The organism is Chitinophaga sp., from assembly GCF_017745275.1.
In the GTDB taxonomy this organism is placed as follows: Bacteria; Bacteroidota; Bacteroidia; order Chitinophagales; family Chitinophagaceae; genus Chitinophaga.
The window spans coordinates 57,672-115,342 of record NZ_JAGHZS010000008.1 but is presented as its reverse complement, the minus strand read 5'-3'; the positions used below and the strand labels follow the sequence as shown (position 1 = coordinate 115,342).

Here is a 57,671-nt window from a genome sequence, read left to right as displayed (position 1 = left end):
CAATTCTTACCATTTTCTGAGGAATCCGAACGCTCGTTGCTGGAGCGTTTCAGGTGGGTAACTGGCGTAGCGGCTATCGTATTAATGGCGGTCATCCGGTTTGTAGAAAATAAAATAGCAGTAGTAGCAAGTGGTGTATTGTTAATCAGCCTGCTGGTTTGGGGTGTATTAAAAACCTACCGGAATAAGAATCTGCCGGAACAGTATAAACGGACCATATGGATCATGCCGTTACTGATAGCGGCCGTGATAGTAGCTATCCTCGCAAAGTTGGGCGTGTTCAATTTTAGATGGAGCAGGGAAATTGACTTTTAGTAGGGTGTTTGTGAAATAATCAATAGTTTTTAGCATTTATAGCATGGAAATAACATTGACCATCATTAACAGTAAAGGAATTGCAACAATAGCATCAGATCAGATTGTAGTGAACCATCCAGATGACGCCCTGGATATATTAGGCAATTGTGGTTATCAGGGCGCCGTGGGTATCATTTTACAGGAACAGCAAATTACACCTGAATTCTTTGATTTAAGAACAGGTATTGCCGGAGAAATTTTGCAGAAGTTTTCTACTTATCAAATGAAGCTAGCGATAGTAGGCAACTTTGAGAAGTACAGCAGCAAGGCTTTGAAAGACTTTATATATGAGAGCAATAAAGCAGGCCGGATTAATTTTGTAGCAGATGTAGAAGAAGCAAAAGCCAGATTATGCAAATAAGTGCGCCTGCAAAAAGCGCAAAGAAAAAGATCAAAGTGTTAACCACTTTGATCTTTTTTTTACAAGTTCTTCATGATCACTTTCAGGATCATATCCTGGTCTTCTTTTCGCAGGTTATGATACAGGGGTAAGCACAATACCCGCTGGGCAATTGATTCGGAATGAGGGCTGCTACGATTATCCACGTAGTTGACGGTATTCAGCGAAGGGAAGAAATATCGTCTTGGCTGTACATACTGCAGATTCAGTGCTGCAAGTACCTTTTGTAACACCGCTTCACTTTCAAAAACAACAGGGAAGTAAGCGCAGTTGAAGTCGCAGCCCTTGGTAACAGTGAGTAGCTGCACTTTGTTAGATTCCCGTAAGGCCGCCTGGTAATGTTGCCATTGTGTTTTACGGTTTTTGAATATCTCATCCATGTGATTCATGCAGCATAAGCCCATGGCAGCATGGAATTCGGAGTTCTTGGCATTAATACCGATGCCATCAAATGTAACAGGGGAGGTATGCCCGAAATTACGGAGCAGGAGCATCTTTTCCAGTAGTTGGGGCTGTGTGGTAAATACTGCGCCACCTTCTACCGTATGAAAAATTTTAGTAGCGTGAAAACTACAGGTACTGATATCTCCATATTCAAAAACAGACTTGCCGTTATACAGCGTACCGAAGCCATGTGCTGCGTCATAAATCACTTTTAGCCCATGTTTTTTGGCGATGGCTGCAATGGCGTCTATATCACATGCATTACCAAAAACATGAGTCGCCATGATAGCGGTTGTTTTTTCAGTAATAGCGGCTTCTATTTTAGCAGGATCAATATTAAAGGTGAGCGGATCTATGTCCACAAAAACAGGCTTACAGTTTTCCCATACGATGGTGCTGGTAGTAGCTACATAAGAGAAGGGCGTAGTAATTATTTCGCCGGTCAATTCAAGCGCTTTGATGGCAATCTGTATAGCGATGGTGCCATTGGAAAGAAATAATGCACTGGATACATTCAGGTGTTCTTTCAATTTGCTTTCCAGCTCATTCACTAGCGGACCATGGTTGGTGAGCCATTGGCGCTCCCATATGTCGTTCAGATATTTGTTATATTCTTCCCGCGGCGGAAGAAAGGGCTTGGTTACTGGTATCATCTGATTTATATTATAAATCCCTGCAATCTGTAATCGTAAGGATTTAATGAAGGTACAAAGATTGGCTATAAAATAAAGGAGTTCATATATGTTTATATTTTTTATTGTGTATTTAGCTGAATTCCTGCTTTTGAACCTTTATTTATTTTCATACTTTTGAGAAGCTTACCAGTATGAATACCCAAATTAACGAGACATATGACAGCAGGTAAAAAGAAAATATGCATCATAGGAGCAGGAGGGCATGGACGGGAAACCTTATGTGCAGTAATAGACGGAATGGATAGCGCACAAGATATACGTGATATTGCCTGTTTTATGGTAGACGATGAATACTATGATGAAACAACTATCATGGGAATAGAGGTGATCCCTTCTTCAAAATTTGATGCTGCGTTATATGATGTGGTAGTAGCTATCGGAGACCCGGCAACCAGGAAGAAGATAGTAGAAAGACTGCCTGCTGATACTACTTATGCTACCATTATTCATCCTTCTGCCATTATCTCTGAATGGGTGGAAATAGGGGAAGGGAGTATTATTTCCGCGGGCGTAATTATTACGTGTAACATAAAAATTGGTAAGCATGTTCATTTAAATACACGTACTACAGTTTCACACGACTGTATACTCGGTGATTTCTTTACCGCCGCACTGGGTGTGAGCATCAGTGGTAATTGCCAATTAGGTTCAGGAGTGTACCTGGGAACACATGCTGCTATTAAACAAAAAATTACGGTAACAGATAATGTAACGATCGGCATGGGCGGGGTAGTAGTTAAAGATATTCAGGAAGCAGGGGTATATGTTGGAGTACCCGTACAGAAACTTGTGAAATAATATTCACCGTTCTTACCTGTTTACATATAAAGCATCCGTTCCATCCAGTAAAGGTCCAACCCCGGACCCCAATAATCCTTCTCTGTTTTTATCAACTGGTAGCCAAATTTTTCAAAAAAGAGATACGCCTTTTGAGAGGTAGTCACTACCAGTTTTTCAATAGACTGGTATGATTTAAAGATAGTTAAACAGTGCTCGACTGCCATTCGGCCCAGCCCCAGGCCTGTGTAGTGGGGATGAAATAATATCCACGTAATCTGTCCGGTTTTTGTTGCTTCATTAACATGATATCCTACGCCACCGGCTATACGTTTTTCGTGTTCAATGGTAAAATATGAATTACCGTTTTTGTCTAAATAGTCGCTGTAATCAGCAAGTTCGTTGTGGTCGAAATACTCCGGGATATTGAGTTGGAAGATACGGAGTAGTTCGATTTTATCGGTGGTAATATATGGGCGTATCATATGATGTTTTTTCTTGCGTCGGAAATGAGAGAAGGATAGCTGTAATTTCTCATTTTATTAATTATTTATCATGATTTATTTTTATGAAAATTGTAGATTTATTTTTGGATTTTATAAAAATGGAAACCGATCTTTAGTAAGAGAATTTGTTATCCCATTTTAGAATATACTTAACTACCTATTGTCCGTGTTTAGTAAAAGATTTAGTATTATAGCCGCTTCTGCCATTATTTCTGTAATAAATACACGATGTGCAAGCCAGAGAAAATCCGACCCGATAAATTTCGGCCAGGGCCGGATACAGTTAGATATGTATATTGTTCCCGATAATAGTTTGTCAGATTTTAAAGTAAAAGGGAAACTGTACGAGCAATTCACCTATCATATCAAAGGCCCCAGGATTTTACAGTTGGCGAGAAATGTTGCTCCATCAGATACTATGCTTAATGGCCAGCGGCTAACGATCGATAGGTCTACTCCTAACTACCTGATTGATGGCGCCTCCAAACTTGCATACAGTTGGGGAGGTAAGAACAACAAAGATGAAGTTCGTTTCGATTCTATACAAAACATGAGTCCTGATTGGCTTTATACTACCATATTAACTCAACCAGGTCAACGTGTAGTGAAAATATTATCAGCAGAGAAGCCGAAGCAGGAAGCACAGGAATATTACTTTGGGATTGCCATATATGAAACTGATACCATCAATTTTAAGTATGCCGGAAAGCGTTTGCCAGTGCCTTCTCCATTGAATTTTTTTATCCCGGGACTTGGGTATGATATAGTAACTATCAGTTTCCCTTTAAATGGTAAATCAGGAGAAAAATTATCTCAGAGAATGCTGTTCAATATCCCGATAGATGAAGACAGTGATTTTCCGGATACCCATTTTAAGATTCCATCAAATATACCATTGATCAAAGCAGGCATCAATTAGTAATCCTAAAAAATCTAACGATGCATAAAAAAAACATTTTTATGTATCGTTATGCTTGCTTCCCTCGCTGTTGCATGTAAAAAATCAAGTAACGAAAACGTTTCCCCGAATATGAGCGTAGAAAAAGTATCAAAAAATAAGATACAGTCTTCTGACTCTATGCATAACAAGGGTGGCGTCCGGCTCGCCTATGGTAGTGATTTTGATTATCATGATGACGACGCTTACCATTCACAGTCAACTGACGTTGTAAATGCTGACATCACACAACTAGGAACAAAAACCAGAGTACAAGGATACCTGCCGGGCTTGAGAGCTAAATTGTTCCCTAGCTTTTACACCATAGAATTTGCCTACGGGACAAATGGGACAAGTTTTCTGTACTATACACTGAATACTAACTTTGAGTACTCTGGGTGGAATGCATATACAACATGGACATATCGTCATCAGCAAGTCTCTGCTACTGTGGGTAAAGCTGTAGGAAAAGATGTTGCAACTGAGTCCGTCGGCTCTGCTGGAATATACAAAACTCAACGCTGGTTTATAGATGGGGCCTATGTTATGCCTACCCATATGCTGACAGTGATACTGACTTTTATTGGTTAAGGAAGACTAAAGCTATCATTTAGATAGCCAAATACATAGTTGAGATTAAATCAGACAAAGCATTATTTGTCAGATTTAATCTCAACTGTTTTATAGTTTCATTGTCGACAGTTGGTGGGGTAGAGTTACCATGTTATATCAGCTAATTAATTTTTAAGTTAGATACATAGATCCTTAAAATTGCTTAAAATCTATTCAATTATTTAATTGAATAGATTTTCTTATCTTTGCCTGATAAGCAACAGTCATTATATATGAAAATGAATAAGCGGGAGTTTAAGGATAAGGTATATATTGAATTGTCAACAGTAGCCAAAGCCATGGCTAACCCCGTGCGTTTGGAAATTATAGACCTGTTAGCGCAGGGACCATTTTCTGTAGAACAAATTGCTAATTATACCGAACAATCTATTGCCAACGCATCGCAGCATTTACAGCATCTTAAAAAGGCAAAGCTGGTTCAGATAAGCCGCAACGGTAATTTCATCTATTACTCTCTTGCCAGTGAAAGTGTATATAACACCTGGGTATCTCTGCGTGAATTAGGAAAAGTATTCAATACCGAAATAGCAAAAGTAGTGCACGACTTCCGTAAGGGGCAAAGCAAGGGAATGCAGGCCATTGATGCTGCAACATTAGCCACCATGCTGGAAAAAGATGAAGTAGTATTACTGGATGTAAGACCGGAAGAAGAATATAACCGCGGACATATCCATCGTGCATTGTCTATACCGGTTGATCATTTAGGCCAGTCGTTGAAGAAAATTCCCCACAAGAAAATGCTGGTAGCTTATTGCAGGGGGCCGTTTTGCGTATACGCAGACGAAGCCGTAGCGATGCTTACCCGCAAGGGCTATCATGCAGTGCGACTCGAAGAAGGCTTCCCGGAATGGGCCTTGAAGGGTTATCCTGTAGACTATACAACATCTAAATAATGGGCAAACAAGTGGAGAATATAAGCCTGGGATTAAAAGAAAACTGGCAGCAGTTTACACTTTTAATTCTCGTGAATATGATGGTGGGCGGGATGGTTGGCCTGGAGCGAACCGTAGTCCCATTGGTTGGTACAACGGAATTCAAGATACAATCAGATGTAGTTGTCTTTTCTTTCATTATCGCCTTTGGTGTTGTAAAGGCTTTTACCAACCTTATTTCGGGCGTACTGGCAGATAAATACACCCGTAAGAAAGTCCTGATAAGCGGCTGGCTGGTAGGGCTTCCAGTACCGTTTCTATTGGCTTATGGCCCATCGTGGAACTGGATTTTATTTGCCAATGTTTTATTGGGTATCAGTCAGGGCCTGGCCTGGTCAATGACCGTTAACATGAAAATTGACCTGGTGGGACGTAAAAACCGCGGGCTTGCCATGGGATTAAACGAAGCTGCCGGATATGGAGCAGTGGGCCTCACTGCTTTACTGACAGGTTATTTAGCTGCACATTACGGACTACGTCCACAACCTTTTTATATTGGTATTGCTTACACTACGATCGGGCTGTTGTTGTCTCTTTTTGTAATCAGAGATACACGGAAATATGCGGCGCTGGAAGCAAAACAAATACAAATCACTACATCCGGCGAACAAACACATCCACCCAATTTGTGGTGGGTATTCAAAGAAACTTCCATCAAAAACAGGAACCTGTTTTCCGTTTCCCAGGCAGGATTGATTAACAACCTGAATGATGGTATGTCATGGGGCGTATTCCCGTTGCTCTTTATGTCCATGGGTGTTGGTTTGGAAGGCATAGGATGGATCAAAGCCATCTATCCGGTAGTATGGGGTGCCGGACAAATTATTACAGGCCCACTAGCAGATAAATGGGGAAGAAAACCCCTGATCGTTTGGGGAATGTTTGTGCAGGTATTGGGGCATATCGTCATCGGTGTGGAGATATTTGCGCCATTAACATCGGGCTTAGTGGGCTCTGTGTTATTAGGATTAGGCACCGCTATGGTATATCCTGCGCTATTAGCTGCAGTGAGTGATGCCGCGCATCCGGCGTGGCGGGCTTCTTCTTTGGGTGTTTACCGCTTCTGGCGGGATATGGGATATGCGATAGGTGCATTAATGGCAGGTGTTGTGGGGAATTACTTCGGATTGATTTGGGCAGTTCATATTGCAGGGATGGTAACGCTGTTATCGGGGATAGTGGTTTGGGTGAATATGAAGGAAACGAAATCTAATTAGCACATATAAAAATGACTAAAAAGGGAAAAGTCTTTTACCGCGACAAGCTAGCAGGAATTATATCTGAAACGAATGATGGATATATTTTTCGTTATGATGAAGCATACCTGGGGGACAATAATGCCAGGCCAGTTAGTCTTACATTGCCTTTGAACAAAGGGGCCTATTTCAGCAGGGTCTTATTCCCCTTTTTTGATGGATTAATACCAGAAGGTTGGCTGCTGGATATCGCTACGGCGCATTGGAAGATAAAATCTTATGACAGGTTTGAATTACTGTTGCGAACATGTGGAGATACCATAGGTGCAGTATATATAGTTCCTGACGATAATAATTAAGAAGATGGCAAATTGTTGGTTTTGTTATAAAGAGGCGCCGGGAAAACAATATCATAGCGAATGTTGTGAAGCTTTTTTTAGTAAGAAGAAGACGCCTGAATTACTATTGGATAAACAATTGTTGAAAGCGTTAGCAGAAAAAAATATTCATCAAAAGATTGCTATTACAGGAGTACAGCCTAAGTTATCAGTTGCCCTGGATACTATGAATGACACTATGTTAGATACCAGGTTGGCTGTCATTGGGTTATCACATGAATATATTCTCAAACCGCAACATCCGTTTTACCACCTGGTACCAGAAAATGAAGATCTAACCATGCACCTCGCTGCACTTTTTGGAATACAGGTTTGTGAGCATACACTACTGCAAGCAACTGACAGGAGCCTCGTGTACGTTGCCAAAAGGCTTGACAGAAAAGGTGGGCAGAAAATTCATATGGAAGACTTTTGCCAGTTGTCATCATTGTTGACAGAGAATAAGTACAAAGGATCCTATGAGAGAATCGGTAAATTGATTGCTAAGTATTGTACTAACGAAGCGCTCGAATTGCTGAGTTATTTTGAAGTATTGCTGTTTTCATACCTTACAGGAAATAATGATATGCATTTAAAAAACTTCTCGGTATTGCACCTCCATACCGGGATAGTTTTATCCCCTGCTTATGATTTGCTAAATATAAATATGATCAATCCCGCAGATGAAGAAGAATTGGCCTTAACGTTAAATGCGAAAAAGAAAAGAATAAAATTAAAGGATTTTATAATGTTGGCAGATGGATTAAGTATTCCAGAGAATGTAAGGAACAATATTTTCAGCAAGTTTAGCTCAATGAATGATAAAGTGTACGAGTTGATTAATTCTTCCTTTCTGGATGAAGAAGGCAAAGAGAAGTATAAAAAAATCTGGCTTCGAAAACAGCAAATATTCAATTAGCAGGTAGCTGGAATAACAAAACGCCCAATTTCAGTAAAGCTGAAATTGGGCGAATTAAGTTTTTAGTAGCCTCAACAGGGATCGAACCTGTATCTAAAGTTTAGGAAACTTCTATTCTATCCATTGAACTATGAGGCCATATCCCAATTTTCCGGGATTGGGTGGCAAAAGTAAGGGTTTTAAATTAATATTTAAAGACTTTCTATATCCACTTTCCCGCCCGCCGGGGTGTAAATGCCTTCAATTTCCTTCTTGTATTTCTCCAGGATCACTTTCCGCTTTGCTTTCAGCGTAGGTGTTAATTCGCCGGCATCTACGGTCCATTCGTGGGGAAGGACCACGAATTTTTTCACTTGCTCAATATGACTGAAAAACTGATTGTACTTGTCTACCGCTTGTTTGAAGAGATCTATTACAGCAGGGTTTTTTACCAGTTCTTCGTTGGAAGTAGCGGAAATGTTGTTTTTGGCAGCCCAGCCACGAAGATTTCCAAAGGAGGGGACAATCAGTGCTGCTGTGAATTTGCGGTCTTCGCCCACCACCATGATTTGCTCGATATAGGGCGATTCTTTAAACTTATTTTCAATGGGCTGTGGCGCTACAAACTTACCGCCAGAGGTCTTGAAGAGTTCTTTTTTGCGATCCGTTATTTTCAGGAACTTGTTATCGATCAATACCCCGATGTCGCCGGTATGAAACCAGCCATCTTTTATGGCGTCAGCAGTGAGATCCGGGCGTTTATAGTAGCCAATAGTTACGCCTGGCCCTTTACAGAGGATTTCTCCGTCTTCCGCCAGCTTTACTTCCACACTACTGATGACAGGGCCTACAGTGCCAAACATCCGGTCTTCTTCTTCATAGCGGTTTACGCTGATTACAGGGGATGTTTCGGTAAGTCCGTAACCTTCCAGGATAGGAAGGCCGGCTGCGGTAAATATTTTGAGTAATCGCACCTGGCAGGCAGCTGCCCCATTAACGATACATTGTATTCTGCCGCCGAGGGCAGCGCGCCATTTACTGAAGACCAGTTTGTTGGCCAATTTGAGTTGTAGATTATACCAGGCGCCCTGGTCTTTGTTGATTTCGTAACGTTTACCGATATCTACAGCCCAAAAGAACAAGGCTCTTTTAATGCCTTTTAGTTCCAGGCCGGTGGTCATAATCCTTTCGTATACTTTCTCCAGGAGTCGGGGTACGGTGGTAAAAATGGTAGGTTTTACTTCTTTCAGGTTGTCGCCAATGGTATCCATCGTTTCCGCATAATAAACGGGAACGCCGGACAGGAGATACAGGTAAGTAACCATTCTCTCAAAAACATGGTTTAACGGAAGGAAGCTGAGCGCCCTGGCTTCGGTACTAACCGGTAAATAAGGCTGACAGGCCAGCACGTTGCTCATTATGTTATGATGACTGAGCATCACGCCTTTCGGTGTGCCGGTAGTGCCGGAAGTATAAATGATAGTGACCAGTTCTTCGGGAGATATATTTTTCCTGGCGGTATCTACTGCTTCAAAATCTGCCTCATCGCCCATTTCTATTACTTCTTTCCAATGTCTGGCGCCTTCTACTTTATTAAAAGTGAATATTTCCCTGATAGAGGGAAACTGATCGCGCATACCATTGATTTTGTTGAGCAGTTCTTTGTCGCTAACAAACAGAATACGGGCGGCAGCATCGTTTAATACAAACGCCAGTTCATGTTCGCTGATAGTAGGATAAATGGGCGTAAGTACCGCGCCCAGTTGCTGACAGGCCAGATCGGTGAGGATCCACTCTGGTCTGTTGGGGGAAATGATGGCTATTTTATCTTTTTCCTCGTTATTTTTAATGCCCGGCCGGATACCTAATTTGAGCAGGCCAGCGCTGAATTTGAGAGTAATGTCCGCTACTTCTTTTGTACTATACTTTTTCCACGATCCATTTTCTTTTCCGGCTAACATATCCGTTTTAGGATAGTTCGCTAACTGGTAAGAAATCACGTCAAATAGTCGCTGCGGTTGGTCCTTCATGCTGTTGTAATTTTGTTTTGGCTCAAATGTCAAATGCGCGTTTGCTGTTGTTCCTTTAACTTTTCATATTCCTTCAGCGCATCTCCGAATGGATCTTTGTGATAGGCGTTAAAATACTGGAAAGATAGCGCTATACCCCAGCCTAATGCCGGCCATACAGGCCATGGTGTACCGTTTGTTTTATCACTGTCGGTCAGAAACCAAACAGCCCACATTCCCATATTAATCACCAGGTATATGATAAGATGTGATTTAAATCCGGCTCTCGCTTTTGCTATGCGCCAAAGCCGGTCGTCTCTTTCTTGTGGAGTTTCCATTGAAGTCAGTTTTAGGTAATAGTGGCAATACTAAATTTAAAATATTTTATTGGCTTCACGGAGAAAAAAAGGAAAAGCGGACTTAACGGGTAGCCCGGATGTTAAAGCTGATATTCACCTGTGAATTGATCAGTTTATCCTGCAATGATTTATCAGCACGATAGGTGATACCCCATTCGGTACGGTCTATATTAAAGCTGGCAGTGGCATTAACGGTATTATGACTGAAAGTTATGCTGGCAGGAAACGATATATTTTTAGTAACAGATTTCAGTGTGAGATTCCCTTTAATAATGTGTGTGGCATTTTTTAACGTGAGCTCATCACCGGCTGCAGGTTGAAATGGTGCAACGTTCGTAATTTCAAAAATGGCAGTAGGATACTTGTTGACATCGAAAAACATTTCACCTTTCAACTCTATCTCCAGCTTATGTTTCATGGCGGTATCTCTCACAAGGTCTTTATCTTCCAGTGACTTCATATTAATAACAAGCTGGCCCCCGGTAACACTGCTGTCATTTACATACAAGGCGCCGCCTGCCACTTTCAGCGTGCCATGATGCTTACCGGTTGGTTTGGTTCCAATCCATTCTACTACGCTGCTGGCAGTATCCGGTAAATACGCGTGCCCGGTGCCTGCATGCACGGTTTGAGCATCCGTAATGGTGGCTTTATCGGCTTTGGGCGCCTGTTCGCATGCTACGATGCCGCAGGTAAAAAGAAAGATAATACATAGCAGTTTTTTCATAAATACTTATATGCTTTAAAAAACAAGCGCCCCTTTTTAACCGGGACGCTTGTTAATAGGTTTCGCTATTCAGCCAGCTCCCGGTTACCTACCCACACAAATCGCTTCACAATGAATTCCTGGTTGGTAAAGCTGGCGTTGCCTGCCGGATTACCCCCGGTAACATGGAAGTCAGAAAAGGCAGCATGTTGATTTACCCAAATAAAACCGGTAAGATTAAAGGATACCGGGGTAAATACGCTGTTCATTTCTGTGGTAATTTTTTCTTTGGTGTCACGGTCGGTGGTATAAGCACCACAGGTGATAGCACCATATTTTATCGCCATTTGCCTGGCCAGTTGAATACTATGATCGGTATCCCTGGTTTTAATGAGTAATACCACGGGACCGAAAAGTTCTTTTTCGTAGATAGCCGTATCAGCGCTGCTTACTTCCAATATCGCAGGAGCACATACGCGGGCGTTTGTGAACTCTTCATTTACCACCGGCGTGCCTTCCAGTATCACTTTGCCGCCAAGATGACGTACTTCTTTTGCACGGGCAAGGGTGCTGTCGTTTTGTATAGCGCCAAGGGTACCGGCACCCATTTTGGGATGGTTCGCCAGGCCCACTACGGCGTCTTTAAACCGCTGTACTACTTCGTTGAAGGGTACCAGTCCATTTTCAGTACGCACGCCATTTTCAGGTATAAAAAAGTTCTGTGGTGCGGTACACATCTGTCCGGAATACAGGCTAACAGAAAATGCCAGGTTCTGGATAACGGCCTCCAGGTCTTTTACGCTGTCGAGTATCACAGAGTTCACGCCTGCTTTTTCTGTAAATACTGTTTTGCCAGGCAATGATTCTATGTATTCACCGAAGCTGCTGCCACCGGTGTAATCTATCAGTTTCACTTCCGGATGTTCACACAATGTTTTGGTGATTAGTTGCTCAGAGCTGTCTGCCGCCAGCTGACAGAGGTTCGGATCATATCCGTTGTCTTTCAGTGATTGCTGAATAGCACTAACGGCGATGGCTATAGGAAGTATAGCTTTTGGATGTGGTTTTACAATAACAGCATTGCCGGTAATCAGGTCGGCATACACACCCGGAAGCGTATTCCATACCGGGAAGGTGGAGCAGCCAATCACTACACCGATGCCTTTAGGGATCGGTTTAAATGTTTTATATAGTTTGATACTGGTTTTGCCCATTGGCTTCTCCCAGGTAAGACTGGGAGGGTAGCGCTGCAGTTCATGATACCCGGTAGCTACGGCTTCCAGTGCGCGGTCATTGGCGTGTGGGCCGGATGCCTGGAAGCTCATCATAAAGCTCTGACCAGTAGTATGCATGGTGGCATTGGCAATATCGAAGAAATAGTCTTTAATGCGCTCCAGGGTTTCTGTGAGGATACCCGCTCTCTCTGCTACCGGTACCTGGCTCCAGCTTTTGCCAGCGATAGCTGCTTTTGCCAGCAGGTCATTTACTGCAAAAATAGGATAGGTAACCCCCAGCACTTCCCGGGTATAAGGCGATACTTCTTCGCCGGCCCATCCCGTTTCACCGGTTTGCAGCAATTGTTTGAAAGGTTTGCCCAGCAGTTGCTGATAGCTCTGAACGCCCTTTGCATGGGCTTCTTCACCGTAAGCCTTGGGATGCTCCGGGTATTGGGAATAGAAAGTTCTTTCGTGGTTCGCCTTTACGGCGTTGTCAATAATGTTTTGGTGTTTGTTAACGAGCATATTCAGAATTTGAGATTTACAATTTACGGATTTAGTCATTCAGTTGCTACAGCAACTAAATGACTAAATCCATAAATCAAAAAATATCTAAATACTAATATCCCGAATTGATCAGCGTAAACCTTCCATCGTTGTAGTATTCGTCAGGTCTTGGCTTTAAAGGATGGCTACGTTGGTATTTCAGGAAATCATCATAGTCCTGTTTATGTAATGCGATCCATGCTTTGTAACCGGCCTGGTTGGCGGCAGGGCCAAACAGCCATTGGTTATATGATTCAAACATACCTGCCCTTAGCAGGCTCTGTTGAAAATCGAAGAGGGCAAAAGGGTACTTTATGCCATAGAAGTTGTACCAGTCCAGCAGAAAGCGGGTACGTACCATTACCAGTACTTCCGGATCTATACCGCCGGTAACCACGTTGATTTGTTTGCCCATGCAGGTTTTATAAGCCTCTACAAAATCTGAGCTGCCCTTTTTGCCTTTTTTGTCATCAGGCAGCATGGCGTCAAAAAGCGACGGGTCATTGAATAACTTCTTATAAGATTCCAGTACAATATTCCTTATTTCAGCGGTGCGGGTGGTAAAACTTTCCATATTCATGAAGGTTTCCCCGTATAAGATGCACCACAGCGGGGCATTACTGAAATCGTATGTTTTAGCGGCATTATAATAGTTACCCGGGAATGTAGGATCCTGTTCTATGCCTTTGAGCCAGCTACGCAGGGCGCCATCATACATTTTAAAGTTCATCAGCAGGGTACCGTTGTCATTGTATAATTCGCCGCTGTTGGGGAACTTCTTCAATGCCCGCTCATACATGCGCTGGGCTGTTTTCCATTCTTCCCGGCCAATGTAAATATTCCCGGCAATCTGAAAAGCCTGTACATCAACTTCTTTATTGCTCAGCAAGGGCTCTATCACACTTTTGGCTTTTACCAGGTCCCCTTTCAGGTAGAAGGTGAACGCCAGTTGCTTTTTATACTCGTAATTATCCGGTTCCAATTGTAACGCCTGGTTCAGTACCAGTACCGCATTGGAATAATCTCCGGTGCGAATAAAGCCGGAAGCTGTATTGTACAACTCTTTGGCATCCTGGGCTACTACCGCCTGTGAAAATAAAACTCCCGCAACTATAAAAGCTCTCAATAAAGAAGACCGTTTGTTCATTCCTTGTCTGTTCGTTTGCTGTAAAAGTAAGGAAAATGGGGTAATGTGCCACGGATCAATCGATGAGCAGCCAATGTTGCGGGATGCTATTTGTATTAGTTTATTTTTTTATTTGAGTCGATAATGTCTCTATTGAAGAAAATAATCATGACGCCAAGCAAAATCACAGCTGTAGCCAGCACCGGGAGAACACCTGCCGATTGTGTGAGTTCCCCCAATATACTAACATTGTTTTTTTCGCTAATACTTAAACCTAATGTAATAACACTGAGCATCGCATTGGAGATAAAAGTAAAGATCAGGCTACGTGACCGGTAATAGAGCCAGGCCAGGAAAAAGGAAACAGGCAGGTAAATCAATATCGAGGTAGGATAAAGATGGGGGAGCGCTGCTATCAACGTTACCGCTCCTAATGCCTTGTGAACAGGATATCTTTTTAATAATGCTTCCAGCATGATGCCGCGGAAAACGAATTCCTGTAGCGCTGGAATCAGAAGCACAAATACAATACAATATATTAACGGCTGTTGCCGTGCATATTTATAACCCGTCCAGTCGAAACCACTGATATCATATAAGTAGAACAGAATTGATACAATCACATATAAAGCCGGCACTATCACCAGCAACATCCATAAATTATTTCCCTTGGGAATGCCCAATGGGAGCGGTGGTTCGTTTCGTTTCTGCCGCTGAAGATAAAAATATAAAGCTAGCAGGGAAACTGGTAGCATTATATCCAATAAAAACAAGCTACGAACGAGTGCAAATGAGAGGTAGTCGACACTCAAAAAAGCAAGTACATGAATGATCAGGCCGGTCAAAAAGAGGGCGCCGCCTAAAATAAATGCTTGCTTCATGGATGGATAAGGAGTTACTTTCAACTCAAAATCATCCTTTAAAAGATCAGATTGTTGTGCCACAGGCATAGGAATAAGGGTATGGGTATAGGTGGATAAAAAGCTTCCCCTGCGGAAGGGCAGGGGAAGCTGTAAATTTAAATGATATGTGTAATCAATCCATCTCTTAGCTTCGGTTCAAACCAGGTGCTCTTGGGTGGCATTACATTACCACTATCGGCAATATCAAACAACTGTTGAATGGTAACAGGGTACAAGGCAAAAGCTACTTTCATTTCGCCACTGTCAACCCGCTTTACCAGCTCGCCTAACCCGCGGATGCCGCCTACAAAGTCGATTCGTTTATCGGTACGCTGGTCTTTGATGCCCAGTAATTTATCCAATATATTATTTGAAAGAATGGTCACATCCAGGATGCCGATAGGATCAGTGGTATAGGTGCCGTCTTTGGCCACCAGCCGATACCATTTGCCTTCGAGATACATGCTGAATTCATGCAGCATAGACGGCTGCTGGGGAAGATGACCAATTTCTTCCACCGTGAAATCGTAGTCGAGCTGAGATAACAACGCCGCTGCACTCAGGCCGTTCAGGTCCTTCACAACACGGTTGTAATCCAGTATTGCCAGTTGGCTTGCGGGAAAGATGGTGGTCAGGAAATAGTTGACCGGATTTTCCACGGAGGTAACTTTGCCGGCCGCTTCCATTTCCTTTTGTACCAGGCTGGCGGAAGCAGCCCGGTGATGGCCATCCGCAATATAGGTACAGGGTACCTTTTCAGCAAAGAGTGAGGTGATATCTGCAATGGCTGCAGGTGCATTAATCACCCAAATACTGTGTTGTATGCCATCATCTGCGGTAAAGTCGTATACTGGCGGGTGGTGTTCCTGCCATTGATCTATCAGTGCATTAATTTCCGGTACGTCGTTATAGGCCAGGAAAACATTTCCGGTTTGTGCTTTCGTGGTTTTAATATGATTAATGCGGTCCAGTTCTTTATCCGGCCTTGTGAATTCATGTTTTTTAATAATGCCATTGTTGTAGTCGGCAATGGAAGAAACACATACCAGGCCTGTTTGGGCACGACCATTCATTACCAGTTTATAAATGTAATACGCTGGCTGGGCTTCGGAAAAAAGTGTTCCTTCTGCTATCAGGCGATGCAAATTTTCAGCCGCCTTGTCATATACCTGCTGGCTATGGGTATCTATTCCTTCCGGCAGATCGATTTCTGATTTTGAAACATGATAATAGGAGTACGGGTTACCGGAGGCAGCAACTTTTGCTTCTTCCGAACTAAGTACGTCATAGGGCCTTGCGGCTACTTTTGGGGCCAGTTCTTCTGTTGGCCTTACTCCGTTAAAAGGTCTGATAATAGCCATGATGAATGTATGAGTGAGGAATAAATATAACGATAAAAAAAACGAAATAACCAATAACGCACTACGGAGTTGCAGACAGATCGCATATGACCTGGCCACAACTCCGTAGCTATAAAGGAGAAAAAGTTTTATGCCTTTTTCAGAGAGAAATATTTCATGGCTTCTACCATTACTTCTACGCTCTCATAAGGCAGGGCGTTATACATAGATACCCGGAATCCGCCTGACAGCCGATGTCCTTTGATACCTACAATGTCTTCTTTTTTACAGAATTTCAGGAACTCTTCTTCCATTTCTGGTTTATCCATAATGAAGCAGGCATTCATTTTACTACGGTCTTCTTTTACCACAGTGCCGCGGAACAGCGGGTTATGGTCAATTTCATCGTAGAGTAATGCTGCTTTCTTATCATTTATTTTTTCAATAGCAGGGATACCGCCTTGTTCTTTCAGCCAACGCAGGGTCAACATGGAAATATACACCGCGAAAACGGGAGGGGTATTCAGCATAGAGCCATTTTCGATGTGGTTCCGGTAGTCAAGTATAGCAGGTATTTTGCGCGATACTTTGCCCAGCATACTTTTGCGTATAGCTACCATGGTAGCACCAGCAGCGCCCATGTTTTTCTGCACACCGGCATAAATCAGCGAGTACTTGTTGAAGTCCATACTACGACTCATAATATCACTGCTCATGTCTGCCACCAGGGGAACATCGGTAACAGGCGTCATTTGCCACTGCGTACCATAAATGGTATTGTTAGTGGTAATATGCAGATAACTGGCCTGTGGAGGGATGGTAAACTGCTTGGGGATATGATTGTAGTTGCTTTCTTTGGAGCTTGCCACTACATCGGCGAAGCCAAACAATTTTGCTTCTTTGATAGCCTTATTTGACCATACGCCGGTATCTACATAAGCGGCCGTTTCACTGCTTTCCAGCAGATTCATGGGCACCTGCATAAACTGCGTGGTGGCGCCGCCATGTAAAAAAAGCACTTCAAAGTCATCATCAAGCTGCATCAGTTCCCTCACCAGGTTGCGCGCCTCGTCCATCACCGCTATAAACGGTTGTGTTCTGTGTCCAATCTCCAGTATAGACATCCCCGACCCTTCAAAGTCGATCAGCGCTTTACTGGCCTTGTACAATACCTCGTTAGGTAATACAGAAGGACCTGCGTTAAAATTATGCACCTTCATGTTGCGATTCAGATTAAATTCATTTTTTGATCTTTCCACTTTGTTTTGGTTTTTCTAAGGAAACGGAAAAAAAACGGCACGGGTGTTTTAAAATAAATAAAACCTAAGGTGCGTGGTGTAGGATAGGCTAAAAGATGGTATGGGCAAAGATAAAATTTCTTTTCCAATTATTAAGTATTACCATAAATATTTTAGTCCTTTTACTCCTCCCTGACTGGCAATTGTCCCTGTAACCATTGCTGTTGCAGCTTTTGCACCTCCTGCAATTCTTCCGTGGTAAGGGTTGTATGCGTCAGCTCCCGCAAAGACGGCTGCCCTGCGTTCACCCAGGCCGTATACCAGGCAGCAGCTACCCCCGCTATGGCATTTTTCATGCGCCGGGCCACCATATCACCCATCGATAAATAATACGCTTTCGTATAGTCATCAGCGTAAGTACGTACTAATACCCCGTTCCGGTTTTCATACGCATACTTACGACCCGGCGGAAACTGCGCACTCAAACGCTTTTCGTACTTCAGTACTGTGTCTGCAGCCATGCCACTCACCCGGATAATGTCCCAGATAAACGTACGCGGCTCCCGGATATAAACGGCTTTCCCTGCCCAGTAGTCAAACTCCTGGTCAGCCAGCAACTCAGGAATACGCGACTCCCATAAGCCATGTATGCCCTGTTGCCCGGTAAACTGCCCGTTATGATTGGAGCAGGCATGAAGGGGAACATGTGCATCTGCTACGTAATGGCCCAATTCTGCCGATAACTGCAATATGCGTTGCTGGTCCCGGTCGCGGAATGCTTTGGTGAGCATCGCCATCATCTTTTCAAGATGCCACGGTAATATGCCATTACGATTCAACGAATCTGCCGTATATCGCGCTACAGCATCCGCCCAGTTGCGGGGAATGTGGTCGTACGGTGGGGTATCAAACAAATCAATGTCTATGAAATGCCTGGCGCCTTCCGCCGCTACAGCATAACGACGTTTATCCGGGTCCGTGGCGTGCACAGTAAGATATTCCAGTGCCGGCTTATACAAGATCATCATCTCCGGAGGCAGGCAAAATACGGCCAGCCGGTTAATCCGCTGATGCGCAAAAAATCCCCAGGCATGGGCATCTGCACATGATAACATCAATACAGTAAACATTACGGAAATCCGCAGGTAGGCGTGGGTTAACATATGGCTATATTTTTTGGGAAGACGAATATAACCATTTTTTTCCCGCAAAGACACAGAAAAACAAAGAAACAGGGGAAGGGTTTCTTCTTATTCTTTTGCTTCTTTGCTCCGCTGCGTCTTTGCAGGAAAAAATGAATTAAATATTGGTAACACCACCGCTCACAGCAAACTTCATCGCTTCTCCGGCAGATATATTGGTTAACTCTTTTACCCGGTCCTTGGGTACCATAAATACTTTACCGGTAATAGCATAAGCATGCGGTACATATACCGCCATGTAGCCCTCCAGCCCGAAGTTGCTGACATCCGTCTGCGTAATGAATCCCATCTCCCAAACGTCTACTCCGTAAATCTGCACCAGCACAGGATGATCAAATTTTTTCTTCTCACCCACAAATGCATCAAATACATCCTTAATGGAAGTATAGATGTACTTGATAAACGGAGTACGCTCCAACAGGTGGTCAAACAAGTCAAAAATCCTTCCTATAATAAAAGAGGAACTGAGATATCCTACCACAATGATCAACAGGAATACCAGCGCAAATCCTACCCCCTTGTATTTCAGAAAGCTGAAAGAGGCGCCTTCCGGAATGATCTCCTTAGGAATAATATTGTCGATAGTAACAAATGCCCAGTACAGGGTGAGCGCCGTAATCCCTATGGGAGCCAGAATAAGCAATCCCTGAAAGAAGTAACGCAACAACCTGGATGCAAATACTTTAAATCTAAGTTTTGGCGACATGGTTCGTGATTAGAAACGCAAAATTAGTCAATAAAGCGAAAGGCCGAAACCTTTCTGTTCATCAATCCATGTTGCCACATGTAAAAAATAAATACTGGAAACTTTGGAAGTTTGGAAAGTTTCCATAGTTTTGTTGTGCATAACAAGAGGGTTATTGCTGTAAAACTATGGAAGTACAGGAACGTATTATGGACACGGCTTTCAGCCTGTTTCGTCAATTTGGTACCCGCTCAATTACCATGGACGACATCGCTGTAAAAATGGGCATCTCCAAGAAAACTTTGTATGCTCACTTCACCGATAAGGACGATATGGTTACCCAAACCATCAGCCGGTTCATAGAAGTGGTAAATGAAGAATGCCTGGCTGACCGCAAAAAATCCAGGGATGCTATTGAAGAGCTTTTCCTGGTAATGGATATGATTGACCGCCGCCTCAGAAACATGAACCCGGTGATTATGCTGGATCTCAATAAGTTTCATGCAAAAGCCTACCAGGTTTTCGAAGAATATCAGAACAATACCCTCGCTACCATGATCCGTGAGAACATGGAAAGAGGCATCAGTGAAGGCGTATACCGGCCAGACATCGACATCCGGATATTAACTCAATACCGTATTCATTCCTGTATGCTTTGCTTCAAACCCGAAATATTTCCCGGCAGCTATGATATGAATAAAGTGCAGCGGGTATTGCTGGAGAATTTCTTATATGGAATGGCTTCTGTGAAAGGCTATCAACTTATTGAAGAATACAAACAACTATCAGCAAAATAAATAACACTATGCTATCAATCAAAAGGCTCACCAGCACGGCTTTTGTAGTATGGCTACTGTCAGTGGCCGGCAATGTCAGCGCCCAGCAGCAGCCGCTTCTCACGGAGCCCATCAGCCTGTCTGCTAAAGAAGCGGTAGACTATGCACTGGCTAATCAGAGCACCGTGAAAACTGCTAAACTGGACGAGCTGATACAACTGGCTAAAAATAAAGAAGTCAGTGGCATGGCCCTGCCTAACATCGCCGGCGCCGGCTCTTACCAGTACAATCCTATCACCCAGAAACAAATGTTTAATATGAGGAACTTTGGCTTACCCAAAGATTCCTTTACCGTGGTATCTTTCCAGTTACCACACAACTTGCTGGGAGAAGTAAAACTTACACAAACACTCTTCGATCCAAGTGTACTCGTTGCCTTACAGGCGCGTAAAACACTGGAAACATTGGTCGCACAAGGTGTTGCCAAAGCGCAGATTGATGTGAAATCAGATGTATATAAAGCGTACTATAATGTATTGTCTGCCAATAAAGCACTCGCAATTCTTTCAGAAAATCTGACTTCCCTGGAAAAAATTCTTGCAGAAACCAAAGAGATCTATAAGAACGGATTAGTAGAAAAACTGGATGTAGACCGCCTGGTAGTACAATATACCAACCTGCAAACAGAACAAACCAAACTCCGCAACCTGGTGGAATTAGGTACCGCTGCCCTGAAATATCAGATGGGCATGCCACTGAAACAAGCTATCACGTTAACGGATACACTGTCTACCGAAAAAATTGTAGCAGATGTACTCGACATGGATAAATTCGATTACTCCCAACGGATTGAATACCAGTTACTGCAAACGCAGAAGAAGGCCAATGAATATGATCTGAAAAGATACAAAATGAAAGGTCTGCCATCGCTACAGGTATTTGCTTCTACCGGTGCCATCCGCGGAAGTGATAAGTTCGATTACTTTCAGAGCCAGATGTGGTACGGCTACCTGAATACAGGACTCAACCTGTCAGTACCCATCTTCACCGGCCTGCAGCGTAAACGCCAGGTAGATCAGGCATGGCTCAATGTGAAGAAAAGTGAAGTGGCAATTGAAAATGCAAAGCTGGGCATCGATCTCGAAAGAGAGCAATCTGCCTCCACCTTCCGGAATAACGTACTTACCCTGGAAGCACAGGAAAAAAACATGGGACTTGCCCAGGATGTATACCACACTACCCAAATCAAATATAGAGAGGGCGTAGGTTCCAGCCTGGAAATGACTACTGCTGAAAATGATCTGCTCACCGCACAAAATAATTATTTCACTGCGTTGTTTAATGCGATCGTTGCTAAAGTAGATCTGCTGAAATCATATGGTAAACTATAAGCTTTAACTATTACAATCACCATTTCACTACTATATATATGACCAAAAGATATTCTTTCCTGATTCCCATTATAACACTTGTACTGGCTGCCTGCGGCGGTGGTGGAGGAAATAAAGCGGATCAGCTGCAGCAGTTGAAACAGCAAAAAGTAAAGTTCAATGAAGACATTGATAAAAAAATTGCTGCACTGGAAAAGGAAGTAGGTACAAAAGATACGGTACTGAAGATGAAAGATGTAGCCGTAACTCCGGTAACGGATACATTATTTGAACACTACATCGATGTGCAGGGTAGTGTAGACGCCCGCGAAAACGTAAACGTCTCCGCCCGCGTACCAGGTGTCATCACCGGCATCTTCGTAAGAGAAGGACAGGCCGTAAGCCAGGGACAAACACTGGCACAGGTGGATGACCAGGTGTTAAAGGCAAACATGGCAGAACTGCGTACACAAATGGATCTGGCCAATACCTTATATGAAAAACAAAAGAACCTGTGGTCACAGAAAATAGGTTCTGAAGTACAATATCTGAATGCTAAAAATCAAAAGGAAAGCCTTGAAAGGAAAATGGCTACCCTGCAGGATCAGCAGGCGCAAACACGCATCATTGCTCCTATCAGCGGTACTGTTGATGCAGTGATTGCCAAAGTGGGCGATAACGCGGCACCCGGCGCTCCTGCGTTTCGTGTTGTAAATGCCAACAACCTGAAAATAACGGCTAACGTGGCTGAAGCATATGCCGGGTTATTGAAAACAGGAGATCAGGTAGTGGTTGCATTCCCGGATATTAACCGCGAAATCCGCGGCAATATTGGTTTCGCATCTAAAACAATTGATCCGCTGAGTCGTACTATCAAAATTGAAGTACCACTGAAAGCCGATAACAGCCTGCGTCCTAACATGATTGCACATATCAGGATCGTGGATTATACCGCAAAAAATGCGATCGTAATTCCGGTAAGCGTGATCCAATATACCTCCGGTAAACCTTATGTGCTGGTAGCTCAAAATACCAATGGTAAAATGGTGGCACAACGTAAAACAATAGAACTGGGCCGCACTTACAACGATAAGGCGGAAATTAAAACGGGCCTGGATAAAGGTGATAAAATTATTACTACAGGGTTTCAGGGATTGAATGACAACGACCTGATTAAATTATAATAAAGGCGCTGCCATCAGCTAAAATCAAGTGTATGCAAGATAATCTCCATAAAGAATTTAAGCCTACCAGTTGGGCCATTGATAATAAGGTGAGCGTTTACGTAGCCACTATTATCATTGCGCTTGCCGGTATTCTTTCCTATAACTCGCTGCCGAAGGAACAGTTTCCGGAAGTAGTGTTCCCTCAGTTCTATATCAATACCATAAACGCAGGTACTTCCCCGGAAGATATGGAAACCACGATCACTAAACCGATCGAAAAGCAACTCAATGGTATTTCCGGGGTAAAAAAGATCAAGAGCACATCCATGCAGGATTTCTCTGCGATCACCATCGAATTCAATGCAAATGAAGATATTGAAGCCGCCCGCCAACGGGTACGTGAAAAAGTGGACGATGCCAAAAAAGACCTGCCGCAAAACCTAACCCAGGAGCCGCAGATCATAAAAATGGATGTGTCCCAGATTCCAATCATGAACGTAAACCTCTCCGGCGACTTCGATCTGCAAACCCTTAAAAAGTATGCAGATGACATGAAAGATCGCATTGAGGCACTGAATGAAATTACGCGTGTGGATCTGGTAGGTGAACTGGAACGTGAAATCCAGATCAATGTGGACAAATACAAAATGGACGCGGCTAAAATCAGCTTCGACGATATCATTCTTGCGATACAGGGAGAAAACATGACGATATCTGGTGGTTTGGTTGCCATGGATGGTCAGAAACGTACTCTCAGTGTAAAAGGAGAATATAAAGACCCGGCAAAGATTGGTAACATCATTGTTCGCGGACAATCAGGTGCAACCGTTTATCTCAGGGATATTGCCAACGTGGTAGATGGCTTCCTGGAACAGGAAAGCTTTGCCCGCCTGGAAGGAAAGAACGTAATCACGCTCAACGTAGTGAAGCAAAGTGGTAAAAACCTGATTGATGCATCCGACAAAATACAGGCGATTACAAAGGACATGAAGGAAAACTATTTTCCTAAAAATCTGAATGTAACCATTACCGCGGATCAGTCTAAATCTACCCGTGTAACACTGCACGACCTGATCAATACTATTATTATCGGCTTCCTGCTGGTAACCATTATCCTCATGTTTTTCATGGGAGCAGTGAATGCCATCTTTGTGGCGCTGTCTGTACCAATTTCCATGTTTATCGCCTTCCTGCTGATGCCGGTATATGGCTTCACGCTGAACATGATGGTGCTGTTCTCCTTCCTGCTGGCATTAGGTATCGTGGTGGATGATGCTATTGTGGTGATTGAAAACGTACACCGTATCTTTAACGAGCGAAAGGATCTGGGGATTGTGAAAGCCGCGAAGATCGCGGCCGGAGAAGTGTTTCTGCCGGTATTTTCCGGGACGCTCACCGTATTGGCACCTTTCTTCCCGTTACTGTTCTGGCCTGGTGTGATTGGTAAATTCATGTTCTATTTACCAGTAACCCTCATTACCACACTGGGAGCATCACTGGTGGTAGCGTATATTATCAACCCCGTTTTTGCGGTAGATTTCATGGATCGCCATGAAGGTGAAAATCACCCGAAACCAAGATTTGATAAGAAATTTACTATTCTCTCCGCCGTATTTGCCCTGGTTGCATTGATTGGATATGCCAATGGCAGCATGGGTGTGGGGAACTTTGTGATCTTCCTTTACCTGATGATTGTACTGGAACGTTTCTGGTTAGGTGGTGTTGCCCGTCACTTCCAGCACGTGTTCTGGCCCAAAGTACAGGAGCGTTATAAACGGATCCTGAAATGGTGCCTGATAGGTTGGCGTCCGGTGTGGATTGTAATAGCCACTTTTGGCCTGCTGATCTTCAGCATAGTGCTCACGGCTATACGAAATCCTAAAGTGGTGTTCTTCCCGCAGGCTGACCCTAACTTTATTTATACCTATATAGAATTACCTAACGGTACAGATCAGAGGTACACGGACTCTATTACCAAAATTGTAGAGAATCGTATTAACAAAGTACTGGGACCTCATAATCCAATTGTGGAATCAGTGATATCCAATGTGGCTAAAGGTGCCGGTGATCCATCCCAGATGGATATGAGCGTACAACCACAGAAAGGTAAGGTAACTGTTGCTTTTGTGGAGTTTGGTGCCAGAAATAACCAGTCAACCGTACAATACCTCGATAAAATCCGTGATGCGGTGAAAGGTATTCCAGGTACCAATATCACGGTAGAGCAGGAGCAGGGTGGTCCGCCAACGGGTAAACCGATTAATATTGAAATCAGTGGGGACAACTTTGATGAACTGACTGGTACTTCGTTCAGACTTAAACGTTATCTCGATTCTCTGCAGATTGGTGGCGTGGAAGAACTGAAAAGCGATTTCGAAGACAATAAGCCTGAAATTGTAGTGAATATTGACCGGGAAAGAGCGAATGCTGAAGGGATTTCTACCAGGCAGATCGGACTTACATTACGTAATGCCCTGTTTGGAGCCGAGGCTTCCAAGATCCGCGATGCCAAAGATGAGTACAAGATTATGGTGAGATTGAATGAGAATCAGCGGAATAATATCAACAACCTGATGAACCTGAACCTGGTATACCGGGATATGAATATGGGTGGTGCTATCCGCCAGGTACCATTGTCTGCTGTGGCAGATATTCACTACTCCAATACTTATGCAGGTATCAGACGTATAGATCAGAAACGCGTTATCACGCTGTACTCTAACATATTAACCGGCTTCAATGCCAATGAAGTAGTGCAGCACATTGAATCATCCCTGCATGATTTCACCCATCCGTCTTCTGTAGTCATTAAAATGACAGGAGAGCAGGAAGATCAGCAGGAAACTATGAATTTCCTGATGATGGCCATGTTGGGCGCCTTCGGCCTCATTTTGATGATCATGGTGACACAGTTTAACTCGATTGGTCGTCCGATGATCATTTTTATGGAAATTTTGTTCAGTATCATAGGGGTATTCCTGGGCTTCTCCATCTTTAAGATGAGTATTTCCATTGTAATGACCGGTGTAGGTATTATGGCGCTGGCAGGTATCGTGGTTAGAAATGGTATCGTACTGGTAGAGTTCACGGATTTACTGATCCAGCAGAAAACCCCGGTTTATGAGGCAGTAGTAGAAGCAGGTAAAACCCGTATGACGCCGGTAATCTTAACGGCTATTGCAGCTATATTAGGACTTATCCCGCTGGCGGTAGGCTTCAATATTGACTTTGCGTCGTTGTTCAGTGAGTTTAAGCCACATATTTTCTTTGGGGGTGATAACGTAGCGTTCTGGGGACCGTTGGCCTGGACAATGGTGTTTGGATTGGTGTTTGCCACCTTTCTGACCCTGATTATGGTGCCGGTAATGTATGCCATGAACAAGCGTTCCATCGATGTGCTGGATAGGTACAACCTGCCACGGTGGCTTAAATATGTTCCTTTTGTGGTATTAATTATAAAGATATTCATGAAACGGTCAGATGTGAGGATGTTACACGATCCTAAGTACATATCTGCCAAGCCATATAACTTCTTTCCGGAGCCGGAGGAACCAATAGAAGAGGAGCCGGTGGTAGGAAAGAAGGGGCACGGGATCTCCGTGAATTAAAGATTTTTCAATACAGTGTAACAGTTGTAGGTTAACAGTCTCCGTCCCGATTCTTCGGGACGGATTTTTTTTGTATATTACAGCCGAAATGGCTTTTTTGCTTTCATTAACAAATTTTAACATTTGGAATGAGTGGCATTTGAATAGCCTTTATTACTTTTGACCCTTAAGACAGCATTACACGTTACTAGCCATATACAGCCTTAGCCTTATATGCCATGATAAATAAGAAGTGAGATATTAAAAGACAGTCTGTTTTGAATCGTTAGGCCATTTAGCCTGTAATAGTATATATAATTAAGAAAGATAGAGATAGATAAAAAGTTCAGCTTTTCTTGACAACTAGCAAAATCGCCATTAAACATTGAAAGAATAGTACTAAGGCGCAACAAGATTGGAAGACCATGGAGTACGTAGCATCGTTAGCATATGCTAAAGAGAGGGACCGACAGGATCCATTACATAAATTCAGAGATCAGTTTTATTTTCCACAGAGAAACGGAAAGGATGCTATTTATTTATGTGGCAACTCACTCGGCTTACAATCAAAGAATGTAAAAACAGCTATAGAACAGGAAGTGGCGGATTGGCAACAATATGCAGTAGAAGGGTATTGGGCGGCTCAAAATCCATGGTTATATTATCAGCAATATTGTAGTAAGCCGTTGACGGCCATGATGGGCGCAAGCCAGCAGGAGTTGACGATTATGAATACGCTGACGGTAAACCTGCATTTGATGATGCTTAGTTTTTACCGGCCAAACAAACAACGGTTTAAAGTGTTAATGGAGGCGGGAGCTTTTCCGAGCGACCAATATGCAGTTGAAACGCAGGTTAAGTTTCATGGTTACGATCCTGAAAGTGCGATTATAGAAGTTTCTCCGCGACCCGGAGAACATTTGATAAGATTAGAAGATATTTTAGAGATTATTAACAGAGAAAGTGATAGCTTAGCACTGGTTTTATTTGGAGGTATAAATTACTATACCGGACAGTTTTTTGATATACCCGCTATAACAGCAACTGCTCACAAGGCAGGCGCTTACGCAGGTTTCGACCTGGCACATGTAGTTGGAAATATACCGGTAACATTGCACGATTGGGAAGTAGATTTTGCCGTTTGGTGCTCTTATAAGTACCTGAATGGCGGTCCCGGCGCAGTAGGAGGCGCTTTTGTGCATGAAAAACATGCCAGTAACCGCGATTTTCTTCGTTTAGGTGGCTGGTGGGGCAATGAAGAGAGTGCACGTTTTAAAATGGAAAAAGGGTTTGTGCCTAAAAAAGAAGCTGAAGGATGGCAACAAAGCACCGCTCAGGTGTTTAATACGGTTAGCCTGAAAGCCTCCCTGGAATTATTTGAAGCAGCCGGTATCGGCGCTTTACGTACCAAGAGTATAGAGATGACCAATTATCTTGAATTCCTGTTACAACAGTTAAAAGGCACAAATTTCCAGATTATAACACCGGAAAATTGTAATGAACGTGGCGCTCAGTTATCTTTGTTGTTCCAGGATAAAGGTAAAGAAATACATCAACGAATGACCGATGCCGGTATAATCGTTGACTGGAGAGAGCCCGGGGTTATCAGGGTATCACCGGCACCCTTGTATAACTCCTATCAGGACGTATTTCATTTTTATGAAATCATAGCTAATATTGCTTCAAACGCTTAATTAAGTAAGATGACTTTTGAGAGAAACGAACGCCCCCGCAGGCCTTATTCTTCTGATACCAACAAAGAGAATGATCCCAATAAGGAGAAAGGCGATGACAAACCCAATTTAAATAGCGAGCGGGAAGGCGGCAAGCCCGACTACAACAGTGGAAGCTCTGAGGGGCGCACTGGTTACAATCGAGAAGGCGGATATCGTCCGCGTACTGATTACAATCGTGATGGCGGCGGTGGCGGCTACAACCGTGAAGGCGGTGGTGGTTACGATCGTGGTGGCGGCGGCTACAACCGTGAAGGTGGTGGCGGTGGCTACAACCGTGAAGGTGGCGGCTATGGCGGCGGCGGTGGATATGACCGCGGCGGTGGCGGTGGTTACAATCGCGGTGGCGGTGGCTACGGCGGTGGTGGATACGATCGCGGCGGCGGTGGCGGCTACAACCGTGAAGGCGGTGGTGGTTACGATCGCGGTGGCGGCGGTGATTACAATCGCGGTGGCGGTGGATATGATCGCGGCGGCGGTGGTGGTTACGATCGCGGCGGTGGCGGCGGTGGTTACAATCGCGGCGGTGGCGGCGGTGGATACGATCGCGGCGGCGGCGGTGGTGGTTACAATCGCGGCGGTGGCGGCGGTGGTTACAATCGTGGCGGTGGCGGCGGTGGTTACAACCGTGGCGGCGGCGGCGGCGGTGGATACCGTGGTGGCGGAAACCCAAGACAGGGTGGAAGACCTCAACGCTTTGAGCCAAAACCTGATAATAAAATTTACTTTATCGCCCTCCTGCCAACTGCAGAAGTAGGTAAAGAAATCATAAAAATCAAACAGGAATTTGCAGAACAATATGGTCCTATGTACGCACTGAAAGTGTTGCCACATATCACCCTGCAGGTACCTTTCACGGCTGATCCGGCATTGGAAAAAGCTTTCTGTGATGAACTGACTGAGTTTGCGAAAACACAAGCTCCGTTCGAAGTATCCCTGAAAGGCTTCGGTACTTTCCCGAACAAACAAAACCGTGTACTCTTCATCAACGTGGAAAAGAGTGAAACCATGTCTGCTATGCACCGTCAGCTGATTAACTTCCTGCGTAAGGAATTTGGCTTCAGCACCATGCTGGCACGTACAGGATTTACACCTCACGTAACCGTGGCCTTTAAAGACCTGGAAGATGAACAGTTTAATAAAGCATGGCCTGAATATGAAAATAAGGAATACGAGGCTACCTTTAAGGTAAATAACCTCTACTTCCTCCGTCACAACGGTAAATCATGGGAAGTGCTGCAGAAATGCAAATTAGGTGGCGCCTGATAAAAGCCCCACCCATAAAATATGAAAAGGCCTCCGCAAATGCGGGGGCCTTTCTCGTTTTAAACACAGACAGTATAACGGTGTAGGTTATACGAATTTAATGACTTACAGTTTAATGATTTTACCGGATCCCATAATATTGCTGACAACGCTCGCAGCACCGGTATAACGAACATTCCCGCTGCCATAGATCTGTACGTCCAGCCGCTGCTGCACAAAAGCAGCATGGTCTCCGGAACCACTGATCGTAATATTGGCCTTCTGCACTTCCATCGCAGCACCGTCTACATTACCACTGCCATTAATTTCGCTGTTATGCGTATCGGCTTTGCCTTTTAATACCATATTGCCGGAACCATTGATAGTGGTGTTGAGAGCGCCAGTCGCTAGGGTGAGCCACCCGGCACCGCTCCCGTTCACCTCATATTTAAAAAGCGAGGTTCGTATGGTATCCTGATTATCTACGGTACCGGAGCCGTCAAATTGCAGTCGCTGAAAAATAGGACTCTCCACATAAATCTTTATCGGCAAATGACGGCGAAGGCGCTTACGGTCACGGATACGTATATATAAAGTATTACCGCGCACACCCGTCTCCACAATACCTATAATATTATCCTCCGCAGTGATGCCCAGGCTGGTGGCCACACCTTGTTTCAGATGTACTTCAAAATCTCCTGACACTTCCACATCCGTTAGTGGACTGATACTGCGGGTTTCAGATACCACATGGCCTGAACCATCAATATTATCTTTGGTACAACTGGAGAGTATAATACTGAAGATGGCTATCATTAATAGTAACCATCCAACGCTTAAACTGGTATATGTAATAATAAACTGCCTTTTCATATCATCATTTTTAAGGGGCTTTAAGAAAATGACGTCCGGCACAACATATACCCCTATGCGGTAAAGTAATTTCCGGGAAAGAAGCAGGGGAGATGGAGCTGTAAGGCCCACCAGGTAAAGGTAACCACAAAAAAATAAGCCGGCCGTACAGACGTACGGAACCGGCTTTTGATTAACCCCTATGAAAACAAACTATTGCTCTATGTAATTTTTTAATGTGCTAATTTAATTTCTCCCAAATCAGTGGACTTTCCTTCATCCACTCTAACATCTGTAACAGTTGCAGGTTTAAATGGCGCTTTCGCTCCTATAATAACGGTATATGCACCCGCTTTCGCATGTTCAAAACTAAAAGCTCCATCCGTAACAGCAGACGTTAAGGTATCTGTTCCCTGGATGGCCCAGGCTTCTGTGGCGCCTTCTGCCGGTGTTACTTTACCTGCTATGGTGCCACCATCAATACCCTTGAATGCAAATGCTCCAAACGCTACAGCTGCAAGTGCTAACATGCTTACTTTAATCTTCTTCATAGCTTACAAATTAAATGGTTCAACAATAAAGGTTATATGGCAAGTAGAAATGTTAGCATTGTTTTGTTAACTGTTTTAGAATGTGAAAGAACTTGTTGTTGAAAACCAATTTTGCAATTACGGTGCCATAATATTTTGATCACCTGTCATTTAACATATCTTTTGGAAGATGTTAACAAAAACGATGTGCTTATGGTACATACAAAAAAAGCCGCCACAGTTAATGTGGCGGCTTTCCTGCACAGTTGTAAACTGCTGAAATTATCTTCTGTTTAACTTGCTCAGGAGGCGGAGGATTTCCAGGTATAACCATACCAGGGTTACCATCAAACCAAAAGAAGCATACCACTCGAAATATTTCGGAGCACCTTGTGCCGCACCTTGCTCAATCATATCAAAATCGAGGATCAGGTTCAATGCTGCAATAGCTACTACTACCAGCGAAAATACAATACCAAAAGTACCACTGCTGTGAATCAGCGGCATCTCAATATTAAACATCCGTAATACCAGTGCAATCAGGTAAAAAATACCAATACCCAATGTAGCAGTGAATACAATTGATTTAAAACGCTCTGTAGCGCGGATAACCCCGGTGCGATATAACACCAGCATAGCAATGAAAGTACCGAAAGTTAATCCTACTGCCTGCAGTACAATACCTTGCCACTTTGCTTCAAACATTGCGGAAATAGCGCCGAGGAATAAGCCTTCTGCAATGGCGTAAGCAGGAGCCAGGTAGCCGGACCATTCTTTCTTAAAAATGATCACCATTGCTAATATAAAACCGCCAATAGCCCCACCGAATGCCATAGGCAATACGTTGCTGCTACCGCGTGAAAATTCACCCCAGGAGAAAATTGCTGCTGCCATTAACATCAGCAACATGAAAGACATTTTGTTTACGGTACCACGGATGGTCATAGCCTCACCCGCCATATGCGGTGCTTTGTCAAATACACTTTGCTTCAGTACAGGGTTGTTCGATTGAAATAGTGCCATAAAGTATAGTTTAAATTTATGGGTTAAAAATACGATTTGATTCGATACCGGGATATTAGAATCCGGTAAATGCCGCTAAAATTAGCATTTTTATAACCAATAACCGCTGGTTATCACTCATAACTAAAAGTAATGGGAATAGTTGATTTCTGCGGTAATAGTCTACTGAAGTTGTGTACTTTTGTGATCGGATCCGGAATAATATTGCCAGTTAGCGCGTTACTACCGCCCGATTACCTAAATTTACATCTTTAAAAAGAATACCTTAAAAGATAAATAGATGCCTAATACTTCGATTCAACAGCTGGAGGATGTAGTGATAAAATTTGCAGGCGACAGTGGAGACGGGATGCAGTTAACAGGTACCCAGTTCTCAAATAATACCGCTTTATTTGGTAATGACCTGAGCACATTCCCGGATTTTCCGGCTGAAATACGTGCCCCTATAGGTACTTTGCCCGGCGTGAGCGGATTCCAGCTACACTTCTCTTCTAACAGAATATTTACCCCCGGTGATGCCTGTGATGTATTGGTAGCTATGAACGCCGCTGCATTGAAAGCAAACCTGAAGGGACTCAAAAAAGGCGGGATCATCCTCGCCAATACCGATGGCTTCGACTCCAAGAACCTGCGCCTTGCCAATTACCCGGAAGGCGTTAATCCCCTGGAAGACGGATCCCTGGCTGCTTACCAGCTGCATACCATGGATGTCACCAAAATGACGCGGGAAGCCCTCAAAGACACTAGCCTGGGTATGAAAGAGAAAGACCGTGCAAAAAACATGTTTGTACTGGGCTTCCTCTACTGGTTATACGACCGTAATATGGAGAATACCGAAGTATTCCTCAAAGAGAAATTTGGTAAAAAACCGGAAATACTGGAAAGTAACCTGAAAGTATTACACGCCGGTTACAACTTCGCCGATACTGTAGAAGCCTTTACTACCCGCTACCGGGTAGAAAAAGCCCGCATGGAACCAGGTACCTACCGCAGTATTACTGGTAATACTGCCCTGTCATACGGCCTGGTAGCAGCTTCTCAGCAGGCTAACCTGCCGATATTCCTTGGTACTTACCCCATCACACCGGCTTCTGATATCCTCCATGAACTGAGCCGCTTCAAGAATTTTGGTATCCGTACCTTCCAGGCGGAAGATGAAATTGCAGGGATCACGGCTGCCATCGGCGCTTCCTACGGGGGACACATGGGTATTACCACTACTTCCGGCCCCGGTATGGCCCTAAAAGGTGAAGCCATGGGCCTGGCCGTAATGCTGGAAATTCCGCTGATCATCGTGGATATTCAACGCGGCGGACCTTCTACCGGCTTACCTACCAAAACAGAGCAATCTGACCTGTTACAGGCTTACTATGGCCGTAACGGTGAATGCCCGATGCCAATCATTTCTGCCTCCACACCGGCAGATTGCTTCGATGCTGTATTTGAAGCCTTCCGCATCGCCGCGCAACATATGACGCCAGTGATCTTCCTCAGCGATGGATATATTGCCAATGGTGCTGAACCATGGCGCTTCCCGAAAGCAGCCGACCTGCCCAAGATTGAAGTGAAATTCAAGAAAGGACTCGAGGAAGGAGAAGAACAGTTCCTTCCTTACCACCGTGATGAAAACCTGGTACGCCCCTGGGCAGTTCCCGGTACACCAGGACTGGAGCATCGCATTGGTGGCCTCGAAAAACAAAACATTACCGGTAATGTAAGCTACGATCCTGAAAACCACCAACTCATGGTGAAAATCCGCCAGGAGAAAGTAGACAAGATTGCAGATCATATTCCGTTACAGAAAATTGAACTGGGTCCGGAAAAAGGGAAAATACTGGTACTCGGCTGGGGATCTACCTATGGTGCGATTAAAAGCGCTGTGTTAGACCTGCTGGCAGAAGGACACCAGGTGGCGCACGCACACATCCGTCATATCCGCCCGTTCCCTAAAAACCTCGGTGAAATACTCCATAGCTACGATAAAGTATTGATTCCGGAAATTAACAATGGTCAGTTGATCAAAATTATTCGTGATCAATTCCTCATTGATGCACAAGGATATAATAAGATTATGGGTGTTCCTATTACAAAAGGTGAGCTGGTAACAAAGATCAAAGAAATGCTTGCATAGGTACTTACCACAACATATTGTTTTACTGCATAATAAAAAATCCTGTCCATCGTGACAGGATTTTTTGTATTTTCCTGTATCGGCAGACTATTCGCAGCTACATTTTTTGTTAGTTTAAGTTGATTATTATGTATAACATTTTTCGTGTATTGCTAACCGTTATTACTGTAGCTGTAGTGTATGTACAGGCAAATGCCCAAACAAATACTTTTGAAGTGAGAGTGGGGAACCATGCGGTAGGTACCATTGAAGCCAACCGTAAAACCAGTGGCGCTGCTAAAAGTATTATTATCAAAACACGCATACAGGTAATGTTGTCGAAAATCAATAGCGACATCGTTAACGAATACAGTAATAACGTACTCACCAACGCCAAATCTTCCCGCATCAAAAACGGAGATGATAAAAAGAGCACTATAACCATTCGTAACGGTAAAGAATATACGATTACTGTAGATGGAGAAAAGTCCGTACTGAACAACGCGGAAATTGAAGAATGCGTAGCAGATCTTTATTTTACGGAACCAAGGCAGCTCACCCGTGTATTTTCTGAAACATTGGGCCGCTTCCTGCCCTTAAAATCACTGGGAGGAGGGATGTATGAACTTTCTTTGCCGGAGGGGAAAAAGAACGTGTTTAAATACGAAAACGGTACACTGGTACTGGTAGAAGTGAACCACTCTTTTGGCAAAGCGATCTTTGTAAAAGTCAGCTAAATTTTTGTTGCTTAAAAAGTAACCGTGCGGATCTTTCTGCCGGGCATTACCGCAATCTCTGAGCCTGTTGCCAGCAGGGCGCTGCGAGGTGGCTGCTGCAGCATATTTTCGAAGGCAGCTCCATAGAGCAATCGCGTACTGCACTGGTAACCGAAATGGCTAACCGGATGCGTATGCCACTGCGGATGAGTAACCTGGTATTCGCCGGTAGTAACATCATCCACCCGTGTATAACCCCAGTAATGCTCTGTAATAAATTCTTCTTCACTGCCCGTAATAATAGGTTGTGTTGCCTGCAATGCGGTAGCAGTTAAATGATTCCACTCATTATTTACTTTCCATCTATACGCCACTTTCAACGTGTCAGCATCCGGGTATTCCCAGTGATGTTCCATGGGATGGGTGGCATATTTTTCTTTGTAAATAGTATTCGCCACAAACGTGATCAGGGGTTTAGGAACAAGTTCCTTTACAAATACTACCCCTCTCTTCCAGTTCCCATCTTCTTTGAAACGTACATAGAAGCGAAGGTTGACTTCCTCAAACGTACGATGGCCGGGTAAACCAAGGCCTTTTACCCGCGTGTCCTGGAACAGGAAGCCTACGAGGCTTGCATAATGGGTATTGTTCCAGGTATCGAGTTCGGTATGTGCCGGTAAATAGGTTTTGAGCACCGTAGGGTCGGCCTCGAAATTGAGCATGAGGAGGTTTCTCCAGGCGGCAGTCAGGAATGGGCGCATCGTTAATTGGCTTTTATCAGCCTGGCATAGTACTTACAGGCTGGTCTGAGACCGCATTCCCCGCATTTAGGGCTTCTGGCCACACAGATGTAACGGCCATGTAAAATGAGCCAGTGATGGGCAATATATACTTTCTCTTTCGGGATATGTTTGAGTAGCTGCAATTCTGTTTGCAGCGGTGTTTTGGCGTTGGTTGTCAACCCAAGGCGTGCTGACACCCGGAATACATGGGTATCTACTGCCATATTGGGTTGATGATGTACCACGGAAGTGATGACATTGGCCGTTTTACGGCCCACACCAGGCAATTTCACCAGCTCTGGCACAGTAGCTGGTATTTCCCCGTTGAAGTCTTCCACTACCATTTCCGCCATTCCTATAAGGTGTTTGGTTTTATTGTTCGGGTAGCTGATGCTTCGTATCAGCGGGAAGAGGTCATCAAAGGTGGCCTTGCTGAGGGCATGTATATCCGGATATTTTTCAAAAATGGCGGGGGTGGTCATATTTACCCGCTTATCTGTGCATTGGGCAGACAAGATAACAGCTACCAGCAACTGGTAGGGATTGTCGTAAATCAGTTCCGTTTCGGCATTCGGTGCATGTTCCTCAAAGTACTTGAGAACAAATGCATAACGCTCTTTTTGAGTCATGCCCTAAAGATAGGAAAAATGGAAAAAGTAAGGATTGCTGTTACTTTTCTTCCGTAGATTGTTTGTTGGCGGCGTAGTCAAAGATAACCTGCAACGTAGCCGGCCTTGGCGAATAACGTACCGTATTGAGCGTGCTTTCAAAACAAGCTTGCTCTTCCTGGGTTAAAGAAAGTTCCTCCTGGTGTTTAATGTCGCTTTTAGTAACAAGACACAGGGTAGACAGCACAGAAAGTGTAAAATTACTCATGCATTATTATTTTAATACTAAGAATAGGTTCTTATTTTATAACGGTGCAAGCGCGGAATCTATTGTTAATTTAAGATAAATTTTTAAGATATGCAAGAGTAGGCTCAGGGCTGGGGCTTGGGAGCGGGAGTGATAATGAACAGGTCTTCATTATCTTTCTTCATATAATACTTTTCGCGGGCAAATTTCTCCAGTTTTTCAGGGCTGGAAAGCAGTTCCTGCTGTTCTTCTTTGGTTTGTTTGATTTCCTGGATGAAGAATGCCTTCTGATTTTCCAGTTTATTGACCTCAGACTGGAACTGGTACTGAGACATCAGGTTGGTTTTGTCCAGGAAGGAGATCCATATCACAAAGGCAGCAAAGGCTATGAAGAATTTATTCTTCAAAAACTTTGGCATATTATGGATGTACTTGGACCAGGACATATGGCAATTTACTAAAGAAATCGGAATTGTAAATAACGAATTACGGATTTACAGGCAGATGAATGCAGCCCGTAAATCCGTAATTACTGTTGTTACCGATTATTTTTTAACGCTGATAGAGTTGGTAGGATAAACTGCTACTTCTCCCAGTGCTTCTTCGATACGCAGTAACTGGTTGTATTTCGCCATACGGTCAGTACGGGAAGCAGAACCGGTTTTGATCTGGCCGCAGTTCAGGGCTACGGCAAGGTCAGCGATCGTAGTATCTTCAGTTTCACCGGAACGGTGGCTCATGATGGAAGTATAGCCAGCTTTGTGCGCCATGTTCACTGCATCAATAGTTTCAGTTACCGTACCAATCTGGTTTACTTTCACCAGGATGCTGTTAGCGATACCTTTGTCGATACCTTCTTTCAGACGCAGTACATTGGTTACGAATAAATCGTCACCTACCAGTTGTACGCGTTTGCCGATAGATTCAGTCAGTTTTTTCCAGCCATCCCAATCATCTTCAGCCATACCATCTTCAATAGAAACGATAGGATATTTGTTAGCCCATTCTGTCCAGAAAGCCACCATTTCATCACTGCTGATTACTTTTTGGGAGCTTTTGTAGAATTTGTAGCTCTTTGTAGCTTCATCGTACATTTCGCTGCTGGCAGCATCCAGTGCAATAGCCACCTGGGTACCTGGTTCATAACCAGCTGCTTTGATAGCTTCCAGTACAGTTTCGATCGCTTCTTCGTTGCTCTGGATTTCAGGAGCAAAACCACCTTCGTCACCTACGTTGGTGCTATAACCTTTCTTCTTCAGTACAGATTTCAGGTGGTGGAATATTTCCACGCCCCAGCGCAGACCTTCAGAGAAAGAAGGTGCACCAACCGGTACGATCATGAATTCCTGGAAGTCGATTTTATTATCTGCGTGCGCACCACCATTGATGATGTTCATTAAAGGAATAGGCAGGGTGAAAGCATTTACACCGCCGAGGTAACGGTACAGGGGCTGGTTGCTTTCTTCTGCAGCAGCTTTGGCTACCGCCATGCTCACTGCCAGGGTAGCGTTAGCTCCCAGTTTGGCTTTATTTGGAGTACCATCCAATTGGATCAGCATTTTATCGATGCCGGCCTGGTCTGTAACTTCCCAGCCAATCAGTTCTTCAGCGATGATGTCATTTACGTTGGCAACCGCTTGCAGAACGCCTTTACCCATGTAAACACTTTTATCATTATCACGCAATTCTACTGCTTCGTGCTTACCTGTAGAAGCACCGGATGGAACTGCTGCACGACCAAAATGGCCGTCTTCGGTGGTTACATCCACCTCAATTGTAGGGTTACCACGGCTGTCGAGAATTTGTCTGGCATGGATTTCTGAAATAGTACTCATAATTCGAAAAGTTATTATTGTTAAGCGATATTTAGCTGTTGGCTATTAGCAGTTAGCTATTAGCCAAGCGGATATGTTATAATGTGTTAGTCTTCGCTGCATTAGCTAAAAGCTAATGGCTAAAAGCTAGACGCTTTTCGTCATTTCCCGGAAAATAGTTTCCAGGCTTTGTGAATTGCTCTGCAAAGAAAGTATGTTCCGGTTATTAATCAAAGCAAATTGTAACAGGTTTTTTCTTACCTCATCTACCTGGCTCGTAAATAATTGCCAGCTGAGCTCTTCCACGGCCACCACACGGGTAATTCCGCCGATGGACAGCAACTCTGCCTCCGTTACCGGCTCCGCAAAGGTAACCTGTAAATAACCATTCCCTGTATTGTTTTGCTGTAATACCGACAATTTATCGTCGGCTACTATTTTCCCCTTATTAATGATGATAGCGCGGTCGCAAAGTGCCGCTACTTCCTGCATAATATGCGTGGAAAGTATCACTGTTTTATTGGCCCCCAATTCTTTGATCAGTTGCCTGATATCCGCCAGCTGATTGGGATCCAGGCCAGTAGTAGGTTCATCGAGAATCAATACTTCCGGGTCGTGCAGCAGGGCCTGGGCCAACCCTACACGCTGTTTATAACCATTGGAGAGTGCACCGATCTTTTTATGCCGCTCCGGCTGAAGCCCGGTTTGCCGGATAACGGTATCAATCCGCTGTGCACCGGCCTTTCCCAAGTGGTGGATACCTGCTATAAACTCCAGGAATTCCCGCATATACATGTCGTAGTACAAAGGATTGGATTCCGGCAGGTAGCCTACTCTTTTGCGTACTTCCAGCGACTGGGTAACAATATCAAAGTCACATACACTGGCTTTCCCACTGGTAGGTGGCAGAAAACCGGTAATCATCTTCATGGTAGTAGATTTCCCGGCGCCATTGGGGCCCAGGAAACCCGTGATTTCACCTTTTTTTAGCTCGAAGGAGACTGCATCCACTGCCCGTTGTTCCCCGTATACTTTAGTAAGTTCTGATACCTTGATAGACATGTATGCTAGCACGTTTTGCGGGTCCTAATGTACTATAAAAAGAGGATAAACTATAACGGCAGGTACGGCGGAGCCCGGAATGGTCTTTTTGTACCAAAAAATCAAGGGTATTTATCGCTTCCAGAGAGGCTAAACGGGGTTTTAAAGCGGACTGGCACCCATTTCCGCCATTTTGGTACTACTTCGGCGAAATATATATATATTTATAGCGAAATCAACTAACACCTATATGTGAACAAAAACACCTGCACTGACATTGGCATATAACTTGCATCTAATGTAACACCTATACGTTATATAACCTATACAGGCAAAGCACTTACATAAAGCACTACATATAAAATCACTTTCATGCTTCAACCCAAATTTTGATGTCAAACTTTCTAAAAAAAGCAATGGGCCTTTTTGTGGAATTTGAACCCGATGAAAACAGCGAAGTCAGGAGGTCTGAACAGCCCTCTCTGTCGCAAAAATTCCCGCTTAGTAATCCGTCAGACCCCGTGGCACAACGGCCACCAGGGCCAGTTGCGCTATCTGCCGCAGATGTGGATAAGTTCGAACAACACTTCAGTGCGCTGTTTGAAAAAAGCAACTTCCCAGGGCCTGATTATTACGAATTCTGGAAGATGATGGATACACTGGAAGCGCATGTAAAGGACGAAAACGCCCGGATGGCTGCCGTGTATGCTACCCTTAGCATTCAGGGCCTGACTAAAACCAGGTTAATTGAAAGCGCTGCTCAATACAAACAAATTATTGAGCAGGATAAGGCCGAATTTGAGAAAGCAGTTGCTAATAAAGCCAGTACCGAAGTAGATGGCAGACATCAGCAATTACAGGATCTAGAAAAGAAGATGGCAGATAATGCCGCCCTGATCCAACAGCTTACCAAAGAAATTACAGAAGCACAGGCAACAACAGAACAACTGAAGAAGCAATTGGCTGAACAGGAGGAGAAAATAGTCGCTAACCGCCAGGGTTACCAGGTGGCCTGCGAAGCTATGGTCAGAAAAATAAACACAGACATTCAAAAAATAGAAACATCGCTTTAACGCTATGGAAACGCAATACTTTCCTGCCACCGACCAGGGGCAGAAATTGAAATCTTATTGGAACAGACCAGGAGGTAAATTCGGCATCCTGATCGGATTGGGACTGCTGGTAGCCATCGGCTATTACGTAATTCCCATCCTGACATCAGTGGTTTGGAATACCCTCAACTTTGGTATCGCCCTGGTATGTTTGGGTGTATTCCTTTACTGTGTTACACACCGTAAACTTCGCCTTAGCCTGTTTTACCTGTACGAATGGCTCATGAAAAAACTCGTAGGCCTCGTGATTGAACTGGATCCCTTCCTCATCGCAGAAGATTATATCGGCGATATGGAGGAACAGCGCGAAAAATTGTACAATCAATCTGTTGAAGTAGACGCGCAAAAAGAGAAAATTGATCTGAAGATCAGTGATAAGGAAAAGGAAATGACACAGCTGCTGAGCCGCGCCAAAGCTGCACAGAACAATAACATGCTGCCGGAATTAGGAAACGCTACCAGGCAAATTGCCCGTGTGAAAGAATACATCGCACAGCTGACACCTATCCGCGATAACCTTGCACGCATTGGTGATTACCTTACCAAAGTGCATAAAAACAGCGGTTACATGATTGAAGATGCCCGCAATGAACTGGAACTGAAAAAAGACCTCTACAAGTCTGTGACCTCCGGTAACAAAGCGCTGTCATCTGCACTCAAAATTTTCAACGGAGATCCGGAGAAGAAACTGATGGTGGAACAATCTATGGAATTCCTGAAAGAGGACATCGCCACCAAACTGGCCAGTATGAAGAAAGCCATCAACTATTCAACCGACTTTATGCGTTCTATAGACCTGGATAATGCCACCTATGAACTGCAAGGTCTGAAAATGCTGGAATCTTACGACCCCGATAAAACATATAAACTGGATATACAGAAATGGGAACCTTCCCGCGTACCTCAGCAACCAGGTACCGTTCGTACTGACAACTACAACGATCTGTTAAGCTAACTAAAACAACAACAACCTCTAATCAACAAATATTACAACTATGGCCGTGAAAGTAAAACCCGGTGGAAAGGTTTTGGGCATCGTACTGCTGTTAGGTGCCATCTATGCAGGAAAAGTGTTATGGTGGGATAAACGCCCCCAACAAGCAAAAGCAGCCACCGAAATTGGAAAAGTAACCTTGCCGGATGCTGCGGAAGCTTCACTGAGTGGAAATGCCGTGAAATTGCCTTTACCAGAAAGTACAGAAGCTTTGAACGGCGGCACCAAAATCTCCTGGCGTGTAATGGCGTGGAACTCACAGTTCGCGCTGATGTATGCCAACGGTGGCGCCAATACTACCAAAGGTTCCTTGATAGATAAAGCTAAGTTACAGGTACAACTGGTACGCCAGGACGACTGTAATAAATCCATTGCAGACATAGTAAAGTTTGCACAGGACTATAAAAAGAATCCTAACACCACTGGTATCTTTGCTTCCTTCATGGGAGACGGTATGCCTGCTTTCTTTGCGGCATTGGCCAAAGAACTGGAACCACTGGGTCCGGACTATCAGCCAATTGCTTTCTATACCATGGGTAAAAGCTATGGTGAAGATAAACTGATGGGACCTGTGGAATGGAAAAGAGATCCTAAAACAGCTATCGGTAAAACCGTTGCCGGTGTACTCCGCGATGGTGACCTGAACATCATGCTGAAATGGGCAGGCGATAACAACATCCCTGTAAACCCGGATGAAACGTCCTATGACCGCAACGCGATCAACATCATTGCAGCAAACGATTTCCTGGATGCCGGCGCTAAATATATTGCAGGCTACAAAGAAAACCGTAAACTGGTAATTGATGGTAAGAAAACCAGCAAAGACACTACAGTAGGCGTAGACGGTGTGGCCACCTGGACTCCCGGCGACGTAAACGTAGCACAGAAAAAAGGTGGTCTGGTAAATATCGCATCTACCCGTGAATACACTTCACAGATGCCGAATATCACCATCACCATCAAGAAGTTTGCTTACGATCACCGTACAGACATCGAAAACCTGATTATCGCCCTGGCACAAGCCGGCGACCAGGTACGTTCTTTCAACGACGCGAAAGCCTTTGCGGGTGAAGTGTCTGCAAAAGTATACAATGAGCAGAACGGTGCTTACTGGCTGAAATACTACAACGGTGTGGAAGAAAAAGATGTACAGGGTCTGAATATCCCATTGGGTGGATCTATGGCCTTCAACCTTACCGATGCCGCCAATACCTTTGGTATGGGTAAAGATGCGATTGACCGTTATAAAATAGTGTACAGCACTTTCGGTGAAATTCTGGCTAAAATGTATCCTGAAATCATGCCTACTTATCCGGTATATACCCAGGTGGTAGACAAGTCGTTCCTGGCTTCTGTGGTGGCGAATCACCCAGAACTGCTGGAAGGTGCTGCGATCAAGGAAAAGTATGCAGATAACATTACTTCAGAAGTATCTTCCAAATCTTACCAGATTCAGTTTGAAACCGGTAGTGCCGTAATCAAAGCTGCTTCACATGCAGTACTGGATGAAATCCTGAAAAGCGCCGTCGTTGCTGAAGGTTTGAAAGTAGGCGTATACGGACATACCGATAACGTAGGTAATGAAACTGCTAACGAAAAATTATCCAACGAACGTGCAGAAGCGGTGAGAAATTACCTGGTAGGCAAAGGCCTGCAGGAAGCCCGTATCGAATCCAAAGGTTATGGTTCATCCAAACCAGTTGCAGATAACAATACCAACGATGGTCGTGCTAAAAACCGTCGTGTACAGATCGTATTAGGTCAGTAATAGTATGATTGTGTTGTTCAGGAATTAACTGAACAACACAATTCCCCCTTTCGTTCCACCCAATAACTTTAGACGTGATTAAATCTTTTTTTGAACCGCTGCGTGTACTCAACCGCCGTGCGATGGTATCGCTGGTGATTGCAGAAGTAATAATAGCACTGGTAGTATGGCAGCTCAGCGGAGGCGGATTGATTCCAACACCGCTTAAAGTATTGCAAACACTGGGTAAAATAGTACAGGACCCTTCCTTTATCGACAATTTATTCGCCAGCCTGGTACTCACCATCAAAGGAATGTTTATCTCGATTGTGATTGCACTGGTGATTAGTTATCTTTCTATTGTACCACTCTTTAATCCAATTGCGCGATTTGTGATTAAGTGCCGGTACCTGACTCTCACAGGCTTAACGTTTCTCTTTACCCTGTGGACGCAGAACGGGCATGAACTGAAACTCAGCCTGCTGATTTTTGGTATCGTTCCATTCTTTGTGACTTCATTATTGTCTGTAGTCGATGGCATCAACAAACAGGAGTTTGAGCTGTGTACCACCCTGCGTATGGGTAGTTGGAAAACCCTATGGGAAGTGATTATAGTAGGGCGTTTGGACCAGGTATTTGAAGTAATGCGTCAGAACTTTGCCATTGCCTGGCTCATGATTACTTCTGTAGAAGGATTGAGCATGAGTGAAGGCGGTCTTGGTGTAATGCTGATCCGCGCTAACAAATATGTACAACTGGATGTGGTATTCAGTACATTGGTGATCATCTTTTTGCTGGGTATCTTTTTCGACTATATTCTCGGTAAATTCAGAGAATGGTTATTTCCTTACACTAAACTGTCTACCCGCTAATGAACGCCAACGTATATACGAAACATGAACCGTTGCTGACTGCGGAACACCTTACGTTGCAGTATGGCGATAAAACCATTCTCCGCGATATTAACTTCTGTATCCATGATATTCACCGTCCTAATATGCAACAGGGACAGGTAGTTTCATTGATCGGCAGAAGTGGTATTGGTAAAACACAGTTGTTTAAGATGCTGTCTGGGCTGATTCAGCCAACACAGGGGGTAGTAAAAATTGATAACGACCAGCACCCCGTGAAAGCCGGGGAGGTAGGGATTGTACCGCAAAACTATATTCTCTTTAACCACCGTACTATTTATCATAACCTGAAAATAGGATTGGATAACGCTGCTGTAAAGCTCACGGAAGACGAGAAAAAGCGCATTATTGAAGACTATGCAGGCACTTTTCAGCTCACAGAACACCTGAAAAAATACCCGGCACAGCTCAGTGGTGGCCAGCGTCAGCGTGTGAGTATTATTCAGCAGGTACTTACCGGCAACAAGTTTATTTTATTGGATGAGCCCTTTTCCGGACTGGATGTGCTCATGATCGATAAGGTAATTCAATTGTTGATCAAAGTATCTACCCTACATGAAGAAAATACCCTGATTATTGTGAGCCACGATATTGAGAACGCGGCCGCTATTTCCGACACCGTTTGGGTGTTGGGTAAAGAAGAAGGCAAAGAAGGCGCTACTATTATCCAGGAATATGACCTGTGTGAAATGGGATATGCCTGGCAGCCGGAAATCCGTCAGGATGCCGGATTCCAGCAGCTCGTTGCCACTATAAAGAAACAACTGTAAGCAATAATATTATAACAATTTGTTTAGGGAGATGGAAACGCCATGGCGGTATCCATCTCCCTAAATTTTTCCCTTACCTGCTTGTTTGAAAAAATGGCAGTCCCTCAGAAGGTAGCATAAACTGCGCTTTTCCCTACATTTGCAATATTATGAAGAGAGTCATCGGTTTATTTTGCTTACTACCGCAATTATTACACGCGCAATCCATTCCGGTAAAGGACTACCCGCAAGGCTATTTCAGAAATCCGTTGAATGTTCCAATAGAGCTGGCCGGCAATTTCGGTGAGCTGCGTCCTAACCATTTCCACTCGGGAATGGATATTAAAACCCAGCAAAGGGAAAATCTGCCGGTACATGCTGCTGCAGATGGATATGTGAGCCGTATCGGGGTTTCCCACACCGGCTTTGGAAATGTGTTGTACATTACTCACCCGAATGGCTATACGACTGTATACGCTCACCTGAACGCCTTTTTCCCGGCGCTGCAACAATATGTAAAGAAGCAACAATACCAGGCAGAAAGCTGGGCCAGCGACCTGGCTATCCCTGCCGGCATGTTCCCGGTAAGGAAAGGCGATTTTGTAGCCTGGAGCGGTAATACCGGAGGCTCTGCCGGACCACACCTGCATTTCGAAATCCGCAATACCCAAACAGAAAAGCCGTTGAATCCATTACTGTTTGGATTTGATATTGCAGACACTCACGCACCAGACGTATACCGCATTGCGGTATATGACCGGGATAAAAGTATCTACGAGCAGCAACCTATTACGCTGCCCGTGAAAAAGGTGAACGGTGAATATGTTACCACACAGCCGGTCATTAAAATCAATGCCGCGAAAGCCAGCCTCGGTATAAGCGCTGTGGACCGCATGAACACGGGTAACATCTACGGTATATACGAAGTTACAGTTCTACAGAATGGCGAACCGGACATCGACTTTCAACTGGATAATATCGGCTACGAGGAAACCCGTTATCTGAATGCACACATCGATTATAAAGTGAAGAAGGGAGGAGGCCCTTACTATCAGCTGCTTTTCTCTTTGCCTGGCAACAAACTTGATATCTACCACGATCTCAAAGGCGATGGTACCATTCACCTGGAAGATGGGGCCGTACACGAAGTGAAGCTGTTGGTAAAAGATGCCTATGGTAATACTTCTACCGTGAAACTGCACCTGCAACAAGGTGGACCGGAGGCAGCAGACAGAACCTGCGCCAACGAAATGTATCCGGATTCACGTAACATTTTCGAAAATAACCAGGTAGAATTTTACCTGGATGAAGAAGCACTATATGACAAAATTTGCTTCAACTATGCAGAGACCCCGGCTGTAAGCACTAAGGCCTATTCTAATATATATCATTTGCATACCCCATTGGTACCGGTACACGACTATTTTAATGTATTGCTGAAACCTTCCCGTAATGTGCCGGAAAATCTGCAATCTAAAATAGTAATGGTACGCGAAGGCATGGGTAGTGGCGCTTCTGCCACTTCGCTGGAAAACGGCTGGTACAGGGGTTCTTTCCGCGACTTTGGGAACTTCCACCTGGAAGCAGATACAATAGCGCCTAAAGTAACACCATTGGGAGTGAAGCCTGGCGCCAATCTCGCTAAAGCAGGCAAAATAGCTTTTGCGATGAACGATGCCAGCGGCATCAAAAGCTATCGTGCAGAGCTGGATGGCAAATGGCTGCTGTTCTCCCGCAAAGGCAATGTGCTGACTTATACATTTGATGAACACTGCCAGCCCGGAACGCATATGCTGGTGATGAAAGTAACTGATATTGCAGGTAATGAAGGCACTTACCGCCTTTCATTCAAACGCTAGTATTTTAACAACAGCTAAAAAACGCTATATGACAAACTTAAAAGAAGGCAGTAAAGCCCCGGTTTTTAAAGGACATGATCAGCACGGCGAAAAGGTATCCCTGACTGACTTTAAAGGTAAACGTGTGGTGCTGTATTTTTATCCGAAAGACAATACTCCCGGCTGCACGGCACAGGCCTGCAACCTGCGTGATAACTATGATGTGCTGTTGAAAAAAGGATACGTGGTAATAGGAGTAAGTACAGATAGCGAACAAAGTCACCAGAAGTTTATCGAGAAATTTGATCTGCCTTTCACTTTACTGGCAGATGAAGATCATAAAATCGTAAACCAGTACGGTGTTTGGGGAGAAAAGCAAATGATGGGAAAAACATATGATGGCATACATCGGACTACTTTCCTCATCGATGAAAAAGGCGTGATTGCACATATCATCAAAAAGCCGGATACTAAAAATCACACGGAGGAAATCCTGGAACTCTGGGAGCCAAAGGCGTAAAGCAAAAAGCAAAAAGCAAAAAGCTGAAAGCAAAAAGCTATAAAAGCGAATGACCTAAGAAGATTAATATCCGCTTAGGTCATTCGCTTTTATAGCTTTTTGCTTTCGGCTTTTTGCCTTCCGCTTAATTTAAATTATCTCTTCTGGCGTTGTTTCTTAAACAGGTTACCTGTTTTGAACTTATTACCTTCAGGGCTACCTACACGGTCCATAGCGCAACGGAAACCAACAGTGTTAGTGGCCATATCTTCCTGCATGTAACGGCGGTTACCAGGTGAAAGCCAGTAAGCACGGTCATTCCAGCTACCACCTTTAATCACGTGGGATTTGTCGTTGATGAGTGAAGTGATACCGTAACCATATTCCACCTGTGAGAGGGAGTCACCATCCAGGTAGTTGATAACATCACCTTTCTGGTAGTTCAAACGGTTAGCACTTTCTTCATCAGTAACATCACGCATTTTCAGGTGACCGAGACTATCTTTTTCCAGTTCTTTATTTTCATTCTGATAAACAGTCTGGAATTTGTTACCACGGAAATAGTTGAAGTCTTCCCCATCAATAGGGTTCAGTGGTCTGTAAACGTCCAGTACCCATTCTGCTACGTTACCGGACATATTGTAAATACCGAACGTGTTGGGATAGAAGGAGCGGATAGGACCAGGGATAGAAGCACGGTCGTTCAAACCACCGGCCACACCCATGTTATCACCGGAACCACGCTTGAAGTTGGCCAGGAACTGACCTTGCATGGTACCGCGGCGGATATCACGTAAGCCACTGGTATTGGTACCCCAGGAATATACCTGTTTGTTCATGATCAGCTCTTCCCCATGTTTGCCTTCTTTTTTGGAAGGGCCAGGGTTCTGACCAATATAACCCAGTGCGGCGTACTCCCATTCTGCTTCTGTTGGGAGACGGTAGTTAGGTAACATTACACCATCTTCAAAAGCAGCATTACGGGGAGTTCCGTCTGCATTTTTAAATTGTTGTTTAGCGCTTTTAGACAACTTACCGGGAGTTCCTTCATATAAACCAGCCATGTAAGACTTGGTATCAAAGGTGTTGTCGTCTGATTGGTTGCCTACATCTGCTTTAGACAGCAGGCCTTTGTCCATCAGCAATTTTTCGTTTACACGGTTAGAACGCCATTTACAATAGTCAGTTGCCTGTTTCCAGGTAACACCTACTACCGGGTAGTCGTTGTAAGCCGGGTGACGGAAATAGTATTCTACCAATGGCTCGTTGTAGGCCAGCTCACTACGCCATACCAGGGTATCGGGCAGTGCATTACGGTAAACATCCGGGAATGACTCGCCATAAACGCGATTCAGCCAGTATAAATATTCACGATAATGTACGTTGGCTACTTCAGATTCATCGATGTAGAAAGAGGAAACAGTGATACGACGTGGAATATTGTTCCAGTCGCCCATTACATCCTGCTCCGTTGCTCCCATTGCAAACGTACCACCCTGTACGAAAACAAGTCCGGGCCCTGTTTGCTGGGCAACGTTTTTAGCTACGCTGAAACCGCCCATTTTTTGGTCGTTGTAGTTCCAGCCCGTAGCGGAAGAAGCTTCCTTCTTCTTACCGAAAAGTCCCCCGCCGTCTTTATGACAGGCACTCATGGATAGCATTACGCTGGTACCTACGAGCAATGATAAAGAGGTTAATCTACGCATGCGATACAGCTTTAGTCTAGTATATTTACAGTAAACGCAAATGTACTCTTTTTTATTTTATGGCGAAAAAAATTAATTTGTAATTTGCTGCCATTCGTCCATGCTGATAAAGGATTATCTATATCAACCGATCGAAAAACTGCGATTAAGATAATGAAACTCAATTATATTTTTATCGGGATATTCCTGCTTTCCCTATTTGGTAAACAGGAAATACATGCCCAAAGCAGTATTCGTCAATATAAAAAAAATTCTGTGCTGGCCAGCGGCAGCTGGTACAAGCTGGCTATCACCGATCCCGGTATCTATAAAATAGATGTGGCCTTTTTGAAAAGCATGGGAATTAACGCGGAGCAATTAGCCACCGGCAGTATCCGGCTGTTTGGTAACGGCGGCCAGATGTTGGGGGAGCCCAATGCCACGCCCCGCTACGACGATCTGCCGGAGGTAGCCCTGTATGCAGCAGACGGCGGCGATGGCATCCTGGATGGAAATGACTACCTGCTCTTTTACGCCCCTGGACCTCATCGATGGCAATATAACCCAGGTACCGGTGCATTTGTGCATCAACGGAACCTGTACGCGGATGCTGCCTGGTATTATATAACTGTTGGGGGAGATGGACTACGTATAAAGGCTAATGATCATCAGCCGGTTACAGGTGTCCCCGAATATGCGGTTAACTACCGGGCGTTTTTTGAGCGCGACAGCTTTAACTTCCTGAACAGCGGTAAGCAGTGGTGGGGTTCAGAATTCAGTAAAGTATTGGGGTTGTCGCGTAATTACCAGTTTTCCCTGCCGGCAGCGGCTACCAGCCCGGTAACTGTTCGCATGCGCGTGGCCGCCCGCAGCAGCGGTGGATGTAACTTTAATGCCACCGTGAACCAGGTCAACGCTATTACTAATTTATATCTCCTCCCGGTAACAGATAATGTTTTTGAAGGCGTAGCTACCGCGGCTACGGGCACCGGTACAGCAACTGCTGCCCGGTCGCAACTGGAGGTGGGGGTTATATTTGCGCCAGATAATATAAATGACCGGGGATGGCTGGACTACCTGGAAGTACAGACCCGTTGTCCGCTGGTAATGCCGGCCAACGGCCAGCTTGATTTTCGCAGTACACAGTATGTGGGGAGTACACAAAACAGCCGTTTTGCGCTGCATAACGCTGATGCGCAAACGAAAGTCTGGGATGTCACCGATCCGCTCAAGCCAATGTCAGTGAAGTGCCAACTGCAGGGCGATTCGCTGTTGTTCGCCGGAAGTAACGATAGTTTGCATGAATACATGGCTTTCTCCGATAAGGCGGCCTTACAGCCTTCATTTGTGGGGCCGGTAGCGAACCAGGACCTGCATAGCAATGGCCCCGCCGATATGATTATTATTACCACGCAGGCGCTGAAGGGACAAGCAGAGAGACTGGCCGCCCTGCACCGTGCACAGGACCAACTGCAGGTACAGGTTACCACCATAGACCAGGTATATAATGAATTTGCAGCCGGTAGCCCGGACCCAACAGCCATCCGTGATTACGTAAAAATGTTTTTCGACCGGGGGCCGGCGCCCCGCTACCTGCTGCTGTTTGGTGCCGCTTCTTATGATTACCGGCAACGCATTAAGAATAATACGAACGATGTTCCTTCCTGGCAAAGTGAGGCCTCCCTGGATGCGATCCGCTCTTATGTATCAGACGATTATTTCGGGATATTAAAAGATAAGGGAGATATTACCCAAACCGGTGTTCCAGACCTGCTGGATATTGGCATCGGCCGGATCCCGGCGCGCAATGTGGGTGAGGCAATGCAGGCGGTAGATAAAATTATCAGCTACCGGCAACCGGCCGCCTTCGGGCCCTGGCGCAACCAGGTAACCCTGCTGGCGGATGATGAAGATAATAATCTCCATTTCGATGATGCCGAAAAGATGGCCACTGTTATAGATGGCAATGCCCCATTGTTGAATACCACAAAAATATACCTGGATGCTTACCAGCAGGAACAAGGCCCGGGAGGCGCCATCTACCCGCAGGTAAACGCGGCTATTGCGAACCGCATCAATAAAGGCACCCTCTTGCTGAACTATTCGGGTCATGGCAGCAATGCCCGCCTGGCAGCAGAAAACATCCTGGATGCCACCAGCATTAATGCCTGGCATAACGATCATAAATTACCGCTGTTTATTACTGCTACCTGTGATTTTGCCCCTTATGATGATCCTGGTATCACATCGCTGGGACATAAAATATTACTTCAACAGCCCGGTGGTGCTATCGCATTAATGACGACTACCCGGGCTGTTTTTGCCGCATCTAACCAGTTAATGAATGCCAACTACCTGAAAATAGCTTTTACACCCGATGCCAATGGCCGGATGCCTGCACTGGGAACCGCTGCTATGTTGGCCAAGAACGCCACCTACAGCGGCTCTGCGGATGCCATTAATAACCGTAAGTTTCAATTGCTGGGAGATCCGGCGTTAACGCTGGCATTCCCAGCCTATAAAGTGGTCACAGACAGCATTAACGGGAATGTCCCAACAGATACAGATACTGTAAAAGGATTGGGTACCTATACCATTAAAGGACATATCACAGATGCACAAGGGAACCCGGTGCCAGGTTATAATGGAATACTTTATACTACGGTGTATGATCAGCCATTTATGCAAAAAACGCTTGGGAATGATGCTGGTAGCCAGGTTGCTGCTTTTAAAGTACAACAGCATGTGCTGTTTCAGGGAACACAAACGGTTAATGCAGGCAAGTTTTCCCTTACATTTGTAGCACCCCGCGATATTCGTGACGGCACCGGAAAAGGGAAGATCAGCTATTATACCAGTAACGACCAACTGGATGGTAGTGGTTATCTTAATAACATTAGCACGGGTGGCATTATTTCTTCACCCGGCACTGATATTACGGGGCCTGCAATCAACGCCTGGCTGAATAACCGGCAGTTTAGAAACGGAGATATTACAGGTCCGGATCCGCTGTTAATGATAGACCTGGCAGACAGTAGCGGCATTAATATAGCAGGAAATAATAGTGCGCATAGTCTGGTGGCGATTTTGGATAGTACTGAATATATTGTATTAAATGATTATTTTGAGTCATCTTTGAATAGTTATAAAAGAGGAAATGTACTGTTTCCCCTGAGTGGTTTGTTGGCAGGAGAGCATAGGATAACAATTAAAGCCTGGGATACCTACAACAATGCTGCAACAACCACCCTTTATTTCAAGGTGACCGAAGAGGGAATATTGGCTGTAGAGAATGTGAGAAATTATCCGAACCCTTTTCGGGATGTAACACGTTTTACTTTCCTGCATAATCAACAGGGACAAGAGTTACAGCTAACATTGCAAGTATTTACAGTAGGGGGGACACTGGTTAAAACAATGCATAGTACAATAATTTCAACAACTGGTCGTTATGAAGGCATGCCCTGGGATGGACGTGGTGATTCGGGAGCAAAATTACCTCCGGGGGTATATTTGTACAGAGTAACAATCAGGACCACTAAAATAGCGACGAGTAAGGGCGGTAAGCTGGTGTTGTTATAACCTATGTAAGGAAAATAATTTTTGCCATTATCCCAATTAAACCCCTTTCTGTGTTATATTAATAAATAAGATTATTTTTACATCCTTATCAAATACAAAATCTGCATGATCCGAAAGGTAACAATGGGCCTTGTGTTCATTTACGGTACTTTCATAAGTTTCAAATCCTCAGCACAAATTTCAACGGGGCAGTTAGATGGTCGTTCAGTACCTATTAACACCGCTGTACCATTTTTGCGAATTACACCGGATGCACGCAGTGGAGCCATGGGAGATGTAGGGCAAGGCCTTTCCGGAGATGCATATTCTATTTATAACAACCTTTCCAAGCTGCCATTCGCTGAAAAAAATGCGGGGATTGCAGTTACTTATACGCCCTGGCTGAAAGAGCTGGTAAACGACGTTTTCCTGGCCAGCCTGAACGGCTATACCAAACTGGATGAACAACAGGCCATCGCCGGGTCATTGCGTTATTTCTCACTGGGTACCATTGCTTTTACCGATAGAGATGGGCAGCCTATCCAGGACTTCCATGCGCGAGAATTTGCCCTGGATGCAGGATACGCCCGCAAATTATCAGAACACTTCGGTATCGGCTTAACCGGGCATTTCATTTATTCTAACCTGGCCAACGGTCAATCGGTAGATGGAATGCAGGTAAAGGCAGCCAAAGCCTTTGCGGTAGATCTATCAGGTTTCTATACAAAAGATTTTGAACGGGCAGACGGCCTGGTAAATAAACTGAACATCGGTGCGGCCATTTCCAATATGGGTACAAAAATTTCTTACCTGAGCTCTGCACAGGAAAAGGATTTTATTCCCACCAATCTCAGTATTGGTTCTGCCTATACTTTGGCGCTGGATGAAAACAATGAACTCACATTTGCCCTGGATATCAATAAATTATTGGTGCCAACACCGGATTCGGCGGGCAGGTATAAGACCAAAAGCTCCCTGGAAGGCATGTTCAGCTCTTTTGGAGACGCTCCCGGAGGATTTAAAGAAGAAATGCAGGAGCTGATGTATTCCCTGGGGATGGAATATTGGTACAATAAGCAGTTTGCCGTAAGGGCAGGTTATTTTAATGAGAACAAGAATAAAGGTAACCGTAAGTATTTTACAGCCGGTATTGGTGTGAAATACGACATATTTGGTCTTAACTTTTCTTACCTGGTGCCATCTGGATCCGGTACGCAACGTAATCCGCTGTCTAATACCCTGCGGTTTACCCTGACCTTTGACCTGGGACCAAGAGATGAAGATAGCCGTACAGGCTGGTAAAATATTATGCTAAGAAGCAAAGCAGCAAAGGCGCAAAGGACAAATAAGCTCTTTTGCGCCTTTGCTGCTTTGCTTCTTAGCGTGAAACACTTACCTTGCGGATTGGCAAAATGATTAAATTATTACAACTATGAGTAGGATACGTATTGGACTGGGTGTAGATTTTCATCAACTGGTGGAAGGACGCGAATTCTGGCTGGGAGGCGTGTTAGTTCCTCATCATAAGGGGGCGCTGGGACATAGTGATGCGGATGTGCTGCTGCATGCCATATGTGATGCCATGCTGGGGGCGTTGTCGCTGGGTGATATTGGTGTTCATTTCCCGGACACAGATAATGCTTATAAAAACATCGATAGTAAAATATTATTAGCCCGTTGTTTGCAATTAATTGGAGAAAAAGGGTACCAGGTAGTGAATGTTGACAGCACGCTTTGCCTGGAAGCGCCGAAAATCAAGCCTTATGTGCCCGCTATGCAAAAAGTAATTGCAGAAACACTGCATATCAGCATAGAGGATGTTTCTGTAAAGGCAACTACCACTGAGAAAATGGGATTTGTAGGCCGTGAAGAAGGTGTAACGGCCCATGCAGTTGTATTACTGGAGCATATCACCCAATAGAATTACGAATTATGAATTACGAATTACGAATTTGTGGGGAGATATTAGCAAATGTTATCATTCGCGTTTACCATCTACCCACAAATTCGTAATTCGTAATTCATAATTCGTAATTTTTTTAAAATATCTTTGTTCAATGGCGGATATTATAGTGAAAATCATCAATAAGTCTGGTAACGAATTACCGGCTTATGCAACGGCAGATGCGGCAGGAATGGACCTCCGTGCACATTTGGAAACAGCGGTTACTTTGCAGTCGCTGGAAAGGATGCTGATACCTACAGGACTGTTCATGGAATTGCCGGCAGGATACGAAGCGCAGATTCGCCCACGTAGCGGTCTGGCTATCAAGCAGGGATTAACATTGCTCAATACACCCGGTACTATAGATGCAGATTATCGTGGGGAGATTAAAATTATCATGATCAACCTATCCAACGAACCGCAAACCATACAACCTGGTGATCGTATTGCCCAAATGGTCATTGCTCCTTTTGTACAGGCCGTAATAGAGCCGGTTACTGTACTCTCTGAAACAGTAAGAGGAGTAGGAGGTTTTGGACATACCGGTAAATCCTGATAAATGCGGATATCCTTCACCGTTATAGGGCTGGCAGGTGTTTTATTAATAGGAGCTTGTAGTGGTGCTAAACAATCAGCATCACATGGCAATACTTCTGTTAGAAATGCTGCTGTGCTGGCACAGCGGGCAGATAGCCTCTTTTTTGCCGCGCAGCGTTCTAAAATGCTGGGCGACTATCGCACGGCTATTACCCAGTATGCGGACTATTTACGGCTGAATAAAAATAATGCGACAGTAAATTATGAACTGGCCCGCCTCTTCATAGAAGTACAAAACGCCGGCAATGCCCTCCTCTTTGCACGCAGAGCAGTAGCCCTCGATCCGGAAAACCATTGGTTCCAGGTAACGCTGGCTGATGCATATGCCGTCAATGAAAAATTCGATAGCGCCGCATTCGTTTTTGATGGGCTCACAAGGAAATACCCCAACAACGAAGATTATCTCTACAACAAAGGAATATTGCTGGCTAAAGCCAATAAACCTGCTTCTGCCCTGGCAGCCTTTAATCAGCTTGAAGATAAGGTTGGGGTAGTAGAGGAACTCATCTACCAAAAACAAAAACTCCTGCTTAAAATGAGTATGGTAGATGAAGCAGCAGCAGAGATTAAAAAACTCATTAAACAGGACCCGCAGGAAACGCGGTATTATTATTTGCTGGCGGAAATATATGATGCTAACGATCGCATCGAAAACGCTGCCGAAGTATACCATACCATTCTCGCGAAAGATCCTGATAATCCAAGGGCGCTGATTGCACTGGCTTCTTACGCAAAAAAAAATAACGATACAGCTACCTATTGGGGCAATCTTACCAAAGCCTTCGCTAATCCGGGTTACAGCATCGATGAAAAAGTAGCCTTCGTGTATCCCTACCTTCAGATGATGAACACGGATACGGCTAAACTCGATGAAGGCCTGCAGCTTACTTCCCTCATTATTAAAGCACATCCTAAAGATGCGAAAGCATACGCCCTTCGTGGCGATATGTTTTCACAGGCTGATATGCTTGATAGCGCGGAAACCAGCTATAAAAAAGCCCTGAGCCTGGATGATACGCGTTTTTCCGTATGGTACCAGCTCATGTGGATTTATTCCCGTAAGGAAGATCCTACAGCATTGCTGACGCTCAGTAACAATGTAACAAACAAATTCCCAAAGGAATTCATGGGCTATTACTTTAAAGGCGTAGCCAGTTTTCTTTTACAACAATACCCAAACGCAATTAATTCGCTGAATGCCGCACTGGAAATAGGAAATGGAGAGAAGCGATTCCTGGGGGATATTTATTCACTCCTCGGAGATTCCTACCACGCTACCGGGCAACACCGGCAATCAGACAGCAGCTACGAAAAGGCCCTGGTGCTGCGGCCCAAAGATGCGCTGATCATGAACAACTACAGCTATTACCTGTCGCTACGCGGAGAAAATCTCGACAGAGCCGCAGAGCTATCCAGACGGTCCCTGGAAATTGAACCAGAAAGTCCTACCTACATGGATACCTACGCCTGGATTCTTTTCCGGCAGGAAAAATTTGGAGAAGCAAAACAGTGGATTGAAAAAGCACTACAATACCCGGATGCACAGAAGAACCCCAATGTATTGGAACATTACGGGGATATCCTGTTTAATCTGAAAGAAGTAACAAAAGCAGTGGAATACTGGCAGATGGCGAAAGACAAAGGTGCTTCGTCTGTTGACCTTGCCAGGAAGATCGCTGAAAAAAGATATATTCAATAAGCTTTTAGCTATAAGTTTATCGCTCAATGAAGAGAAAAACCATCGTCACACTTTTAATTGTAACCATTGGCCTGGGTATGGTGGCTTGCCGTCATCCTAAAAAACTGGCCCGTAATACATTCCTGGCCGCTGATACCAATAAGGTAGCAGTGGTAAAAGACAGTTCAGCTAATGAAGAACTGGCCCGGTTTACCAGCGAAATGTTGAAGGGAATACACGATAATCACATTGATTTCAATACATTTTCCGGCAAAATGAAGCTGGCATTTGAAACAGATAAAAAGAGCCATAATAACCTGAATGCTACTTTCCGTATTAAAAAGGATAGTATCATCTGGATATCTATTTCAGCGCCGATAGTAGATGAAGTAATAAGAGCGGTGATTACGCCGGATAGCCTGAAAATGTATAACCGCCTGGAAAAACAATTATTCCTCCGGAATATGGCATCTGCAGAAGAGCTGCTGGGTATACCATTTGATTTCCAGACCCTGCAGGATATGTTGATCGGTAATCCGATATACCTGACAGACTCTGTATACCAGGTGGTGAAAACACCCTCCATTATTTCTTTTAGCTGCAATCATGCAAAGTTTGTAAGCCTGTTCAATGTGTTTGCAGATGATTACGGTTTACAGCAGAGTAAGGTAATGGATAAAGACAGTACCAACCCGGTAAAACGCTCCTGTGAGCTTACCTACGGAGATTATACCAAAGTGGCAGGCCGTAAATTCCCTGTTACCCGACGTATATATGTGGAAGAGAAAAATGTCACTAAAGTAGCGCTCGATTTTACCCGCTATGATTTTGATATCCCACTCAGTTTTCCGTTTAATATGCCATCGGCCTATAAACGTATGTAAGGAAAACATTCCACAAAAGTCATCTTCATTAAACTAATAAACGTTGTATATTTATTTAATTTGCAGTTACTAAAATAAGTCATGTTGTATTTGAAGAAGATTATCCCGTTCATATTGATGCTATGGTTAATGCCAGCCATGTTGGTTGCCCAGAATAATGGGCAGCAGCAACAATCGCGGGAGGAACTGGAGCGAAGAAAAAGAGAACTGCAAAAGGAAATAGATGATGCCAACGAACAACTGAAGGAAACCAAGAAGTCTACCAAAGAGAGCCTTGGACAACTTCGGGCATTACGTGATAAAATTTCTGCCCGTTCCCGTCTCATCAATAATATCAACGAAGAAATCAATTTCATTAACGGTGATATCAATTCAGCTTACCGGGATGT

The 57,671-nt window shown here is 44.3% G+C and carries 53 protein-coding genes and 1 tRNA gene (2 of these 54 cut by a window edge); 31 read left to right on the top strand and 23 right to left on the bottom strand.

Annotated features, from left to right (window positions below; translation table 11 throughout):
• Nucleotides 1-315 carry the 3' portion of a hypothetical protein gene (locus J7623_RS23725; RefSeq protein WP_291925075.1) on the top strand. 423 nt of this gene lie to the left of the window's left edge, so the window shows 315 of its 738 coding nt (coding positions 424-738); its start codon lies beyond the left edge, outside the window; the stop codon is at nucleotides 313-315.
• Between the two features lie 43 nt (nucleotides 316-358).
• A complete protein-coding gene (locus J7623_RS23720; RefSeq protein WP_291925073.1) occupies nucleotides 359-718 on the top strand; it encodes a DUF4180 domain-containing protein in 360 nt (119 codons plus the stop codon).
• 59 nt (nucleotides 719-777) lie between these two features.
• On the opposite strand, the gene J7623_RS23715 is transcribed toward J7623_RS23720, so the two are convergent.
• Nucleotides 778-1,854, bottom strand: coding sequence for a DegT/DnrJ/EryC1/StrS family aminotransferase (locus J7623_RS23715; protein ID WP_291925071.1), 1,077 nt, complete (start codon nucleotides 1,852-1,854; stop codon nucleotides 778-780).
• Nucleotides 1,855-2,052: 198 nt separating this feature from the next.
• Here J7623_RS23715 and J7623_RS23710 point away from each other — a divergent pair, with 198 nt between their 5' ends.
• Entirely contained in the window at nucleotides 2,053-2,694 is a 642-nt protein-coding gene (locus tag J7623_RS23710; protein WP_291925069.1) for an acetyltransferase, read from the top strand.
• A 20-nt stretch (nucleotides 2,695-2,714) separates the two neighbouring features.
• Here the strand turns inward: J7623_RS23710 and J7623_RS23705 are convergent, their stop codons facing one another.
• The gene (locus J7623_RS23705) at nucleotides 2,715-3,158 is read right to left on the bottom strand and encodes a GNAT family N-acetyltransferase (RefSeq protein WP_291925067.1); all 444 of its coding nucleotides are present in this window, start codon (nucleotides 3,156-3,158) and stop codon (nucleotides 2,715-2,717) included.
• Between the two features lie 310 nt (nucleotides 3,159-3,468).
• Between J7623_RS23705 and J7623_RS23700 the strand changes: the two genes are divergently transcribed.
• From J7623_RS23700 to J7623_RS23675, 6 genes are all read left to right on the top strand, one after another.
• Entirely contained in the window at nucleotides 3,469-4,098 is a 630-nt protein-coding gene (locus J7623_RS23700; RefSeq protein WP_291925065.1) for a hypothetical protein, read from the top strand.
• A gap of 111 nt (nucleotides 4,099-4,209) precedes the next feature.
• A complete protein-coding gene (locus tag J7623_RS23695) occupies nucleotides 4,210-4,707 on the top strand; it encodes a hypothetical protein (RefSeq protein ID WP_291925064.1) in 498 nt (165 codons plus the stop codon).
• Between the two features lie 254 nt (nucleotides 4,708-4,961).
• Nucleotides 4,962-5,642: a metalloregulator ArsR/SmtB family transcription factor gene (locus J7623_RS23690; protein ID WP_291925062.1), complete on the top strand. Its 681-nt coding sequence runs from the start codon at nucleotides 4,962-4,964 to the stop codon at nucleotides 5,640-5,642.
• Nucleotides 5,642-6,898: an MFS transporter gene (locus tag J7623_RS23685; protein ID WP_291925060.1), complete on the top strand. Its 1,257-nt coding sequence runs from the start codon at nucleotides 5,642-5,644 to the stop codon at nucleotides 6,896-6,898. The genes J7623_RS23690 and J7623_RS23685 overlap by 1 nt, the downstream gene beginning before the upstream one ends.
• Before the next feature lie 11 nt (nucleotides 6,899-6,909).
• Nucleotides 6,910-7,236: a HipA N-terminal domain-containing protein gene (locus J7623_RS23680; RefSeq protein WP_291925058.1), complete on the top strand. Its 327-nt coding sequence runs from the start codon at nucleotides 6,910-6,912 to the stop codon at nucleotides 7,234-7,236.
• A 4-nt stretch (nucleotides 7,237-7,240) separates the two neighbouring features.
• A complete protein-coding gene (locus J7623_RS23675; RefSeq protein ID WP_291925055.1) occupies nucleotides 7,241-8,173 on the top strand; it encodes a HipA domain-containing protein in 933 nt (310 codons plus the stop codon).
• A gap of 66 nt (nucleotides 8,174-8,239) precedes the next feature.
• On the opposite strand, the gene J7623_RS23670 is transcribed toward J7623_RS23675, so the two are convergent.
• The 11 genes from J7623_RS23670 to J7623_RS23620 all read right to left on the bottom strand — a co-directional run bounded on the left by J7623_RS23670 (nucleotide 8,240) and on the right by J7623_RS23620 (nucleotide 19,503).
• Nucleotides 8,240-8,311, bottom strand: a tRNA-Arg gene (locus tag J7623_RS23670).
• Between the two features lie 53 nt (nucleotides 8,312-8,364).
• Nucleotides 8,365-10,182, bottom strand: a complete 1,818-nt coding sequence (locus J7623_RS23665) for a long-chain fatty acid--CoA ligase (RefSeq protein WP_291925053.1) — start codon at nucleotides 10,180-10,182, stop codon at nucleotides 8,365-8,367.
• 29 nt (nucleotides 10,183-10,211) lie between these two features.
• Nucleotides 10,212-10,499 carry a 2TM domain-containing protein gene (locus J7623_RS23660; RefSeq protein ID WP_291925052.1) on the bottom strand — a complete coding sequence of 96 codons (288 nt, stop codon included), beginning with the start codon at nucleotides 10,497-10,499 and terminating at the stop codon, nucleotides 10,212-10,214.
• 82 nt (nucleotides 10,500-10,581) lie between these two features.
• Complete coding sequence (locus J7623_RS23655) at nucleotides 10,582-11,247, bottom strand: YceI family protein (RefSeq protein WP_291925051.1); 666 nt, start codon at nucleotides 11,245-11,247, stop codon at nucleotides 10,582-10,584.
• Between the two features lie 65 nt (nucleotides 11,248-11,312).
• Nucleotides 11,313-12,968, bottom strand: a complete 1,656-nt coding sequence (gene paaN, locus J7623_RS23650; RefSeq protein WP_291925049.1) for a phenylacetic acid degradation protein PaaN — start codon at nucleotides 12,966-12,968, stop codon at nucleotides 11,313-11,315.
• Nucleotides 12,969-13,062: 94 nt separating this feature from the next.
• A complete protein-coding gene (locus tag J7623_RS23645) occupies nucleotides 13,063-14,136 on the bottom strand; it encodes a tetratricopeptide repeat protein (protein ID WP_291925047.1) in 1,074 nt (357 codons plus the stop codon).
• Nucleotides 14,137-14,231: 95 nt separating this feature from the next.
• On the bottom strand, nucleotides 14,232-15,059 hold the full coding sequence (locus J7623_RS23640; protein WP_291925045.1) for a type II CAAX endopeptidase family protein: 828 nt from the start codon (nucleotides 15,057-15,059) through the stop codon (nucleotides 14,232-14,234).
• 74 nt (nucleotides 15,060-15,133) lie between these two features.
• Nucleotides 15,134-16,378: a DUF1015 family protein gene (locus J7623_RS23635; protein WP_291925044.1), complete on the bottom strand. Its 1,245-nt coding sequence runs from the start codon at nucleotides 16,376-16,378 to the stop codon at nucleotides 15,134-15,136.
• 128 nt (nucleotides 16,379-16,506) lie between these two features.
• Nucleotides 16,507-17,616: a 3-phosphoserine/phosphohydroxythreonine transaminase gene (gene serC, locus J7623_RS23630; protein ID WP_291925043.1), complete on the bottom strand. Its 1,110-nt coding sequence runs from the start codon at nucleotides 17,614-17,616 to the stop codon at nucleotides 16,507-16,509.
• A 161-nt stretch (nucleotides 17,617-17,777) separates the two neighbouring features.
• Nucleotides 17,778-18,758, bottom strand: a complete 981-nt coding sequence (locus tag J7623_RS23625) for a zinc dependent phospholipase C family protein (RefSeq protein WP_291925042.1) — start codon at nucleotides 18,756-18,758, stop codon at nucleotides 17,778-17,780.
• 136 nt (nucleotides 18,759-18,894) lie between these two features.
• Complete coding sequence (locus tag J7623_RS23620; protein ID WP_291925041.1) at nucleotides 18,895-19,503, bottom strand: DUF502 domain-containing protein; 609 nt, start codon at nucleotides 19,501-19,503, stop codon at nucleotides 18,895-18,897.
• Between the two features lie 167 nt (nucleotides 19,504-19,670).
• On the opposite strand from J7623_RS23620, the gene J7623_RS23615 reads away from it, so the two are divergent.
• The 6 genes from J7623_RS23615 to J7623_RS23590 all read left to right on the top strand — a co-directional run bounded on the left by J7623_RS23615 (nucleotide 19,671) and on the right by J7623_RS23590 (nucleotide 29,380).
• Nucleotides 19,671-20,279: a TetR/AcrR family transcriptional regulator gene (locus J7623_RS23615; protein ID WP_291925040.1), complete on the top strand. Its 609-nt coding sequence runs from the start codon at nucleotides 19,671-19,673 to the stop codon at nucleotides 20,277-20,279.
• 8 nt (nucleotides 20,280-20,287) lie between these two features.
• Nucleotides 20,288-21,649, top strand: coding sequence for a TolC family protein (locus J7623_RS23610; protein ID WP_291925039.1), 1,362 nt, complete (start codon nucleotides 20,288-20,290; stop codon nucleotides 21,647-21,649).
• A 38-nt stretch (nucleotides 21,650-21,687) separates the two neighbouring features.
• The gene (locus tag J7623_RS23605; protein ID WP_291925038.1) at nucleotides 21,688-22,812 is read left to right on the top strand and encodes an efflux RND transporter periplasmic adaptor subunit; all 1,125 of its coding nucleotides are present in this window, start codon (nucleotides 21,688-21,690) and stop codon (nucleotides 22,810-22,812) included.
• 32 nt (nucleotides 22,813-22,844) lie between these two features.
• Nucleotides 22,845-26,402, top strand: a complete 3,558-nt coding sequence (locus tag J7623_RS23600; RefSeq protein WP_291925036.1) for an efflux RND transporter permease subunit — start codon at nucleotides 22,845-22,847, stop codon at nucleotides 26,400-26,402.
• A gap of 404 nt (nucleotides 26,403-26,806) precedes the next feature.
• Entirely contained in the window at nucleotides 26,807-28,075 is a 1,269-nt protein-coding gene (kynU, locus tag J7623_RS23595) for a kynureninase (protein ID WP_291925035.1), read from the top strand.
• A 9-nt stretch (nucleotides 28,076-28,084) separates the two neighbouring features.
• Nucleotides 28,085-29,380 (top strand): 2'-5' RNA ligase family protein, encoded by a 1,296-nt coding sequence (locus J7623_RS23590; protein WP_291925033.1) that lies wholly within the window; start codon nucleotides 28,085-28,087, stop codon nucleotides 29,378-29,380.
• A gap of 105 nt (nucleotides 29,381-29,485) precedes the next feature.
• Here J7623_RS23590 and J7623_RS23585 read toward each other — a convergent pair whose 3' ends face one another.
• From J7623_RS23585 to J7623_RS23575, 3 genes are all read right to left on the bottom strand, one after another.
• Nucleotides 29,486-30,232 (bottom strand): head GIN domain-containing protein, encoded by a 747-nt coding sequence (locus J7623_RS23585; protein ID WP_291925031.1) that lies wholly within the window; start codon nucleotides 30,230-30,232, stop codon nucleotides 29,486-29,488.
• Nucleotides 30,233-30,444: 212 nt separating this feature from the next.
• Nucleotides 30,445-30,762: a carboxypeptidase-like regulatory domain-containing protein gene (locus J7623_RS23580; RefSeq protein WP_291925029.1), complete on the bottom strand. Its 318-nt coding sequence runs from the start codon at nucleotides 30,760-30,762 to the stop codon at nucleotides 30,445-30,447.
• Between the two features lie 261 nt (nucleotides 30,763-31,023).
• Nucleotides 31,024-31,764 carry a Bax inhibitor-1/YccA family protein gene (locus tag J7623_RS23575; RefSeq protein ID WP_291925027.1) on the bottom strand — a complete coding sequence of 247 codons (741 nt, stop codon included), beginning with the start codon at nucleotides 31,762-31,764 and terminating at the stop codon, nucleotides 31,024-31,026.
• Nucleotides 31,765-32,044: 280 nt separating this feature from the next.
• On the opposite strand from J7623_RS23575, the gene J7623_RS23570 reads away from it, so the two are divergent.
• Nucleotides 32,045-33,895: a 2-oxoacid:acceptor oxidoreductase subunit alpha gene (locus J7623_RS23570; RefSeq protein ID WP_291925025.1), complete on the top strand. Its 1,851-nt coding sequence runs from the start codon at nucleotides 32,045-32,047 to the stop codon at nucleotides 33,893-33,895.
• 128 nt (nucleotides 33,896-34,023) lie between these two features.
• Entirely contained in the window at nucleotides 34,024-34,611 is a 588-nt protein-coding gene (locus J7623_RS23565; protein WP_291925022.1) for a DUF6134 family protein, read from the top strand.
• A gap of 11 nt (nucleotides 34,612-34,622) precedes the next feature.
• Here the strand turns inward: J7623_RS23565 and J7623_RS23560 are convergent, their stop codons facing one another.
• From J7623_RS23560 to gldA, 6 genes are all read right to left on the bottom strand, one after another.
• A complete protein-coding gene (locus tag J7623_RS23560; protein ID WP_291925021.1) occupies nucleotides 34,623-35,351 on the bottom strand; it encodes a DUF2071 domain-containing protein in 729 nt (242 codons plus the stop codon).
• A 2-nt stretch (nucleotides 35,352-35,353) separates the two neighbouring features.
• On the bottom strand, nucleotides 35,354-36,001 hold the full coding sequence (nth, locus tag J7623_RS23555) for an endonuclease III (protein ID WP_291925018.1): 648 nt from the start codon (nucleotides 35,999-36,001) through the stop codon (nucleotides 35,354-35,356).
• A 40-nt stretch (nucleotides 36,002-36,041) separates the two neighbouring features.
• A complete protein-coding gene (locus J7623_RS23550) occupies nucleotides 36,042-36,248 on the bottom strand; it encodes a hypothetical protein (RefSeq protein ID WP_291925016.1) in 207 nt (68 codons plus the stop codon).
• 104 nt (nucleotides 36,249-36,352) lie between these two features.
• Complete coding sequence (locus J7623_RS23545) at nucleotides 36,353-36,634, bottom strand: septum formation initiator family protein (protein WP_291925014.1); 282 nt, start codon at nucleotides 36,632-36,634, stop codon at nucleotides 36,353-36,355.
• Nucleotides 36,635-36,772: 138 nt separating this feature from the next.
• A complete protein-coding gene (gene eno / locus J7623_RS23540) occupies nucleotides 36,773-38,062 on the bottom strand; it encodes a phosphopyruvate hydratase (protein ID WP_291925013.1) in 1,290 nt (429 codons plus the stop codon).
• Between the two features lie 126 nt (nucleotides 38,063-38,188).
• The gene (gene gldA / locus J7623_RS23535) at nucleotides 38,189-39,103 is read right to left on the bottom strand and encodes a gliding motility-associated ABC transporter ATP-binding subunit GldA (protein ID WP_291925011.1); all 915 of its coding nucleotides are present in this window, start codon (nucleotides 39,101-39,103) and stop codon (nucleotides 38,189-38,191) included.
• A 371-nt stretch (nucleotides 39,104-39,474) separates the two neighbouring features.
• Between gldA and J7623_RS23530 the strand changes: the two genes are divergently transcribed.
• The 7 genes from J7623_RS23530 to bcp all read left to right on the top strand — a co-directional run bounded on the left by J7623_RS23530 (nucleotide 39,475) and on the right by bcp (nucleotide 46,953).
• The gene (locus J7623_RS23530) at nucleotides 39,475-40,155 is read left to right on the top strand and encodes a hypothetical protein (protein ID WP_291925009.1); all 681 of its coding nucleotides are present in this window, start codon (nucleotides 39,475-39,477) and stop codon (nucleotides 40,153-40,155) included.
• A 4-nt stretch (nucleotides 40,156-40,159) separates the two neighbouring features.
• The gene (locus tag J7623_RS23525) at nucleotides 40,160-41,149 is read left to right on the top strand and encodes a hypothetical protein (RefSeq protein ID WP_291925007.1); all 990 of its coding nucleotides are present in this window, start codon (nucleotides 40,160-40,162) and stop codon (nucleotides 41,147-41,149) included.
• 40 nt (nucleotides 41,150-41,189) lie between these two features.
• Nucleotides 41,190-42,956 carry an OmpA family protein gene (locus tag J7623_RS23520; RefSeq protein ID WP_291925004.1) on the top strand — a complete coding sequence of 589 codons (1,767 nt, stop codon included), beginning with the start codon at nucleotides 41,190-41,192 and terminating at the stop codon, nucleotides 42,954-42,956.
• Nucleotides 42,957-43,030: 74 nt separating this feature from the next.
• On the top strand, nucleotides 43,031-43,807 hold the full coding sequence (locus tag J7623_RS23515) for an ABC transporter permease subunit (RefSeq protein ID WP_291925002.1): 777 nt from the start codon (nucleotides 43,031-43,033) through the stop codon (nucleotides 43,805-43,807).
• Nucleotides 43,807-44,616, top strand: coding sequence for an ATP-binding cassette domain-containing protein (locus tag J7623_RS23510; protein ID WP_291925000.1), 810 nt, complete (start codon nucleotides 43,807-43,809; stop codon nucleotides 44,614-44,616). Before J7623_RS23515 ends, J7623_RS23510 begins: the two co-directional genes overlap by 1 nt.
• 149 nt (nucleotides 44,617-44,765) lie before the next feature.
• Entirely contained in the window at nucleotides 44,766-46,454 is a 1,689-nt protein-coding gene (locus J7623_RS23505) for a M23 family metallopeptidase (protein WP_291924999.1), read from the top strand.
• A gap of 28 nt (nucleotides 46,455-46,482) precedes the next feature.
• Entirely contained in the window at nucleotides 46,483-46,953 is a 471-nt protein-coding gene (gene bcp, locus J7623_RS23500) for a thioredoxin-dependent thiol peroxidase (RefSeq protein WP_291924997.1), read from the top strand.
• A 134-nt stretch (nucleotides 46,954-47,087) separates the two neighbouring features.
• Here bcp and J7623_RS23495 read toward each other — a convergent pair whose 3' ends face one another.
• Nucleotides 47,088-48,638, bottom strand: coding sequence for an SUMF1/EgtB/PvdO family nonheme iron enzyme (locus tag J7623_RS23495; protein ID WP_291924995.1), 1,551 nt, complete (start codon nucleotides 48,636-48,638; stop codon nucleotides 47,088-47,090).
• Nucleotides 48,639-48,791: 153 nt separating this feature from the next.
• Here J7623_RS23495 and porU point away from each other — a divergent pair, with 153 nt between their 5' ends.
• The 7 genes from porU to J7623_RS23460 all read left to right on the top strand — a co-directional run.
• Complete coding sequence (porU, locus tag J7623_RS23490) at nucleotides 48,792-52,199, top strand: type IX secretion system sortase PorU (RefSeq protein WP_291924993.1); 3,408 nt, start codon at nucleotides 48,792-48,794, stop codon at nucleotides 52,197-52,199.
• A 105-nt stretch (nucleotides 52,200-52,304) separates the two neighbouring features.
• A complete protein-coding gene (gene porV / locus J7623_RS23485) occupies nucleotides 52,305-53,480 on the top strand; it encodes a type IX secretion system outer membrane channel protein PorV (RefSeq protein ID WP_291924991.1) in 1,176 nt (391 codons plus the stop codon).
• A 130-nt stretch (nucleotides 53,481-53,610) separates the two neighbouring features.
• Nucleotides 53,611-54,099, top strand: a complete 489-nt coding sequence (ispF, locus tag J7623_RS23480) for a 2-C-methyl-D-erythritol 2,4-cyclodiphosphate synthase (protein WP_291924989.1) — start codon at nucleotides 53,611-53,613, stop codon at nucleotides 54,097-54,099.
• A gap of 136 nt (nucleotides 54,100-54,235) precedes the next feature.
• Nucleotides 54,236-54,679: a dUTP diphosphatase gene (gene dut / locus J7623_RS23475; protein ID WP_291924987.1), complete on the top strand. Its 444-nt coding sequence runs from the start codon at nucleotides 54,236-54,238 to the stop codon at nucleotides 54,677-54,679.
• Nucleotides 54,680-54,682: 3 nt separating this feature from the next.
• On the top strand, nucleotides 54,683-56,419 hold the full coding sequence (locus tag J7623_RS23470) for a tetratricopeptide repeat protein (RefSeq protein ID WP_291924986.1): 1,737 nt from the start codon (nucleotides 54,683-54,685) through the stop codon (nucleotides 56,417-56,419).
• A 26-nt stretch (nucleotides 56,420-56,445) separates the two neighbouring features.
• On the top strand, nucleotides 56,446-57,282 hold the full coding sequence (locus J7623_RS23465; protein WP_291924985.1) for a DUF4292 domain-containing protein: 837 nt from the start codon (nucleotides 56,446-56,448) through the stop codon (nucleotides 57,280-57,282).
• 90 nt (nucleotides 57,283-57,372) lie between these two features.
• Nucleotides 57,373-57,671, top strand: partial view of a peptidoglycan DD-metalloendopeptidase family protein gene (locus J7623_RS23460; protein WP_291924983.1) — the beginning only. It continues 1,144 nt past the right edge of the window; only the first 299 of its 1,443 coding nucleotides appear in the window; it begins with the start codon at nucleotides 57,373-57,375; its stop codon lies beyond the right edge, outside the window.

Excerpts from the sequence above, each read along its gene's own strand:
- J7623_RS23570 (WP_291925025.1), top strand. The coding sequence starts at position 32,045 with ATGCCTAATACTTCGATTCAACAGCTGGAGGATGTAGTGATAAAATTT.
- gldA (WP_291925011.1), bottom strand. The coding sequence starts at position 39,103 with ATGTCTATCAAGGTATCAGAACTTACTAAAGTATACGGGGAACAACGG.
- J7623_RS23700 (WP_291925065.1), top strand. The coding sequence starts at position 3,469 with ATGTATATTGTTCCCGATAATAGTTTGTCAGATTTTAAAGTAAAAGGG.
- porV (WP_291924991.1), top strand. The coding sequence starts at position 52,305 with ATGATCCGAAAGGTAACAATGGGCCTTGTGTTCATTTACGGTACTTTC.
- J7623_RS23530 (WP_291925009.1), top strand. The coding sequence starts at position 39,475 with ATGTCAAACTTTCTAAAAAAAGCAATGGGCCTTTTTGTGGAATTTGAA.
- nth (WP_291925018.1), bottom strand. The coding sequence starts at position 36,001 with ATGACTCAAAAAGAGCGTTATGCATTTGTTCTCAAGTACTTTGAGGAA.
- J7623_RS23690 (WP_291925062.1), top strand. The coding sequence starts at position 4,962 with ATGAAAATGAATAAGCGGGAGTTTAAGGATAAGGTATATATTGAATTG.
- J7623_RS23635 (WP_291925044.1), bottom strand. The coding sequence starts at position 16,378 with ATGGCTATTATCAGACCTTTTAACGGAGTAAGGCCAACAGAAGAACTG.
- J7623_RS23585 (WP_291925031.1), bottom strand. The coding sequence starts at position 30,232 with ATGAAAAGGCAGTTTATTATTACATATACCAGTTTAAGCGTTGGATGG.
- J7623_RS23680 (WP_291925058.1), top strand. The coding sequence starts at position 6,910 with ATGACTAAAAAGGGAAAAGTCTTTTACCGCGACAAGCTAGCAGGAATT.
- J7623_RS23465 (WP_291924985.1), top strand. The coding sequence starts at position 56,446 with ATGAAGAGAAAAACCATCGTCACACTTTTAATTGTAACCATTGGCCTG.
- J7623_RS23590 (WP_291925033.1), top strand. The coding sequence starts at position 28,085 with ATGACTTTTGAGAGAAACGAACGCCCCCGCAGGCCTTATTCTTCTGAT.
- J7623_RS23655 (WP_291925051.1), bottom strand. The coding sequence starts at position 11,247 with ATGAAAAAACTGCTATGTATTATCTTTCTTTTTACCTGCGGCATCGTA.
- ispF (WP_291924989.1), top strand. The coding sequence starts at position 53,611 with ATGAGTAGGATACGTATTGGACTGGGTGTAGATTTTCATCAACTGGTG.
- J7623_RS23510 (WP_291925000.1), top strand. The coding sequence starts at position 43,807 with ATGAACGCCAACGTATATACGAAACATGAACCGTTGCTGACTGCGGAA.
- J7623_RS23565 (WP_291925022.1), top strand. The coding sequence starts at position 34,024 with ATGTATAACATTTTTCGTGTATTGCTAACCGTTATTACTGTAGCTGTA.
- J7623_RS23685 (WP_291925060.1), top strand. The coding sequence starts at position 5,642 with ATGGGCAAACAAGTGGAGAATATAAGCCTGGGATTAAAAGAAAACTGG.
- J7623_RS23710 (WP_291925069.1), top strand. The coding sequence starts at position 2,053 with ATGACAGCAGGTAAAAAGAAAATATGCATCATAGGAGCAGGAGGGCAT.
- J7623_RS23625 (WP_291925042.1), bottom strand. The coding sequence starts at position 18,758 with ATGTTAACCCACGCCTACCTGCGGATTTCCGTAATGTTTACTGTATTG.
- J7623_RS23470 (WP_291924986.1), top strand. The coding sequence starts at position 54,683 with ATGCGGATATCCTTCACCGTTATAGGGCTGGCAGGTGTTTTATTAATA.
- J7623_RS23695 (WP_291925064.1), top strand. The coding sequence starts at position 4,210 with ATGAGCGTAGAAAAAGTATCAAAAAATAAGATACAGTCTTCTGACTCT.
- J7623_RS23580 (WP_291925029.1), bottom strand. The coding sequence starts at position 30,762 with ATGAAGAAGATTAAAGTAAGCATGTTAGCACTTGCAGCTGTAGCGTTT.
- bcp (WP_291924997.1), top strand. The coding sequence starts at position 46,483 with ATGACAAACTTAAAAGAAGGCAGTAAAGCCCCGGTTTTTAAAGGACAT.
- J7623_RS23665 (WP_291925053.1), bottom strand. The coding sequence starts at position 10,182 with ATGAAGGACCAACCGCAGCGACTATTTGACGTGATTTCTTACCAGTTA.
- J7623_RS23660 (WP_291925052.1), bottom strand. The coding sequence starts at position 10,499 with ATGGAAACTCCACAAGAAAGAGACGACCGGCTTTGGCGCATAGCAAAA.
- J7623_RS23615 (WP_291925040.1), top strand. The coding sequence starts at position 19,671 with ATGGAAGTACAGGAACGTATTATGGACACGGCTTTCAGCCTGTTTCGT.
- porU (WP_291924993.1), top strand. The coding sequence starts at position 48,792 with ATGAAACTCAATTATATTTTTATCGGGATATTCCTGCTTTCCCTATTT.
- J7623_RS23560 (WP_291925021.1), bottom strand. The coding sequence starts at position 35,351 with ATGCGCCCATTCCTGACTGCCGCCTGGAGAAACCTCCTCATGCTCAAT.
- J7623_RS23645 (WP_291925047.1), bottom strand. The coding sequence starts at position 14,136 with ATGAACAAACGGTCTTCTTTATTGAGAGCTTTTATAGTTGCGGGAGTT.
- dut (WP_291924987.1), top strand. The coding sequence starts at position 54,236 with ATGGCGGATATTATAGTGAAAATCATCAATAAGTCTGGTAACGAATTA.
- J7623_RS23550 (WP_291925016.1), bottom strand. The coding sequence starts at position 36,248 with ATGAGTAATTTTACACTTTCTGTGCTGTCTACCCTGTGTCTTGTTACT.
- J7623_RS23605 (WP_291925038.1), top strand. The coding sequence starts at position 21,688 with ATGACCAAAAGATATTCTTTCCTGATTCCCATTATAACACTTGTACTG.
- J7623_RS23715 (WP_291925071.1), bottom strand. The coding sequence starts at position 1,854 with ATGATACCAGTAACCAAGCCCTTTCTTCCGCCGCGGGAAGAATATAAC.
- J7623_RS23620 (WP_291925041.1), bottom strand. The coding sequence starts at position 19,503 with ATGTCGCCAAAACTTAGATTTAAAGTATTTGCATCCAGGTTGTTGCGT.
- J7623_RS23575 (WP_291925027.1), bottom strand. The coding sequence starts at position 31,764 with ATGGCACTATTTCAATCGAACAACCCTGTACTGAAGCAAAGTGTATTT.
- eno (WP_291925013.1), bottom strand. The coding sequence starts at position 38,062 with ATGAGTACTATTTCAGAAATCCATGCCAGACAAATTCTCGACAGCCGT.
- J7623_RS23525 (WP_291925007.1), top strand. The coding sequence starts at position 40,160 with ATGGAAACGCAATACTTTCCTGCCACCGACCAGGGGCAGAAATTGAAA.
- J7623_RS23505 (WP_291924999.1), top strand. The coding sequence starts at position 44,766 with ATGAAGAGAGTCATCGGTTTATTTTGCTTACTACCGCAATTATTACAC.
- J7623_RS23600 (WP_291925036.1), top strand. The coding sequence starts at position 22,845 with ATGCAAGATAATCTCCATAAAGAATTTAAGCCTACCAGTTGGGCCATT.
- J7623_RS23675 (WP_291925055.1), top strand. The coding sequence starts at position 7,241 with ATGGCAAATTGTTGGTTTTGTTATAAAGAGGCGCCGGGAAAACAATAT.
- J7623_RS23720 (WP_291925073.1), top strand. The coding sequence starts at position 359 with ATGGAAATAACATTGACCATCATTAACAGTAAAGGAATTGCAACAATA.
- J7623_RS23495 (WP_291924995.1), bottom strand. The coding sequence starts at position 48,638 with ATGCGTAGATTAACCTCTTTATCATTGCTCGTAGGTACCAGCGTAATG.
- paaN (WP_291925049.1), bottom strand. The coding sequence starts at position 12,968 with ATGCTCGTTAACAAACACCAAAACATTATTGACAACGCCGTAAAGGCG.
- J7623_RS23520 (WP_291925004.1), top strand. The coding sequence starts at position 41,190 with ATGGCCGTGAAAGTAAAACCCGGTGGAAAGGTTTTGGGCATCGTACTG.
- J7623_RS23610 (WP_291925039.1), top strand. The coding sequence starts at position 20,288 with ATGCTATCAATCAAAAGGCTCACCAGCACGGCTTTTGTAGTATGGCTA.
- kynU (WP_291925035.1), top strand. The coding sequence starts at position 26,807 with ATGGAGTACGTAGCATCGTTAGCATATGCTAAAGAGAGGGACCGACAG.
- J7623_RS23705 (WP_291925067.1), bottom strand. The coding sequence starts at position 3,158 with ATGATACGCCCATATATTACCACCGATAAAATCGAACTACTCCGTATC.